The following is a 57671-nucleotide window of genomic DNA, read 5'->3' as shown; positions in this document are numbered from 1 at the left end:
TCATGATGCCTCCGGGTTGGGGATGGGTGTGGTGCCGCGCTGCTCGGCGGCGAGTTCATGGACGACGCCCTTCGTCGCGTCGTACAGGCGCACGTACCGGTCGAAGAGGGTGTCGTAGGCGAGGCGCAGGTCGGGGTTCGGGGTGATGCGCTCCGTGATGGGGTTCCAGTCGGTGATGAGCGGCGCTTCGCCGTCGGCCGCCACGGCGACCGCGGCCAGGAAGGCGGCGCCGTAGCTCGCACCGATCGTCGTCTGCGGCACCTCCTGCACGAGGCCGGTGACATCGGAGACGATCTGCAGCCACAGCCGGCCCTGCGTGCCACCGCCGACGGCGACGATCCGGCGGATATCGGCGCCGGCGGCCCGCATGGTCTCGACGTTGTGCCGCACACCGAGCGCTGTGGCCTCGAGCGCTGCCCGGTACAGGTCTCCCCTGGTGTGCTCCAGAGTCAGTCCGGCGATCACGCCCCGCGCGTTCGGGTCCTGGATGGGAGTGCGTTCGCCGGCGAAGTACGGGAGCATCAGCACACCCCGGGCGCCGACCCCCGATGCCTCCGCCTCGGCGAGGAGTTCGGGATAGTCGGTGCCGGTCAGCTCCTTCAGCCAGGCGGTCAGCGCGCCGGACGTCGAGAGGCCGCCGGCGAGGTTGCGGGTTCCGGGGAACGCCCCGGCCGTGGTCCACATCGACGGTGTGCGCAGCGCGGGCTCCCCCGGCGTCTCCGCGTTGGTGAACACCATGAACATGGTCGTCCCGTACATGAGCATGAGGTCGGCCGTCTCGTGCGCGCCGACGCTGACGGCCTCGGTCCAGGCGTCGATCGTGCCCGTGATGACGGGCGTGCCAGCCGGGATCCCGGTCGTTGCGGATGCCTGCACGGTGACGGCGCCGGCGATGTCGCCCGCCCAGGCCAGGCGCGGCTGCACGATCGTGGTGGCGTAGCGACCCCAGAACGGGGCATGCCACCGCTCGCTCTCGATGTCGTAGAGCGGCGAGACCTGGCTCGCGGACTGGTGGTCGAAGACGTACGCGCCGGTGAGCCGACGGACGAGCCAGGATGCGGGCATGAACAGCCGGCGGGCGCGTGCCCAGGCTTCCGGTTCCTCCTCCGCGATCCAGGCGATCTTCGGGCCGCCGGCCTGCGAGGTGAGCACCGAGCCTCCGATGCGCGTGATCTCCTCGACGCCGAGCTCGGCGGTCATCCGCTCGATCTGGGCGGAAGCGCGGGTGTCGACGCCGTAGAGGATCGCGGGCCGGACCGGCTGGTCGTTCTCGTCGGCGAGGAGGATGCAGGGACCCATCCCGCTGACACCCACGGCGACGACTTCCGCGTCGGGGTGCGCCGCGAGCAGTTCGCGGGCGATGTCGACGAACTCGTCCCACCAGATCGCGGCATCCATCTCCACCCAGCCGGTGCGCGGCCGGGAGACGTCGTGCGTCCGGGTGGTGGTGGCGATGATGGTTCCGTCAGCCGCCACGAGCACGCCTTTGGTGCTCGATGTGCCGACATCCACCCCGAGGGTGCATCGCATGGTGTCCTCCTTGATCACGCCTGAGGAGATCGTAACTGAAATCGATTTCACAACGCAAGCAAGAATGATGGTTGCGTATGCAGTCGGCCGACGTCAGGCCGGGATCAGTTCGACGTCAGGCCGAGCGTGGGGCTGTCGCGTGGCGGGTCTCGCCCCGCAGCACGACCGTGCGCGGGGCATGGGTGTCGCCGGCGATGCGCTCGAGGAGCATGCGCGCCGCGGTGACGCCCATGTGCCGGGCGGGCAGCCGCACCATCGTGACGGCGGTCGGCGAGAGCGTCGTGAAGGGCAGGGATCCGACGACGGCGACCCCGACGGCCGGCGGGGTGAGTCCGTGCTCGGTGAGCACCTGGATCGCTCCGACGCCGATGAGGTTGTTCCCGGCGACCACGGCGTCGGGCGGCTCGGGAAGGGCGAGCAGCTCTTCCATCGCCGCACGCGCGCCGTCGACACGGAAGGTCGCGAACCGCTGCAGCTGGTCGATGTCGGCCGCACGTCTCGCCGAGGTGAGCGCCGCCCGCCAGCCGGCGGCGCGGTCGGCCGCGGTGTCGATGTCTTCCGGACCGCCGATGTAGGCGATGCGCCGGTAGCCGGCGGCGATCAGGGACTCGGTCGCCGCGACGCCCGCCTCACGGTTCGCCATCACCACCACATCGAGCTCGTGGCGGGTGACGCGGTCGACGGCCACCACCGGCCGACCGGTGGAGAGGATGCTCTCGAGATCCGTCTCCTTCGACGCGGCCGCGATGATGACGCCCGACATGTGCTCGGCGATCGCGATCTGCAGGTACGTCGCCTCTTTGACGGTCTGCGAGTCGGAGTTGCAGAGCACGACCGAGTATCCGGCTTCGGAAGCCACATCCTCGACCCCGCGAGCCATCTCGGTGAAGTACGGGTTCTCGATGTCGGGGATGACGAGCGCGATGACCTCCGAGCTCTGCGTGCGCAGGGTGCGTGCAGCGCGGTTCGGCGTGAAGTTCAGCTCCTCCGCCGCAGCCCGCACGGCCTCGATCTTCTCGGGCGAGACCCGGGTTCCGTTGAACACCCGCGAGACGGTGGCCGGCGAGACGCCCGCACGCCGCGCGACGTCGTAGATCGTGGTCATTTCCCGCCCTCTGCTGCCCGGATGCTTCACCCTACCGGCCTCCCCGGACGACGCCCGCGATCACACGTCACGAGCCCGCGCGGGCATCCTCCTCGGCGGTGACCGCGATGTTCTCCTGCAGCCGGGCGAAGACCACGTCCAGGCGCGCGCGCCCGTCGTCGTCGAGCGCCGGGAGCGGGGAGCGGCAGTCGCCGAGCGGCGTCGACAGCTTGCCGCCGAGGTACTTGGCCGCACCGAACACGCCCACCTCGACCATGCCCTCGACGGTGTCGTTGATGCGCACCTGCACGGCGCGCGCTCCCGCGAGGTCTCCCGCGTCGAATCGCCGCCGGAGCGAACGGAAGAGCTCGATCTGCAGACTCACGGTGGTGCCGATCGCTCCGCGGGCGCCGATCGACAGAGCTGGGAGGTAGAACTCGTCGAAGCCGTTGATCAGGGTCAGGTGCGGGTAGCGGCGGAGGATCCGCTCGGCGCCGTAGAGGTTGCGCGAGGTGTGCTTGACGCCGATCACCTGCGGCAGCGCGAGCAGCTCGTCGAAGCCGCCCTCCGAGATGTCCCGTCCCGTGAACTGCGGGATGTTGTAGAGGATGAAGGGAAGCTCGACCGCATCGATCACGGTGCGGAGGTGCCGCACGACATCCGCGGTGGAATAGCCGTAGTACAGCGGCGGGATCATCGAGATCGCCCCGACACCGGCCTGCTTCGCCGCGGCGGCGATGCGGACCGCCTCTCCCGTCGACATCGCTCCGACGTGCGCGACCACGGGCACGCGCTCCGCGGCGGCCGTCACCGCGGTCTCCGCCACCGCGATGCGCTCGGCCTCGGAGAGCAGCACGCCCTCGCCGGAGGACCCGCAGATGTAGAGGCCTTCGACGCCGCGGCGGATGTCGGCGTCGAGCATGGTCGCCAGCGCCCCGTGATCGACGCTCTCGTCGCGGCGCATCGGGGTGACCGCCGCCGTGAACAGACGTGTGCCGAGCAGGTCGCTCACCACGCGGTCCATCCGCCGTCGACCACCAGGTTGGAGCCGGTCATGTACGTCGAGGCGTCGGACGCGAGGAAGACCAGGGCGCCGTTGTACTCGTCGGCCTCGGCCATCCGTCCGATCGGCATCCGGGCGATGTAGTTCGCCTGGAACTTCGCGTCCTGCGTGTCCCGGCGGACCCCCGAGGGCGTGAGCGTGTTGACGCGGATGCCCGCACGCCCCCAATACGTGGCGCAGTAGCGGGTGAGGTTGTAGAGCCCCGACTTCGCGGCCGAGTACGCGACCGGCTTGATGAAGGGGATGCCGGTGTCCTCGGCCTTGTAGGCGTAGATGTCCTGCACGGGAGACACCATGCCGTAGATCGACCCCACGTTCACGATCGAGCCGCCGACGCCGGCGTCGCGCATCCGCCGGCCCGCTGCCTGCGTCACGAGGAACGTGCCGACGAGGTTGGTGTCGACGACCTCGCGGAACACCTCGACGGGGAACTCCTCGAACGGTCCGGAGACCTCGGGCGGCGCGCTGGGCTGCGTGTCGAGACCGGCGTTGTTGACGACGACGGTCGGCACACCCCAGGTCTCGGCGACCCGGTCGAGCCCGGCGTCGACACTGGCCTGGTCGGTGATGTCCATCGCCAGGGCGAGCAGCCGTCCATCCGGGTCGTCGATGCCGAGACGCGCGGCGGGATCGGCCACCTCGCTGCGGGAGGTCACCGCGACGCGCGCGCCTCGCTGGTGCAGCGAGCGGACGAACTCCGCTCCGATCTGGCCGAAGCCGCCGGTCACGACGACCACCTTGTCCCGCACCGAGAAGAGCGGGTCGAGTCCTTCAGACATGTATCGATACTCCAGATTGCAGGGCGCTCAGCCCTTGACGGATCCCGCGGTGAGCCCGGACACGATGCCGCGCTGCGCCCACAGGAAGAAGATGATCGCGGGCAGCGCGAACAGCAGCGCGCACAGCATGACGACGTTCATCGGCGTGTAGAACTGCCCGAGGAACGACGACAGCCCGACGGATGCCGGCCACAGGTCGGACGACGAGATGAAGGTGTTCGCGAACATGAACTCGTTCCAGCCGTCGAAGAACGCGATGACGGCGGCGGCCGCGATGCTCGGCATGATCAGCGGCAGGACGATCGTGGTCAGGATGCGCAGGCGCGAGCACCCGTCGATGCGGGCCGACTCCTCGATCTCGTACGGGATCTTGTCGATGCCGCTCTTGATGATGAACATGCTCACCGGCATCACGAACGCGGTGTCGGCGAGGACGAGCCCCCAGTGGCTGTTGAGCAGCCCGGCGCCGGCGAAGATCGCGTAGAGGGGGACGATGATCAGCGCCTCCGGCAGCATCTGGGTGCTGAAGAAGATGAAGCCGGCGACGCCGCGGCCGTGGAACTTGTACCGGCTGAGCGCATAGGCGGCCATGGTCGCCAGCACGAGGCTGAGAATCGTCGTGCCGGCGGCGATCACGAACGAGTTGCCGAGCCAGCGCAGGATCGGGATGTCGGAGAGGAAGCCGCCCCACTGGCCGATGTTCTGCACCTCGGGGAGCAGCGGCTGGCTGCCGCCGTAGAGCGACGCCTCGGTGCCGAGCGATGTGGCCAGCATCCAGTACACCGGGAATCCGGCGAAGACGACCAGCAGCGTGATGAGGACGGCCTTGCCGAGGCTGCCGAACTTGGCGCCGATCCCGCGGCGACGCGGGAGATCGGTGGGGATGCGCACGGTGGTCATCGCTGGCTCTCCTGACGTTCTTGGATCTGCTCGACGATGAAGTAGACGACCGTCACCAACAGCGACAGCACCAGACCGAGGGCGCCGATCGCCGCGGCCCGTCCGAGGTTCTGATCCTGGAACGCGGTGCGGTAGACGTTGACGACGAGCGTGTTGGTGACGTCGAGCGGCCCGCCACCCGTGATCAGGAAGATGATCTCGAAGCGCCGGATCGACCAGATCGTCATGAGCAGCGTGATGACGCGGACGGTCGGCATGATGTGCGGCAGGGTGACCGCACGGAAGGACTGGAAGCGCGTGGCGCCGTCGACCCAGGTCGCTTCTCGGAGCTCGTGCGGCACGCTCTGCAGGGCGCTGAGCATGACCAGCATCACGAGCGGCGTGAGCTTCCAGACCGTCGCGAGCGTCACCGCGAACAGCCCGTACTTCGGATCGACGAGCCAGCCGTGCTCACCGAGACCGAGCGCTGCGGTGGTGCGGTTCAGGATGCCCTGCTCGTTGTTGTAGATCCAGACGAAGATGAGGGCGGCGGCCACTGTCGGCACCGCCCACGGGATCGTGGCGATCGCGCGGATGATGCCGCGACCCTTGAATGCGGTGTTGAGCAGCAGCGCTCCGGCCGTGCCGATCCCGACCGAGAAGACCACCGTGAAGAGCGTGTAGAGGAGGGTCGTGATGACGGACGACCAGAACTTGTCGCTCGACAGCAGGTACTCGTAGTTCTCCATGCCGACCGGCCGTCCCCCGGAGGGGTTGACGAGCTTGGTCGCGGTGAAGGACAGCAGCACGCCGCGGATCAGCGGGAAGACCGTGAAGATCGCCAGGTAGGCGATCGCCGGGAAGAGGAAGAGGTAGGCGCCGTTGCGCTCGATGAAGCGTCCGATCGCGCCGGTGTCGCGGCGTCGCCGTGGCGGCGAGGCAGAGGGCGTCGTGGGTCGCGCCTCGAGCGTGGGGGTGGCCATGGCCGGGGGTCCTTTCGCGTGTCGTAGGGATGACCGAGGGGCGGGCGACGGGGGTGAAGCCCGCCCCTCGGAGTGCTCAGCCGAGCTCGGCTTCGAGGCTCTCCTGCACCTCGGCGAGCTTCGACTTCACGTCGCCGCCGTTGACCCGCAGGGCTTCGACCGCGGTGAGGACCTCACGCCAGACGACCTTGCTCTCGGTCTCGAAGCCCTCGACGAGGGTCGACTTCGAGGTCTTGGCGGCTTCGAGGAACTGCGTCGCCCACGGGTTCGCCTCCAGGAAGGCGGCGTCCGGCTCGACGTCGGTGGCCATGGCCGAGGCGCCGAGGCCCGCGCGGATGGCGGTCTGCCCCTCTTCGCCGAGGACCCAGCGCACGAAGTCCTTGGCGGCCTCCTTGTTGTCGCTGTTCGCGTTGACGGCGATGATCAGCTGCGAGTTCGAGCCGGGGTTCGCGAGGGGCAACGGAGCCGCGCCCATGTTCTGGCCGTTCACGGCGTTGTCCGGGTTGCTCGTGATGGTCGTCGCGACGCCGGAGTTCTCGAACAGCATTCCGACCTGCCCCTGGCCGAACTTCGCGCGGAAGGTCGACGCGTCGTCGCCGATGGGGGCGACGCCCGAGGCGAACGTCTCGAGGAACGCCTCGACGGCCTCGACGTTCTCGGCCTTGTCGATGGTCAGCTTCTTCCCGTCGCTGAGTTCGCCGCCGAATCCGTAGATCCAGTTGGCCATCTCCAGCGTCCAGCCGTCGATCTCGGCGGTCTGGTGACGGCCGGCCCAGCCGGCGATCCCCAGCTCATCCTTGATCGTCTTCGCCGTGGTGAGGAACTCGTCGAACGTCGTCGGAACCTCCAGCCCCAGCTCGGCGAAGATGTCCTTGTTGTAGATGACGGTGCTGTAGGTCGGGCGCTCCCAGTTGAAGCCGTACTGCCCGCCGTCGAAGACTCCGGCCTCGTTCGTGTTGTTCAGGGAGTCGCCGAGCTCGTCGGCGATGTCGTCGAGCGGCTCGAGCACGCCGGCGTCGACGAGCGAGGCGAACTGGCTGTCCTGCAGCACCATGACGTCGGGGCCGCCGCCGGCACCCAGCTCGGTGCTGAGCTTGTCGGCGTAGTTCGCGAACGGGATCTCGACCTTGGTGAGCTCGACGTTGTCGTCCGGCCCGGTGTAGCCCTTGACGGCGTCCCAGATGATCGGGCCCTTGCCGTCTTCGAGGAACTGCCAGTTGGAGAACGTGAGCTCTCCCCCGGCGCTCCCGGCATCCGACGAGTCGTCGCCGGCGGCGCAGCCGGCCAGGGCGATGGTCGCGACGGCGACGAGGCCGGTGATCCGCAGCGCGCGTGCGCGGCGGGACGGGTGTGCGTGGTTCGACTTCACTGTTCACTCCTTTGGGCAGCAAGTTCTATGCGACGGTGCATCCGAGTTCTCGCCGGGTCTGCGTGAAATCGGTTTCATCACCATAACTCCGCATTCACAGCGGTGTCAAGAATGAAATGGTTACGCAACCTTATCGCGTCTCATCCGTTCACCAGAACGCCGCGCATCCCCCGCAGACGAGGGATGCCGCGGGGGTCACCCCCGCGGCATCCGTGTCACTGCTCTCCGGTCAGGCGAGCCAGGCCGGTGCTCGTCCGCGCAGGAACGCACCGTCGACCGAGAACCGCCCGGCACCGGTGAACGCGAGGGCCAGCGCTGCCGCGCCGAGGACGGCGACGAACTCGTATCCGCCCTCTCCGACCCAGAGACCGGCGGGAAGGTGCACGGCGACGAGCGCGACGATCATGTCGACCGCGAGCAGGATGCCGACGGGGCGAGTGAAGAGCCCGAGCATCAGCAGGAGACCGCCCACGAGCTCGACGAAGGCGACGACCGGCGCCGCGATCTCGGGGAGGGGGATCCCCATGCCGGCGAAGCTGCCGATCGTTCCGGGCAGCGTGAACTCGAAGATCTTCTGCGCGCCGTGCGCGGCGAAGATCGCACCGACGACCACGCGCAGGACGAGGAGTCCCAGCGAGGGTGCGGCGGAGGAGGCTTTGGTGTTCGTCATGAGGAGTTCTTCCTTCGTGGCAGGACACCCGCGCGCCAGGCGCGGAGCAGGGTCGTTCCCTGCTTCCACGCTAGGAAGCGCACTTTTCCATCTCCTGTGATCGCGCTCCTACGCGGCCCCGGTCAGCGGTGCGCGGCGACCACCTCGGCGACGGCGGTGCGCTCGGCATCGCTCGGCTCGGCGATGGCCATGCGGCAGTAGGCGTCGACGACGTCGAGCACGCGGTACGCCTCTTTCATGCGCGCCATGTCCCCGCCGATCAGGGAGACCACGTCGTCGACCGCGGACTGGGCGGCCGCGATCGCCGTGGCATCACCCGATCGTCCGGCGTCCGCCAGCGCGCGGAACGGCTTCGGGGTGACCGACGAGACTCCGGACACGACCCCCTGCGCCCCCGCGTCGACGGCGGCGATGAGGTCGCGGTCGGCGCCGGTGTACAGCTCGAAGTCCGCGGGGACGACGGCGCGGTATGCCGCGATCTCGTCGAGGGACAGCTCGCTGAGCTTGGCTCCGACGATGTTGGGCAGCTCCGCGAGCCGCACCAGCAGTTCGGGCGAGACGGTGTTGCCGCTGCGGGCCGGGTAGATGTAGACGTACAGGCGCCCGTCGCCGACGGCATCCGAGACCGCCTGGAAGTAGTCGAAGATCGCGTCCTCGGTCGACTTCAGGTAGTACGGCGTGAGCGCGGCGAACTCGGTCGCGCCGAGGCCCTTGGCGATATCGACGAGCCGCACCGCCTCGAAGGTGCTGGGCTGGCCGACGTGCACGATGACGCGCATCCGGTCGTGCAACTCCTCGACGGCGGCGGCGACGAGGGCCGTGAACTCGGCGACGTCGACGGCCGGGAACTCCCCTGTCGTGCCGAGGATGAACGCGCCCTCGTTACCCGATTGGCCGACGAAGCGGAAGATCGCGCGCGACCCCTCCAGGTCGAGGCTGCCGTCGCGGCGGAACGCGGTCGGGACGGCGGTCAGGATGTCGTAGCGGGTCACTTCTCGGTCTCCTCGGAGTTCTTGCGGGACTTGCGGGCGCGGCGCGCGGGGACGTCGACGTTGCGGACGGTGGAGGTGAGGAGGTCGGGCTGAGCGGCGAGCTCGTCGTGCGCCTTCTCGATCTGCTGGATGCTGTCGTCGTGCAGGATCGAGTCCGCGAGTGCCGCGCGCTCGGCGCGGGGCCTGCGGGCGGCACGGATCGCCGGCATCACGATCGAGAGCACGGCCAGCGCGAGCAGCACGATCGCGATCGGGCTCACGACCTCGAAGAACGGCCGCGTGGGGAGGATCGCGAGTGTGCGGGCGAGGTTCTCCTCGGCGAGCGGTCCGAGGAGCAGGCCCAGCACGATCGGACCGGCGGGCACCTGCATGCGCTTGAGCAGCACGCCGATCACACCGAACACGAGCATGGTGACGACGGTCGAGAGGCTGTTCGAGGTGGCATAGGTGCCGATGATGCAGAAGATCAGGATGCCGCTCCACAGGTACGGCTGCGGCACGTCGAGGAGCTTCACCATTCCCTTCATGCGCACCAGGCTCAGGCCCAGCGAGAGGATCGTCGCGATGAGCATGATGCCCACGATCGAGACCACGAGGTCGGGACGGTTCGTGAACAGCGTCGGCCCGGGGGTGATGCCCCAGATGATCATGGAGCCGATCATCACGGCCATCACCGAGTCGCCGGGGATGCCGAGGGCCATGGTGGTGGTGAGCGAGCCGCCGAGCGTGGCGCTGGAGGCGGTGTCGCTGGCCGCGACGCCCTCGATGGACCCCTTGCCGAACATCTCCGGGTGCTTGGAGGCCTTGCGCGCCCTCTCCCAGCCGATGAGGCCGGCGATGTCGCCGCCCGCCGCGGGGATGAGGCCGACGCCGAGTCCGACGGCGCCGCCGACCGCGGTCGCGCGGCCGCTCTGCTTCAGCTCGGCGCGGTTCGGCCACCAGCGGCCGAGGCTCGAGATCGGACGCACGGCGGACTTGCGGTGTGTGAGCAGCTGGTCGAACAGCTCGGCGATGCCGAAGAGACCAATGATGACGGCGATGAAGTTCACGCCCTCGACGAGTTCGAGCACCCCGAAGGTGAAGCGCTGGTCGGCGGTCGCGGCGTAGGTGCCGACGCTGCCGAGCATGAGGCCGAAGAGTCCGGCGAGGATGCCCTTGAGCATCGACTTCGACGAGATGCCGATCATGATCGCGATGCCGAAGACGACGAGTGCGAACAGCTCCGGCGACTTGAAGTAGTCGCGGGCGAAGCTGGCGATGGGCACCGCCGCGACCGAGAACAGCACGAGCGAGGCGAGGATGCCGACCGCCGAGACGATCGCCGAGATGGTCAGGGCGAGACCCGCCCTCCCCTGCTTGGCCATCGGATAACCGTCGAGGGTGGTGGCGATGGAGGCGGGAGTCCCGGGGGTGTTGATGAGGATCGACGGCACCCGGTCGCCGAAGTTCGCGGCGACGTAGATGGTGAGCAGCACCGCGAGGCCCTGCACGGGTTCGAGGGTCATCGTGAATCCGGCGGCGAGCGCGACGGCCATGGTCGCGGTGATGCCGGGGAAAGCTCCGACCATGAAGCCGAGCACGAGGCCGACGAGCATGTAGAGCAGGATCGAGATGTCGAGGAGCGAGTTCAGCCCCTCCATGAGCGCGTTCACAGGGGGATCCTCAGGAGCATCCCGAACACGACGTAGACGAACGCCGTGACGGAGGCGGAGTAGATGATCAGGCTCAACCAGCGGCGGTGGCCGTAGAGGAGCATGAGGGCGGCCATCAGCAGGGCTGCGGCGACGGGGAACACCTCGACGCGGTAGCCGAACAGGACGACCGAGCCCAGCGACCAGAGCGCGATGAAGGCGCCGGTGATCGCGAGGGTGGCGATGACGCGCAGGTAGCCGCCGGGCTGGATGCGCTCGAGGTCTTCGCGGGTGGGGGCCGGGCGGGTGATCGCGACGGCGAGCAGCGCGATGGCGATGACCACTCCGGTGACCCCGATGACGAGGGGCCAGAAACGGGCGTCGATCTGCCCGGCGGCGGCTTCGCGGCGCAGCGGGATCTGCGTCGAGAGGAAGAGGTAGCCGGAGGTGAAGGCGAGGGAGACGACGGCGAACACGATCTCGAGGCGCCGGGAGGCGGGCGCGCCCTGGTATTCGCCGGCAGGCTCGTCGTGGCCCGCCGGTTCCGCAACGGCGTCGGGGGTGGACATCATGCTCCTTCTTTCGTCGACGAGGAACAGCTGCGGGGCCGATCTGCACCGGCCCCGCAGTGTTCTCAGCCCAGGAGGTCCTTGAACAGGTCGAACTGCTCGTCCACGAACGTCGTCCACTCGGCGGAGTCGCGGTACACGACCAGGTTCCCGGCGTCGGCCTGGAACTTCTGGTAGCTGTCGGACTCGACGGCCTCCTTGACCGCGGCCTCGAGCGTGGACTTCACGTCATCCGGCAGGCCCTTGGGTGCGTAGATGCCACCCCAGCCGCCGAAGACGACGTTCTCGCCGATGGCCTCTTCGACCGTCTCGACGTCTTCCGCGTCGGGGTGCCGCACGTCGTTCATGACGGCGAGGATGCGCACGGATTCGCCCTGGGCCAGCGCCTCGCCGAGTCCGGAGACGGCGGCGACGGTCTCACCGGAGGCGGCCGCCGCGACGGCTGTCGCTCCGCCGTCGTACGGGACCGGGGTGAAGTCGGCGTCGGTCGCGCTGCCGAGTCCGACGGTCGCGGCCTCCCAGATGGAGCCGGCGCCGGAGTTCGCGACGGTGACGGCGCCGGCCTTCGCCTGGGTGACGAGGTCTTCCAGTGTCTCGATGCCGCTGTTCGCGCCGACCGTGACGACTCCGGGGGCCAGCATGATCTGGCCGAGCAGGTCGAAGTTCTCGGGCAGGACGTCGGCACCCTGCGTGGTGTTCAGCATCGCGATCTCGACGGGGGCGAATCCGATGACGTAGCCGTCGGGATCCTGTGCGCCCACATACTCCATCGCGAGGGCGCCGGCGGCACCCGGCATGTTCTCCGGGATGACGCTGACGTCGAGGATCTTCTCGAGCTCCGTGGCGAGCGCACGCGACGAGAGGTCGGAGCCTCCGCCGGGGTTGGCCTGGATGATGAGGCGGAGGTCGTTCTCGGGGAAGGCCGATCCGGCCTCTTCGCCCTCTTCGACCTTGGTGCAGGCCGAGACGATGAGAGCGGTGGCTGCGAGGGCGGCGATCGCGGCGGCCGCCCGGGTGATGCGCTTGCGGGGCATCTTTGCTCCTCTACGTGGGTCGACCTTGTTGTCGACTCCCTGAGGCTAGCAGTGTTGACTGTTAACAGTCAACACTCATGCGACCTCTTCGGCGAGCGGATGCGCCCCCTCAGGCGCGGGCGGCGAGCTCGGCGAGCATGCGTTCGCGGGCGCCGTCCAGGTGCTCCGACAGCACCTTCGCCGCCTGCGCGGGCTTCCCGCTGCGCATCACGTCCATGAGCTTCACGTGATCGCCGGATGACTCGTGCAGGTCTTCGTCGTGGTTGATGGTGACCTCGAGCAGAGCGGTGAACGTCGGGAGGTACTGATTCCACGCACCCTCGAGGCGAGGGTGGTCGGCGAGGGCGTAGATCTGCGAATGGAACTCGAGGTCGGCGACGACGAAGGCCGCGTGATCGCCTGCATCCGCCGCCTCTCCCATGCGGCCGACGGCGGCCGCCATCGCGGTCCAGCGGGAGTCGTCCTCGACGCGCATCGCCCGGGAGAGCGCGAGCTGCTCGAGGGCACCGCGCAGGCTGTAGAGCTGATCGACGTCGTCATGGGTGAGCCCGACGATGTAGACGCCGCGGGGGCGCTGAACTTCGACGAGCTTCTCGAAGCTGAGCTGCGTTAGCGCGTCGCGCACGGGTCCGCGGCTGACCGAGAACTCCTCCGCCAGCGCCTCTTCGGTGATACGTGCGCCGGGGGCGAGTTCACCGCGCACGATGCGCTGCCGCAGGACTCGGGCCACCTGCGCGCCGAGGGATTCTCCACGCTTCACGGACTGCGTCATGGTGACCTCCTGTTAACTGTTGACAGGATACACACCACGCAGGGCGGGGTGCCTAGGCGCTCCCGCGCGGGTCCCAGAGCACGACCTCGGTCGAGCGGCGCAGGCGACGACCGGTCGGCATCGGTACCACTCCCGAGGAACCGGCGGCGAACACGCGCACGCCGGGACGATTCTCGCGTTCGGCGCGCAGTGCACCCTCGAGCACGGCGATGCGGCTGCGAAGCGCGCGGTTCTCATCTTCGAGGTCGAGCAGGCGCGCGATCGCAGGAAGGCTCACGCCTTCGGAGGAGAGCTGGGCGACCTCGCGCAGCTGCTCGATGTTGCGGGGCGAGTAGCGGCGGGATCCGCCTTGCGTGCGTCCGGGCACGACCAGACCGATGCGGTCGTACTGCCGCAGCGTCTGCGGGTGGAGGCCGGACAGCTCGGCGGCGGCCGCGATCGCGAACACCGGGGTGTCAGCGTTCATCACAGGAACCTCTCTCCTCCCCCGTCGGTGGCGGGCAGAAGCGCCCACGCAGGCAGACGCGCCGGAACAGGCAGAAGCGCCGGAACAGGCGAGTTCTTCACAGAACGGCCTGATCCGGCGCGAACGCCTGCGTCGGCGAGAGTCCGGCTCGTCATCGCCGTGCCTTCGCCATGAGCTCGGCCCGCGGGTTCTCCTCGGGCTCGAGCTCTTGGAACTTCTTCAGTGCTTCGCGTGCGGCGTCGTCGAGGTGCGTCGGCACCGCGACCTGGAGCTCGGCGAGCAGATCGCCGGTGCCCTTGGAGGTCGTGACTCCGCGTCCCTTGACGCGCAGCACCCGCCCGGAGGGGGTGCCGGGTGCGACGCGGAGCTTGACCACGTCGCCGCTGAGCGTCGGGACCTCGATCGTCGCGCCGAGAGTCGCCTCGGTGAAGGTCACCGGGACGACGACCCGCAGGTTCAGACCGTCGCGCGTGAAGACCGGATGCGGGCGCACCGCGATCTGCACCACGATGTCTCCGCTCTCTCCGCCGTCGGGCGAGGGACGACCGCGGCCGCGCAGACGGATCTTCTGCCCGTCGGCGACGCCCGCGGGGATCTTCACCTTGAACGGCTTGCCGTCTTCGCCCTGCAGGGAGATGGTCTCGCCCTGCACGGCGGTGACGAAGTCGAGCGTGGTGCGCGCCGTGACGTCGGCGCCGCGCTGCGGACCGCCGAAGCCGCGGTATCCGCCGCTCGTCTGTCCGAAGCGGCCGTTGCCGAAGCTCGCGCCCTGCCCCTGGTTGAACATCGCGAAGATGTCTTCGAAGTCGGCAGTCTGCCCTCGGCCCTGCTGGCCGAACCGGCTGAATACGTCTTCGAAGCCGCCGGCGCCCTGACCGCTCGCGGTGAAGCGAGCGCCGGAGCCCATGGCGCGGATCTCGTCGTATTCCTTGCGCTGTTCGGCGTCGGAGAGCACGGAGTAGGCCTCGCTGATCTCCTTGAACTTGGCCTCCGCTTTGGCATCACCCTGATTGGAGTCCGGGTGGTACTTCCGCGCGAGCTTACGATACGTCTTCTTCAGATCCGCATCGCTGACGTCCTTGGAGACCCCGAGGGTCTTGTAGAAGTCCTTGTCGAACCAATCCTGGCTGGCCATCGATCACCTACTCCGCAGGGACAGCGACGACGACCTTCGCGGGGCGCAGCTCGACGTCTCCGAGGCGGTAGCCCACCTCGACGACCTCGAGGATCGTGGTCTTCTCGGCACCGGGGGTCGGCTGCTGGAAGATGGCCTCGTGGCGCTGCGGGTCGAATTCCTCGCCCTTCTCGCCGTACGCGACCACTCCGAGACGCTCCACGACCGTGCGCACCTTGTCGGCGATCACGGCGAACGGGGTGCCGTCGACGAGATCGCCGTGCTGAGCGGCGCGGTCGAGGTCGTCGAGCACGGGGACCAGGCCCTTGGCGGCCTCGCCCTTCGCACGTTCGATCTCGACCTGACGCTGCTCCTCGGTGCGGCGACGGTAGTTGGCGTACTCGGCCTGGAGGCGCTTGAGGTCGTTCAGCAGGGTCGACTCGAGGTCGGCGAGCACAGCGTCTTCCGCCGCGGCCTCGCCGGTCTGGGTCGCTCCGAGGATGTCGTCGACCGTGAGGTCGTTCGGCGCACCGTCGACGGGGGTCTCGTCCGACCCCTCGGCGGCGGCCGCTTCACGGGAGTCCGGGTGGTGCGGCGCGGGGCCGGATGCCTGAGCATCCGACCCCTCGCTGCGACCTTCGGCGGACTCAGGATTCTGGTTCTCGTCGAAGTTCTTGTCCGTCATGATTACTTCTTCTCGTCCTCGTCGTCGACGACCTCGGCGTCGATGACGTCTTCCTCGGAGGAGGGAGCGTCACCGGCCGGAGCCTCGCCCTCAGCCGAAGCGCCGGCTGCGGCATCCGCCTGCGAGGAGGCGTAGATGGCCTCGCCGAGCTTGGACTGGGACTGGTTGAGCTTGTCGAACGCGGTCTTCACGGCCTCGTCGTCTTCGCCGGCCAGCGCCGTCTTGAGCGCGTCGACGTCGGCCTTGACCTCGGTCTTCACGTCTTCGGGCAGCTTGTCGTCGTTCTCGGTGATCAGCTTGTCGATCGAGTACGCGAGAGTCTCGGCCTGGTTGCGGACCTCGGCGGCCTCGCGGCGAGCCTTGTCCTCGGCCGCGTGCTCCTCGGCCTCGCGGACCATGCGCTCGATGTCTTCCTTCGACAGCGAGGAGCCGCCGGAGATGACGATCGACTTCTCGGTGCCGGTGCCCTTGTCCTTGGCGGACACGTGCACGATGCCGTTGGCGTCGATGTCGAAGGTGACCTCGATCTGCGGGATGCCACGGGGAGCCGGAGCGATACCCGTCAGCTCGAACGTGCCGAGCGGCTTGTTGTCGCGCGTGAAGTCACGCTCGCCCTGGAAGACCTGGATCGCGACGGACGGCTGGTTGTCGTCTGCCGTGGTGAAGGTCTCGCTGCGCTTGGTCGGGATGGCCGTGTTGCGCTCGATGAGCTTGGTCATCATGCCGCCCTTGGTCTCGATGCCGAGACTCAGCGGGGTGACGTCGATGAGGAGGACGTCCTTGCGCTCACCCTTGAGGACACCGGCCTGGAGCGCGGCTCCGACGGCGACGACCTCGTCCGGGTTGACGCCCTTGTTCGCGTCCTTGCCGGTCTCGCGCTTGACGAGCTCGGCGACCGCGGGCATACGCGTCGATCCACCGACGAGCACGATGTGGTCGATCTCGGACACCTTGATGCCGGCTTCGCGGATGACGTCCTCGAACGGCTTCTTGGTGCGGTCGAGCAGGTCCTTCGTGAGGTCCTCGAACTTCGCGCGGGTGATGGTCTCGGAAAGCGACACCGGGCCCGACTCGGTCAGCGACAGGTACGGCAGGTTGATGCTGGTCGAGGTCGAGGAGGAGAGCTCCTTCTTCGCCTGCTCGGCAGCTTCCTTGAGACGCTGCAGGGCGATCTTGTCGCCCGAGACGTCGACGCCCGTGGTCTCCTTGAACTGCTTGATCAGGTAGTCGACGAGACGCTGGTCCCAGTCGTCTCCACCGAGGCGGTTGTCACCGGCGGTCGAGCGCACCTGGATCGTGGAGAAGTCGTCGTCCTTGCCCACCTCGAGCAGCGACACGTCGAACGTTCCGCCACCCAGGTCGAAGACCAGGATGAGCTCGTCTTCCTTGCCCTTGTCGAGGCCGTAGGCCAGAGCGGCCGCGGTGGGCTCGTTGATGATGCGCAGGACGTTGAGGCCCGAGATCTCGCCGGCCTCCTTGGTGGCCTGACGCTCGGCGTCGTTGAAGTACGCGGGGACGGTGATGACCGCGTCGGTCACCGTGTCGCCCAGGTACGACTCGGCGTCGCGCTTGAGCTTCATGAGGATGCGCGCGGAGATCTCCTGCGGCGTCCACTTCTTGCCGTCGACGTCGAAGCTCCAGTCGGTGCCCATGTGGCGCTTGACGGAGGCGATCGTCCGGTCGACGTTGGTGACGGCCTGGCGCTTCGCGGTCTCACCGACGAGCACCTCCCCGTCTTTGGTGAAGGCCACGACCGAGGGGGTCGTGCGGAAGCCCTCGGCGTTGGCGATGACCTTGGGCTCGCCGCCCTCGAGGACGCTGACGACGGAGTTGGTGGTTCCGAGGTCGATACCGACAGCACGTGCCATGTGTTCTCTCCTTTGTTGGAAGTTCTTTGGTTGGGAAGTTCGTTGTGGTGGATCTCCGCTGTGGTGCGGAAATCCGCGGCGATCAGGGAAACCTGAGTCGCGATGGCTCAACTGTACGCCTGCGCCTTGACCGTGTCAAATCAACTTGATACGAGTCGACTCAAGTTTGCGGAACGCGGGCTCGGGAGCCTTCTGCGCCTGATCGGAACCTGCGCTCCGAGCTGTGGATCAGAAGGGCGCCGGGGAATGTTCCTCGACGAACGTGACGGCGTTCTGGGGTTGCGGTCGATCGATGTAGACCCTGCCCGTCGGGCTCGTCCACGCGTAGGTACCGTCGCCGAGCGCCTCGACGACCCACGGGGAATGGTGTTTGAGCACGTGGTGGCGGCGACACAGATGGCCCAGGTTTCTCGAGGTGGTCGGGCCGCCGCGGGCGGCGTCGTGATGGTGGTCGATATCGCACTCGCGTGCCGCGTGCCCGCAGGTCGGGAATCGGCAGCGTTGATCCCGAGCCCGGAGATACCGTTTCAATTCGGAACCGGGCCGATAGCGATCGACAGCGAGGAGCACCCCCGTGATCGGGTGGGTGAGGATCCGATCCCACCCGGACGCGGCCCCCGCAAGAGCTTTCGCCGTGCCGGCGTCGATCGGCGTGCGCCCATCGAGTTCGGCCGGCATCGAACCTTGTCCCATCAGGGTCGTGACCGGAACGGTGACCGAAACCGATCCGCGGATCGCGGCGAGGAGCCCGTCGGAGGTGTCATGCCCGTCCGGTGCACCGGTGAGCAGCAGGTCGAGAGCGAGGTCGGCGCGGAGCTGCGCGGTGGTGCGCTGATCACCTTCCGACTGTTCCTGCGCGCACTCTGCCTCCTGCGCCGACTCCGACCCCTGAGACCCCGACTTCTTCACCTCCTGCGCCATCTGCGTCAATCGCTCGAAGACACCGTGAACGAGTGCGGACGGGCCGAGCAGCCCGAGTTGCGACATCCCATCGCCGACGTCTTTCACCCACACCGAACGCTTCTCCCGCGCATCCCGGTGCCGCTCGTCGACCGATCGCGACTGGAACCGCTCCGCGACCCGCCGCCCGTGCCGTGACACCCGGTTCGGGGATTCCGACTCGGCGAACGGGACCATCTCGGCGGAGTAGGCCGCTCGATCCCCCGCGTCTTCGAGATGCTCTGCCGCATCGCAGATCGCCCGCGCGTGCGCGGCGCTGACCCGGCCGGCTCCCTGGGCGGCCCACACCAGCGGGAAGCGCTCCACTCTCCACACCGCGTCGGTCATCCGCGCCTGCACCGTGCGGTCGCTGACCCGCAGCGCCGCCGCCATCTCGGCCGCGACCGTGCGAGCCGCGAGGTCGCCGAAATCGGGATGGGCCGCCTCGTCGGCCACCTGCAGCGCCAGCCGGGAACCGACCGCGAGAACGCCGTCGCGCGCGGCCTGCAGACTGCTGATGGTGCGCTCCAACCCGACGAGCATGTCGGTGAGCTCGCCGAGCGTCTCCATCTGCTCGACCGTCGCATCTGCCAGTGCTGCCATATCCCGAGTCAACCAGGGGCCACCGACATTCAAAGGCCCAGATCAGAGCGAGAAAACGAAATACCGATATGCGGTCGGCAAAGAGGCGCTCAGCCCTGTTCGATCGCCCGGAGCCAGACCCGCCGATGTTCCCGGACGTACCGCAGAGCCCTCGCCCAGTGGTCGCCGTGACCGCTCGCGTGCATCGACGCCCACGGCTCCTCCCCCGTCGAACGGGCACCCTCGAGGAGCGCGAGCATCGCCGCCGTCCGCTCCTCCATCGCCTGCGGCAGGTCACGCCGCAGGGCGGGGCTTGCGCCGTAACCGTCGACGATCGCCGCGAGATCGCCGGCCGCGCTCTCCGCTTCGCGCTCGACGTCGGACAGGGTGAACGCCTGCGCTGCATAAGCGAGATCCCAGAGCCGGGTGCTCGGGGCGGACGCATCCCAGTCGATGAAGACCCATCGGTCCCCGATGACGAGGTTCCAGGGGCCGAGATCGTTGTGGCACACGATCTCGGCAGCCGGAGCGGGGATCGCGGTCTGCCACACGGCGTTCTGCGGAGGCACATACTGAGCGCTCGCGTCATGGATCCGCCGGATCATCGAGCCGACGCGGCGCAGGTCGACCGCGGACAGCGGAGCGCCCGCGATCGCGATCCTGCCGGGGACGAATTCGACGACCTGCCGCCCATGCTCGTCTCGGCCGCGCGGTTCCGGAGCATCGACTCCCGCCGCCCGCAGCGCCGTGACGAAGTGGCTGACGCTCGGGGTCGCATCCGACCACGCTTTGCGCACGGTGTCGCCGATGCGCACCACCGTCCCGCTCGCGTTCCCCCCTGTCAGCACCTCTTCGTCCACGCGTCGACGTTAGCGCAGCGCCTCGACGAGCATCCGACCACACCTTCCCGAACGCGATACTTGACCCTGACACTGTGGCAGACGGGAGAACAGAGACATGTTGTCCATCGGAGCGTTCGCGCAGATCGGCCAGGTGACCCACCGCATGCTGCGGCACTGGGACACGGCTGGCCTGCTCGTGCCCGCCCACGTGGACGAGTTCAGCGGCTACCGCTCCTACGACCCCTCACAACTGGATCGGCTGCATCGGATCGTCGCCCTGCGCCAGCTGGGCTTCGGACTCGATGACATCTCGTCGATCCTCGACCGGGGAGTCGACGCCGATCGCATCGCCTCCCTGCTGCGGATCCGCCGCGCAGAGGTCGAGCTGGAGCACCGGGTCGCCGCGGGGAGACTCGTCGACGTCGAACGGCGCCTCCACCTCATCGAGAAAGAGAACCATATGTCCCGGATCGAGATCGTCGACAAGCCCCTCCCCGCCGTCCGCCTCGCCGCGATCCGCACGGTCGTCCCCGACCAGCCCTCGGTCGCCGGCGTGGTCGGCCCGTCGTTCGACGCGGTCGCCGCGATCATCGGCGACGAGCACTCGCTCTCCACCCCGATCGCCCAGTACGAGACGCTCGACGACGGCGTGCAGGTCATCGCTGGGTACACCTACTCCGGACCCGCGCACGACGGATTCGAGATCGTCGAGCTCCCCGCCGCAGACGAGGCCGTGTGCGGCATCCACCTGGGTTCGATGGACCGCATCGCCGAGAGCTGGCACGGCATCCACTCCGAGATCTTCGCCCGCGGTCTGGTGCACGACGGGGCGTGCCGAGAGCTCTACGTGCGCGCCGTGTCGGATGACCAGTCGGACTGGGTCACCGAGCTGCAGCAGCCGGTCAGACGCGGCTGAGGTCGCTAGGCTGACCGGCATGACGTGGACCGCCTCCGCCACCCGCCGCATCGGCACCGCAGCCGCCATCGTGACGCTCGCGATCCTGCCGCTGAGCGGATGCCTGTACTCGCAGATCCCGGTCGCGTCACCCTCCGAGGCGCCGTCGCCCGGCACGGAGACCGGCGAGACGGAAGCGCCGGTCGGAGGAACGACGCTGAGCTTCGACGAAGGCCTCGAACTCTCGAACGACGCGTACATCGAGTGGGGCGACGGATTCCTCGCCGACGAGCGGTGGGAGACGATCTCGCCCGACGACGGCAACGGCGGCTGGACGTACGGCACGGCCGACGGCACCTGCACGGTGCGGTTCTGGCAGGGACACATGACCGATGTCCCGGTGGTCGAAAGCGACGACAGCGCATCGTCGGATGCCATCCTCGGCGTGCTGCTGGAGACCCCGACGGCCGACATCACCCCCGTCGCGACCACCGGCGAGTTCAGCTACATGACGGGCGGCACCGGCGGCGTCGAGATGCGTCAGGTCAGCGCCGTGGAGGGCTCCCGCTCCTGGCTCATGGCTGCGCGCGCGTTCACGCAGACCGGAGTCGGCCTCTACACGATCGTGGACTGCACCGCCAACGACGCGGAGAAGATCATGGATGCCGTCAACGAGGCGAACGCGATCGTCGTCGCTCGCTGAGCATCACGCCCTCCCCTCGGAGGCGATTCACTTGCCGCCGGGAGGACCGACCAGCAGCAGGATGACGTACAGCGCCACGATGCCGACGGCCAGCAGCACCGCGAGAACCCAGGGCCGGCGCAGGAACCACCGCATCAGCCGGTCGTACCAGCGGCGATCCCGCGGGTCGTCCGTGGCCTCCAGCCGCCAGGCACCATCGAGACGCCCGGTGCGATGCAGCCAGATCTCCATCGGGATCGTGGCGTACGGCACCACGGCGCTGACCACCGCGAGCACGCCGACGCCAGGGTTCCACCGCTGGTTCAGCGCGACCAGGATCGCCGTCGCCCCGTAGGCGAGGAACACGAATCCGTGGATGCCACCGCCCACCGTCACCACGACCCCGGGCGCACCGACGGCGCGGGCGATGATCGCGGCGATCAGGATCGTCCAGGTGATCGCCTCCGCGATCGCGAGAACTCGGAACAGGCGGTCGGGGGTGCGGAACACGGGTCTCCTCGGGTGGGGGTCCTCCCACCGTATCCGGCGGTCGTCGCCGTCGAATCAACCGAATGGTTGAGACCTACGTGACGACGGGGCGCTTCGCGTTTCGAAAGAGCTCGACTGCGGAATATCACGCTGTGCGGAGGCGTTGCCGAAGGCATGGTGACAGTGGACGCGGACGCGATCTCGCAGGTGCTCGGCGCCGTCGACCTCCGCGTCGGCATCGGCCGCCGGACGACTCTCGCCCCCGGTGCGCTGCTGCCGATCCCGACCGGCGCCATCACCCTCGTGTACATCGTCGACGGCGGTGTGCACGGGCATCCTCCGCTCGGCGACGGCTGCCGCCTCGACGTCGACCCGGAGTCGCATCGCCTCACGGTCGACCCGGCCAGCCGCCGCGATCTCCTCGTCGCGGGCGACGCGTTCCTCACGCTCGGCCGCACGCCGTTCGCGCTGGAAGCCCAGGGCGACACGAGCCTCATGATCGCCGAGATCGTGCTCGCCGATGCGGCGTCACCGCTGCCCGCGCTGCTCCCGCCGTTCCTGACGGTCACCGGCTTCGACGCCATCGAGCCGGCCGCCGCCGCCCTCGCCCTGAACATGGGCGTCGTCGACCACACGGTGGAGCCGGCGCGTCAGGGCGACCCGGTCATCTGCCGCATGATGGCGACGACCGTGCTGCTGTCGGTCATCCGCGCCTGGGCGGCGAACGGCTGCGCACCGGCGGGCTGGCCGTCTCTGTCGAACGACCCGTTCCTCGACCGCGTCGTCGACGCCATCCACGAGGAGCCCGGCCGCGACTGGACGGTCGAGCGCCTCGCGGGCATCGGAGCCATGTCGCGGTCGACCTTCGCCGAGCGGTTCCGCAACGCGGTCGGCCGCTCCCCCGCGGACTACGTCACCGAGGTGCGGGTGGATGCGGCGAAGCGGATGCTCGACGCCGGGCGAAGCGTGTCGGAGATCTCCCGAGAGCTCGGCTACGCCTCGGATGAGGGGTTCAGCCGCGCGTTCCGCCGCCGCACCGGCCTGACCCCCTCGTCGTGGCGGATGGCCAACCGGATCCCCGTCTCCGCCTGACGCCGTCGCGCCCGTCCGCCCCGTCCCGTCCGCCCCGGCCCGTACCGTCCCGTCACGTCACGTCACGTCACAACTTCGGAGATACGGCGAGACACGCCGCCGTCGCGGCCCCCGCCCCGGCGCGTCGCCCTCGATCTCCGAAGTTGTGCACGCACGAGGAAGCGAGAGTGGCGCGGCGGGCCGCCGGCAGCGGATCGGCGCGCACCCGGATCAGGCCCGACTGCTGACCCGGTTCGACACCCCGAAGAGCACGGCACCCGCGAGCAGCGCAGACGCACCCAGCACGTAGACCAGCTCGACGTTCAGGGTGTCGACGAGCAGTCCGCCCACGCCCGCGGCCAGGGTGATCGCCCCCTGGAACCCCACGACCACGAGGCTCCCGCCGGCCTCGAGCCGATCCGGCATCCGGTGTCCGACCCAGGTGTTCGCGACGATCAGCCAGGACGAGAAGAAGAAGCCCCACACCACGACCACGATGCCCACGCCCAGGATCGAGCCGGAGAACAGGATCATCGAGATCACGGACACGGCGATCACCAGCGGGGCGAACACCGCGAAGAAGGCGAACGTGCGGTCGATGACGAGTCCGATCGTGATGTTGCCGAGGAGGCCGCCGACGCCGAACAGCGCGAGCAGCACCACGATCGTCGAGGCATCGACCTCGGGGATGCGCTCGAGCGCCAGACGCACGTAGGTGTAGGCGAGGAAGTGCCCGAGCACGACGAGCACGTGCCCGATCATCCCGAGCCCGATTCCCGGCCGGCGCAGGGTGTCGACGAGGAGCCGCAGGCTCGACGCGCGTTCGGCCGGCACCGACGGCAGTGCGAACCGCAGCACCACCGCGAGCACGACCATGAACCCGCCTGCGAGGGCGAAGACCATCCGCCAGTCGACCAGTTCGCTCAGCATCACACCCAGCGGCACGCCCGCCACCGTGGCCAGCGAGACTCCGGCCGAGGTGAACATCACGCCGCGACCCAGGTTCTCCGGACCCGCGAGCCGGGCGGCGACCGTGATCGACATCGCCCAGAAGGCGCTGATCGCGGCACCCAGCAGGAAGCGCGCCAGCAGCACGATGATCAGGTTCGGCGAGATCGCCACGATGAGGTTCGACACCGCCGCGGCGAGCGCCATCCACACCAGCAGCGACCGCCGGTCGAGGCGCGGGAAGATGAGTCCGACCGTCGGCGCGACGACGAGGCCGACGAGTGCCGTGACCGTCACCGTCTGCCCGGCCTGACCGGGGGTGACCCCGAGGCCGTCGGCCATCTCGGTCAGCACGCCGTTGGGGAGGAACTCGGCCGTGACCAGCAGGAAGCCCATCAGCATCAGCACGATGAGTCCGCCGTAGCGGATGCGGGTGACGGCCGTGGCCGGCACGGTGGGGACGGGCGCTGTGGTGGTCATGGTTCCACGTTCGCAGCATCCGGATGCCGCCGCCCGACCGGTCGTCCGCCGCAACCGACCGATCGTCCGGGTCGCGATTCATCTCCCCGTCGGTTCAGCCAGGATGTCTGGACAAGCGCACCGCCGACGCCCTATGCTCGACGACGCACCGGGACGAGCCCGGGAAGCCCGAGCGGAAGGAGCCGAGGACATGAACATCGTCGTTGTCGCGCTCACCGCCGACCACCTTCCCCTCGAGGCCACCCGCTCCTGATCCCGGCGTGGCCTCCTGCTCCCGGAGCCACACCTTGTCTGAACTCTTCGCTTCCTCGGAAGCCGCGTCCTTCGACGCATCATCGTTCGAATCCCTCGAAACCGAACTCTCCTTCGCCGACGTCGATCCCGGAGAGGGGCAACGCTGGTCCACCTGGCCGGCGATCACCCCATCCGAGCGCGGCCCCGAGCCATGGCCGGCGTGGGTGGTGACCTCGGCCGGCGCGCTCGACACCGAGCGCGGCATCCTCAAGACCGGCAAGGAGGCCGACGTCTTCCTGCTGGAACGCGCAGTGCCGGACGACCCGACGCAGCGCACACTGCTGGCGGCGAAGCGCTACCGCAGCGCGGAGCACCGCAGCTTCCATCGCTCGTCGGTGTACACCGAGGGCCGCAGCACCCGGAACACCCGCGACACCCGAGCCCTCGCGAAGAAGTCGGAGCACGGTCGCGCGGTCGCCGCGGCACAGTGGTCGTTCGCCGAGTTCGAGGCGCTGTGCCGGATGTGGGAGCTCGGCGCACCGGTGCCGTACCCGGTGCAGGTCGACGGCACCGAGCTGCTGATGGAGTTCCTCGGCGACGCCGACGGCACGGCCGCACCCCGCCTGGCCCAGGTGCGCAGCGACCGGCACGAACTGCAGGAGTACTACGCCCAGGTGGTCCAGCTGATGCGGATCTTCGCCGCGGCCGGCTTCGCCCACGGCGACCTGTCGGCGTACAACCTGCTCGTGCACGAGGGGCGGGTGCGTGTGATCGATCTGCCGCAGATCGTCGACATCATCGCGAACCCGCAGGGGCTCGATCTGCTGCACCGCGACTGCGTGAACATCTGCGACTGGTTCGCCCGCCGCCGCGTCGACTGCGACGCCGAGGAGCTGTTCGCCGAGCTGCTCGCGGCGTCGTACACGTGAGGCCGGGCCGCCCGTGCCCGTTCCGGTCGCAGTTGCTGCCGCTTCTGTCCGTTCCGGTCGCAGTTGGTGCCGCAGGATCGGCCGTCGGGCGGCACGAACTGCAACCGGAACAGACGGGTCAGTCTCGTGGGCTAGGCGGCGAGGCGGGCGGCCAGCAGCGTCACGAGCTCGTACACGACGTGGCTCGCGGCGATGCCGGTCATCTGCGCATGGTCGTAGGCGGGCGACACCTCGACCACATCCGCGCCGACGATGTTCTGCGAGGACAGTGCCCGCAGGATCCGCAGCAGCTCGCGGCTCGTCAGCCCGCCCGCCTCGGGGGTGCCGGTGCCGGGCGCGTGGGCGGGGTCGAGCACATCGATGTCGATCGACACGTACAGCGGCTTGTCGCCGATGCGCTGCAGGATGCGGGCGATGCCGGCCTCGACCCCGTGCTCCTCGATGTACTCGCTCGACACGATCGAGAAGCCCAGGCGCTCGTCGTCCTCGAGGTCCTGCTTCGAGTACAGGGGCCCGCGCGTGCCGACGTGGCAGCTCGCTGTGAGGTCGATCAGCCCCTCCTCGCTCGCGCGGCGGAACGGCGTGCCGTGCGTGATCGGAGCTCCGAAGTAGGTGTCCCACGTGTCGAGGTGGGCGTCGAAGTGCAGCACCGCGACCGGACCGTGCTTCGCCGCGACCGCCCGCAGCAGCGGCAGGGCCACCGTGTGGTCGCCGCCGATCGTGACGATGCGCTGCACCTGCTCGCCGAGGGCCAGCGCCGCGCGCTCGACCTCGGTGACCGCCTCGGTCAGGTCGAACGGGTTGACCGGGATATCACCGGCATCCACCACCTGCGCGATCGCGAACGGCGACACGTCCTGCGCCGGGTTGTACGGGCGCAGCAGTCGCGAGGACTCGCGCACGTGCGACGGACCGAACCGCGTCCCCGGTCGGTAGCTCACGCCGGAGTCGAAGGGGATGCCGACGACGGCGATGTCGGCGCGCGGCACGTCTTCGATCCGCGGCAGCCGCGCGAAGGTCGCGATGCCGGAGTAGCGGGGGTTCACGGACGCATCGATGGGGCCCACGTTCTCGGTCATTGCTCGTTCCTGTTCGTCGGGGAGGGTCAAGTCGGGGAGGATTCGTCGGATGCTGGTTCTCAGAGGGCGTGCTGCGGGATGTGCACCAGCTGCACGCCGCCCTCGGCGATCGCGGCGCGGATGCTCGACCCGATCTCGTCGCGCCTTTCCACACGACGCCCGGTCGCGCCGAAAGCCGTGGCGAGAGCCGCCCAGTCGGGCTGCACGAGGTCGACGCCGATCGGGGTCATGCCGCGGTCGACCTCGTTCTGCCGGATCTCGGCATAGCCGCCGTTGTCGACGCACACGACCGTGACGTCGAGGCGCTGCTCGACCGCGGTCACCAGCTCGTTCACGCAGAACATCAGGGCGCCGTCGCCGATCACCGTCACGACCGGGTGCTCGGTCTGCGCGACCCGTGCGCCGATCGCGGCGGGAAGGCCGTAGCCGAGGGTCGCGTACGTGGGCGTGTACAGCAGGGAGTGCGGATGCTCGGACCGCAGCACGCTGCCGAGCGCCATGTAGACGATCTGGGAGGAGTCGCCCGCGACGATCGCGTCGTCGGGCAGGGCGTCGGCGATGATCTCGGCGAGCGCGACCGTCTCAGGGGCGGTCTCGCGCATCTCGGCGTCGATCGCGGCGCAGTCGGCGGTGAGATCGCGCGGCGGGCGGAGCTCGGCGGGGAGCAGCTCCAGAAGAGCGCCCGAGACCGCCGCCGCGTCACCCGTGAGACCCACGGTCGCCGCGAGGTTCTTGTCGCGCTGCGCGGGCGAGATGTCGATGCGGATCACGGCTCCGCGGGCCTCGAGTCGTGGCGCCCACAGCTCGGCCTCACCGAGCTTCGAGCCGACCACGAGCAGCACGTCGGCGTCTTCCGCCACCGCCCGGGCCGCGGCGAGACGCAGGTTCGAGCCGAGCGAGAGCGGATGCCGCTCATCGACCACGCCCTTGCCGTTCAGGGTCGTCAGCACCGGGGCGCCGAGGCGCTCGGCGAGGGATGTGACCTCGTGCGCAGCGTCCGCCGCTCCCCCGCCGGCGACGATCACCGGGTTCTTCGCGGCGGCCAGCAGCCGTGCCGCCTCGGCGAGTGCGGACGGATCCTCGGAGACCCGCGCGGGGATCGGACGCGGCCGCCGCGCTTCGACGGGAACATCGGCCGGAGCCTCCAGCACATCGAGCGGGATCTCGATGTGCACGGGACGTGGACGCCCGGTGCGGAACAGCGTGAACGCGTCGTGCACGGCCTCGACCGCCTCGGCGGCGCTGGTCACGCGGCGCGACCACTCGGCGATCGCGCCGACCATGGCGGTGGCGTCCTTCGTCTCGTGCAGGGTGCCGACGTCGGCGAACTCCGCCCCGAGCGGCACTCCCGGGGACAGCACGATGAGCGGCCGCGACTCGCAGAACGCCGTGCCGATCGCGCTCATGGCGTTCTGGAGGCCAGGGCCCGAGGTCGTGATGACCACTCCGGGGAGGCCGGTCTGCTGCGCCCAGCCGTCGGCGCCGTAGCCGGATCCCTGTTCGTGACGGTTCGTCACCGCACGGATGCCGAGGTCGGCGAGCGGCCGGTAGAGCTCGAGGTTGTGCGTGCCGGGGATGCCGAAGATCGCGGTCACGCCATAGGCGCGGATCGTCTCCAGCACGGCGCGTCCGGCGGTGTCGGCGTACTGCTCGGCCGGGGTGGTGTCGTTGCTCATCGTGTCATCCTCACACCCGGTGACGGCGCGTGCCGTCGACCCAGGTCTCGCGCACGGTGATCGCCGAGATCTCCTCGGCGGGAACAGCCAGCGGGTCACCCGAGAGCACCGCGAAGTCGGCGTACTTGCCGACCTCGAGCGAACCCAGGTCGTCTTCGCGGCCGATCGACACGGCACCCTCGATCGTGTGGGCGCGGAGGGCGGCGAGCGCGGAGACCCGCAGGTCGTCGGGGCCGAGCTTGTGTCCACGGCGGGTGACGCGGGTGACCGCGGTCTGGATGGCCTCGAGCGGGATCGGCTCGGCGACGGGAGCATCCGACGAGATCGTGAACGGCACGCCCGCACGCTCGAACTCGCCCAGCGGATTGAAGCGCTCGCCCGGCGTGCCGATGGCCTCCTCCACGCCCTCGCCCCAGTTGAAGTAGTGCTGGGTCTGGTTGACCGGACGGATGCCGGCGACGGCCATCCGCTCGATCTGCTCGGGCGTCGGCAGGCCGCAGTGCTCGATGCGGTGGCGGGCGTCGGCATCCGGATGCTCGGCGAGCGCGGCCTCGATCGCCGACACGACCATCTCGATCGCGGTGGGCGACTGCGCGTGCGTCGCGGTCTGCAGCCCCGCGGCGTGCGCCTTGCGGATGAGCCCGGCGTACTCGGCCGGCTCGTGGTACAGCTGACCGGTGCGGCAGGGGTCGCCCACGTAGCCGTCGGGGAAGTACGCGGTCCAGCCGCCGAGCGTGCCGTCAGCGTAGAACTTGATGCCGGCGAAGCTGAGGTGCGCGTTGCCGAACTGGCCGACCAGACCCATCTCGAGCGCCTCGTCGAGCAGGTGCGACAGCAGGTACATCGACACGCGCAGTTCCAGGCGACCGGCCTCGGCGAGTCGCAGGTACATGTCGAACTCGCGACGGGTGACCTGGCAGTCGCCGATCGAGGTGACGCCGCCGGCGAGGAAGCGCTGCGTCGCGGCATCCAGCTGGCGCAGGTGCTCCTCCGGCTCATCCGCCAGGTGGAAGTTCGGACCGTGGTGACCGATCTTCACGCCGTGCACACCGGTGAGGATGTTGCACGCCGCATCCGACAGTTCACCGGTCAGCTCGCCGTCCGCGTCGCGGAAGAACTCGCCGCCCTCGGGATTCGGGGTGTCGCGGTCGACGCCGTTGATCTCCAGCGTGTGGGAGTTCACGACCCCACCGTGGCCCGACGCGTTCATGAGGTACACCTCGCGGTCGGCCGACACCTCGTCGAGCTCGAAGCGGGTGGGGTGCCGCTTCTCGGCGAGGTTGCGCTGCTCGTAGCCGTAGCCGCGCACCGGGCGACCCTCGGGGAGCTCGGCCGCCGCCGCCTTCAGCAGCGCCACGATCTCGGGGATGCTGCCCGCCTTCTCCGGCCCGCAGTCGACCCAGCTCATCATCTGCCCGAACATGAGCGGATGCGCGTGGGCGTCGACGAAGCCGGGGACGACGACCGCGTCCCCCAGGTCGATGCGTTCCGGAGAGAGCCCACCCCGTTCGGCCGCATCCTCGCACTCGACGGGGGTGCCGATCGCGAGGATCCGCCCGCGGTTGGTCAGCATCGCCGTGGCCGTGGTGGCCGCGGCATCCGCCGTGTGGATCGCGTGCGCGGTCAGCAGGACGGGTGTCGTCTGAGCAGAGCGGTCGAAGGGGGTGAGCTTTCTCATGGCAGCCTGTTCGCGGTCGTGTCGAGTGCGGGTGGTGAAGGAGCGGTCGCGGTCAGGGCAGCCGGTTCGCCGTCGTGTCGGTGCGGGCCGTGAAGGATCCGGTGACGGGAGCCTCGTCGGAGTGCTGCGGCGCGAGACGCGTGCAGATGCCGGCGATGACGGCCATGCCGATGAACATCGCGATGACCGACCAGATGCTGCCGGTCCAGGCGATGAGCTGCGTCGCGAACCAGGGCGAGAACCCTGCCCAGACCGCCGCGCCCACGCCGTAGGAAAGCGCGATCGACGTGTAGCGGGCCTGCGGACGGAACATCTGCGAGAGCAGCGCGGCGATCGGGGCATACGTCGCACTCATCGCGATGCGCACCAGCGAGGCGAACAGGAAGATGAGCGGCTCGACGCGTCCGGGCAGGATCAGCAGGAACGGCACGAACGTGAGCACCGAGGTGATCAGGCCGATGTACATGACGTTCTTCCGACCCCACTTGTCGCCCAGCCAGGCGACCGGGAGGGTCACGACGAACTCCACGAAGGAGGCGATCGTCATGGCGTCGAGGATGACCTGCTCGCTGATCGCGACCGTGTCGCCGGTGGCATAGGCCGTGGCGAAGGTGGTGGCCAGGTAGTAGCCACCGGTCGAGATCGGCAGGATGCCGATGCCGAGGAGGATCGGACGCCAGTTGGTGCGCAGCGCGAACGCCAGGGGCATCGACTGCTTGCGGCCCTCGACCTTCGCCTCGAAGACCGGGGTCTCCTCGACGCGGTAGCGCACCCAGAAGCCGACGCCGACCAGCACGATCGACAGCAGGAACGGGATGCGCCAGCCGCCGTTCATGATGAAGTCGTCGCCCATGCGGGTCATGATCGCGAAGATGCCGGAAGCCAGCAGCGCACCGGCCGGGTTGCCGAGCTGCGTGAAACCGCCGTAGAAGGTCTTCGACTTCTCGGGAGCGTGCTCGACGCTCATGAGCACCGCGCCGCCCCATTCGCCGCCGACCGCGAGGCCCTGCACCGCGCGGAGCAGGATCAGGAGGATCGGGGCGAGGATGCCGATGTTCTCGTAGGTCGGAAGGCAGCCGACGAGCACCGTGGCCGCTCCCATCATCAGCAGCGTGATGACGAGCGACGTGCGCCGGCCGAGCTTGTCGCCGATGTGGCCGAAGATGATGCCGCCGAGGGGGCGGACGAGGAAGGCGACCGCGAAGGTCGCGAAGGCCGCTGCGGTCTCGGCCAGCCGGTCGCCGCTCGGGAAGAACAGCGGACCGAAGACGAGCGCCGCGGCGGTCGCGTAGACGTAGAAGTCGTACCACTCGATGGTGGTGCCGACGAAGGCGGCGATGCCGGCACGGCGTGCCCGGCTGTGCGTGCCGCTGGTGGGGGTAGTGGTCATGAGGGTGCCCGCTCCTTTGCGGAAGATGTCGGATAGCGAAGGATGCTACGGCTGCGTGGAGCCGCCGGCAAGGGCAGAACTCCAGCGAGAACGAGTATTCACTGAGTATCTGATCGTCGTTTCGTGCAATGCGTGCCTTCCCCACGGCCTCGCCCCCTCTTACACTGAACATGCGCGCGGCGAAGCGTGCGATCGCGGGAAACTGAGGAAATGGGCGGAACCATGGATTTCGACGCCGAACTGATCCGTGCGCTGCAGGAAGACGGTCGCGCCAGCATCCTCTCCCTCGCCCAGCGACTCGGGCAGTCCCGGGCCGCCGTCGCAGCACGACTGCGCACGATGCTCGCCGACCGGACGGTACGGGTCGTGGCCGCCGTCGATCCCGTGTTCCTCGGGCAGCATGTGCTCGCCCACGTCTCCATCCGCACCGACGGCGCGGTCGAGCTCGTCGCCGAGCACCTGCGCGACATGAGCGAGACCGTGCTGGTGTCGGCGGTCGGCGGCGCGCACGATGTGGTCACCGAGGTGCGCGTCGGGTCGATGTCGGAGCTGCACGACCTGCTGGCTCTCATCCGCGCGATCGACGGCGTGCTCGACATCAGCACCATCATCTACTCGACCGTGATCAAGGGGTTCTTCGTCTCCGAGTACCACGGCGGCGTCACGCTCGACGCGATCGACGAGGCCCTGATCGAGCAGCTGCAGACTGACGGGCGCAAGAGCTTCCGCGCGCTGGGCGAGGAGGTGCGGCTCTCCCCCTCTGCCGTCGCCACCAGGGTGCAGCGGCTGATCGACGGCGGAGTGATCAAGATCAGTGCGGTCGAGGCGCGCGGCCTCGCCCACCGGCAGCTGTCGATGGGCGTGGGCATGACCCTCGGCGACGACGACGATGCCGTGATCGACGAGCTGCGGCGCGGACGAGGGGTGGACTTCGCCGCGCGCACCCTCGGCCGGTTCGACGCCGTGGCCACGCTGGTCGAGCCCTCCGCCGGGGCGCTGTACGCGAGCCTCGAGCGCCTGCGCGCGCTGCCCGGGGTGACGCGCATAGAGGCCTGGCTGCACCTCGCCGTGCTCAAGGAGGACTACGCCCGCACGCTTCGGCCGCTGCGCACGGACTGAGCTGGGTCTCTCGCGCGTGCTTGCGGTCGCAGTTCGCGCCGCCTTCCGGACGCGCGGGCGTCACCAAGTGCGACCGGAAGCGGGAGAGAGCGGCATATGCGTGCGGCGCGTCGTCACCGGCCGTTCACCGGGCGCGGCCAGACTTCCAGCATGAGCGAACCCGATCCTCGCCAGGGCGTCCCCGAGCCCGTGGCCACCGCGAACAGCGGTGCCGTCGCCGTCGTCGGCCTCGACCTGCGCGGCGAGACACCCGCGCCCAAGAAGCAGGTCTACTCGTGGGCGCTGTGGGACTGGGCGACGCAGCCCTTCAACACCGTCATCCTCACGTTCGTGTTCACCGCGCTCTACCTCGTCGGCGAGGGCTTCCTCCCCGCCGACGTCGCAGCACTCGATGCGAGCGACCCGGCTCGGATGGCCGCGGAGGCAGACCTCGCCTCCGGCCTGGGCCTCGGCTCGACCATCGCGGCCTTCGGCATCCTGCTGCTCGCCCCCGTGCTCGGCCAGCGGGCGGATGCCGCGGGGCGCCAGAAGCTCTGGCTCGGGATCGGCACCGGAGCCCTGATCCTCTGCATGCTGGGCCTGTGGTTCGTCGAACCGACGCCGAGCCTGTTCTGGCTGGGCGTCGCCCTGATCTCGGCCGCGACCGTGTTCCAGGAGATCGCCGCGGTGAACTCCAACGCGATGCTCATCGGCATCGCGAACCCGAAGAACGTCGGCCGCATCTCGGGGCTCGGATGGGGCTTCGGGTACCTCGGCGGCATCATCGCCCTGGTGGTCGTCGTGGTGCTCGACACCTTCGACTGGTTCGGCATGTCGACCGACAACGGCCTCGCCTATCGACTGATCGCCGTCGGATGCGCCGTGTGGGCGATCGTCTTCAGCATCCCGATCTTCCTCAACGTGCCGGAGCCGTCGCTCGGCCGCCCGGAGCGCAAGGTCGGCTTCTTCGCCTCCTATCCGCTGCTGGTGAAGGACGTCGCGGGGCTGTACCGCAACGAGGAGACGCGGCCGACCTTCTGGTACCTGCTGGCGAGCGCTGTGTTCCGTGACGGCCTGGGCGGAGTGTTCGCGTTCGGAGCGATCATCGGCACGGCCGTGTTCAAGTTCGAGGCGCAGGACATCATCGTCTTCGGCATCGTCGCGAACCTGATCGCCGGCGTCTCCACGATCGCCGCCGGCCGACTCGACGACCGCCTCGGGCCGAAGCGGATCATCCTCGCCTCGATCGGCTCGATGATCGTCGCCGGCCTCGCGGTCTTCTTCCTGCGGGACGCGGGGTCGATGGTCTTCTGGATCGGCGGCCTCGTCCTGTGCGCGTTCGTCGGCCCCGCTCAGGCGGCGGCACGCTCCTTCCTCGCACGGGTCACCCCGGCCGGCCGGGAGGGCGAGATCTTCGGCCTCTACGCCACGACGGGTCGCGCCGCCAGCTGGATGGCCTCGGGCGCCTGGACGCTCCTGATCGTCCTGACGAGCCAGACCGCCTACGGCATCCTGGGCATCGTGATCGTCCTCATCGCCGGCTTCCTGCTGCTGCTCCCGGTGAAGGCGCCCCGCTGAGTCGTGAACGCCCCGCGGCGCGAGTAGCCTGCGCACCCACACGCCCGCCCGCACGCCCACCCACACGCCCGCACAACTTCGGATCTCGCGGGCGACACGCCGGGCTTGGGCTCCGCATCCCGGCGCGTCGTCATCGAAGTCCGAAGTTGTGTCGGGGCGCCATCAGTGCGGCGGGAGTAGCCTGACCGCGTGACCGTGATCCTCGCCTTCCTCGCCAACATCCTCGTCGCGGTGGCGAAGACGATCGCCGCGATCATCACCGCCTCGGCATCGATGGTCGCCGAGGCGGCGCATTCCTGGGCGGATGCCGGCAACGAGGTGTTCCTCCTGATCGCCGACCGCAGCGGCGCGAAGACGAAGGATGCGCGGCACCCCCTCGGCTACGGACGCAACGCCTTCGTGTGGTCGCTCATCGCGGCCTTCGGGATCTTCACGGCCGGATCGATCGTGTCGATCATGCACGGCATCCAGGAGCTGTCCGACACCGGCCCCGTCGAGAGTCCGATGGTCGCGTACATCGTGCTCGGAGTCTCGTTCGTGCTGGAAGGCGCGTCGTTCACGCAGGCGATGGTGAAGTCGCGGCGGCTGGCGAAGGAGCGCGGATCGTCGACCTGGGACTTCGTGCTGGAGACGAGCGACACGACGCTGCGTGCCGTGTTCTTCGAGGACTCCGCTGCGCTCATCGGCCTGGCGATCGCGGCGGGCGCCATCGCGATGCACCAGATCACCGGCGTCGCCGCCTGGGATGCGATCGGCTCGATCCTCGTCGGCGTGCTGCTCGGCGTGGTCGCGGTCATCCTGATCCGGCGGAACATCATCTTCCTCGTCGGGGCCACGGCGGCGCCGAAACTGCGCGCCCGTGTCGGCACCGCCCTGCTCGGACTCGAGCAGATCGAACGCGTCACCTACCTGCACATCGAGTACGTGGGTCCGAACCGGCTGTTCATCGTGGCCGAGATCGACCTGGCCGGCGACGCCCGCGAGCACGATGTGGCCCGACGGCTGCGCGACGTCGAGCGGCGGATCGAGGCGCATGAGGCCGTCGAGACGGTCGTGCTGTCGCTCTCGGTCGACGACGAGCCGTCGCTCGAGTTCGCGCGCGCTTAGAGCCCGGCCGGCCCAGCGCTGCCAGTTGTCGGCGAGCTTGTTCAGCGCTGCCAGTTGTCGGCGAGCCGGCTCAGCGCTGCCAGTTTTCGGCGAGCTTGTTTAGCAGTCGGGCGAGCTCGACGCGCTCGTCATCGGTGAAGGATGCGAGTGCGGTCGTGAGCATCTCGCGGCGCTCACCGCGCATGCCGCGGGCGAGCTTGCGCCCCTCGTCGGTCAGCGCGATGCGCGTGCGTCGCGCGTCGTCGGGGTCGGCCTCGCGGCGCACGAAGCCGCGCTCGACGCCCTGCTGCACGAGCCGTGAAGCGCGCGGCTGATCGACCCCGATCACGATGCCGAGGTCGCTGACGCTGAGCGGAGCGGATGCCGCGGCCAGGGCCTCGAGCATGCGCATGCGAGCGGGGCCGCCGAGCCGACCGGACGGGTCGGACATCCAGGGGGGCATGCCCGGGTGACCACGGTGGTGGTCGAAGTGATCGTGAGCGTCGTCGCCATGCGAACCCGCGTGCGGACCGCCGTGCCAGCCGTGCGGGCCTCCGTGACCGCGACCGCGCTCGGCGGCGCCGCGACCGCCGCCTGGGCCCCGATCACCGGGACGACGCCCGCGCAGGCGGGACAGCGCCTGCGCGATGGATTCGGCGGGATCCTGCGCGGCGGGGTCGTGCGGTTCGGTGGTCACGGCTCGATTTTACATGCGACTTGACATGCATTGCGACTCCATGTCACACTACATGTACATGCACTGTGACATTCACATGCACACTGACAACTAAGGATTACCCATGAACACCTCTGAATCACAGAACCCCGAGAACACCACCCGCCCCTTCGGCTACTGGCTGAAGGCAGCCGACCGCCTGATGGCGGCGGAGTTCGCCGCCGCCTTCGACGGTGAGCACGCCACCCGCCGCGACTGGCGGATCCTCAACATCGTCGACGGCACCGTCACGGCGGACCGTCCCCTGAACGCACACAAGCTGCACCGACTCGTCGAGCGCGGCTGGGTCACCCCCGAGGGCGACGGCTGGACGCTCACCGACGAGGGCCGCGTGGCGAAGGACCGCCTCGGCGCCCTCGTCGACGGCATCCGCGCGAAGGTGTCGAGCGCCGTCTCCGACGAGGAGATGGCCACCACGCTCGCCTCGCTCGAGAAAATCGCCCGCGCCTTCGGCTGGGACGAGGAGACTCCTCTGCCCCGCGGCCGCCGGCACGGCTTCGGCGGACCCCGCCACGGCCGCGGCTTCCCGCGCGGCTTCGGGCGTGGCTTCGGCCACGGCTTCGGTCACGGCGACGGCCGCGACTTCGGTCGCGGGCCGGAGCACGGCTTCGGCCCGGATGTCGCGCACGGCTTCGGACCGGATGCTGAGCACGGCTGCCGACACGGCGAAGCGGGTGCCGGACACCGCGGGCACGGCCGCGGGCACGGGCACCCCGGCCACAATGAGCACGGACACGGTCCGCACCGTGCCGAGCGCATCGCCCAGCACGCGTTCGAGCGCGGCTTCGACGCGGGATTCACCCGCGGTCGCGACGCCTAATCTCACCCTCCTCAGAGAAACGCCCCACCCGACGACCGGGTGGGGCGTTTCTCGCTGTCAGTGGCGGGTCAGCGCGAAGCGCGCCGCACCAGCGGGAGCAGGGCGGCGGTCGCGACGACCGCGGCCGCCACGAGCACCGCCGCGACGAACCCGCCCGTCACCAGGACGGCGGCGATGGTGCCGAACACCGCGATGCCGAGCCCGCCTCCGAGCGCGAAGCCCACCTCCTGGATCGCGCCGACCTGGCCGGCCTGATCCTCGGTCGTCACCTCGAACAGAGCCGTCGCGGCGAGCGTCGCACCGACGCCGAACCCGAGTCCGACGAGCACGAGCGGGACCGCCACGATCGCCGGGTCGAACGCGAGCCAGACGAGCCCGACGGCCTGCAGCACGAGTGCCAGCACCGTCAGCGCGTTCGCCGACAGCCAGCGCAGGGCCAGGGGCGCCACGACGCCGCCGATCGCGATGGCCACCGCCTGCGGGAGCAGTGCGATGCCCGCCTCAGCCGCGCTCTGCCCGCGCGAGTCCTGCAGATGCAGACTCACCAGCAGGACCGATGCCGCTGACGCCCCGCTGCTCACCACGATCCGGATGATCGCGGGACTGAACCCTGACACCCGGAACAGCCGCATGTCGATGAGCGGATCGCTGAGCCGGCCCTGCCTGCGCACGAAGAACACCAGGGTCAGGGCTGCGATCACCGCCGCGACCAGGGCCGGCACCGGCGCCACGAGTGCCTCGTGCAGGGCGAAGACGAGGGCACCGAGCGCGACGATCGAGGAGAGGATGCTGAGCACATCCCACGACGGCGGCTGCGAGCTGCGCGAGTCGGGCACGAGCCACACGGCCAGCACCCCGGCGATCACCGCGAGAGGAACACTGCCCAGCATCAGCCAGCGCCATCCGGGTCCCTCGGCCAGCAGCCCGCCGAGCACCGGCCCGAGTGCGCTTCCGGTGCCGAAGGTCGCGGTCCACAGCCCATAGGCGAGCACGCGCTCGCGCGCCTGGAACTTGGCGCCGATCGTCGCGACGACGCCCGCGATGACGAACGCCTCGGCGACGCCCAGCAGGGCGCGCACGACGATGAGCACCAGGCCACTGGAGGCGAGCCCGCCGACCACGTTGAGAACAGCGAACCCGGCGAGGCCGATGAGGACGATGGTCTTTCGCCCGAATGCATCGCCGATCCTCGCCGCCACGATCAACGTCGCGGCCAACGACAGCGCGTAGACATCGACGAGCCAGAGCCCCTCGGTATCGGTCAGATCCAGCTCGCCGCGGATCGCCGGGAGCGCGGTCGAAACGCTGCTGATCGCGAGGGCGCCGATGAGCACCCCGAGCAGGAGGGGAGCCATCGCGAACCAGAGGCGGAGGGATGAGCGGGTGCCGTCGAGAGTGGGGGTTGAAGTCACGGTCTCAGTCTGTAAAGTACAGACAGAAGCCACAAGTACGGTCATTTCTGATACGTACTGACACTTCGGATACCAAGGGGGCCGTGCCGTGCGGGAGAAGACCGAGCGGATCATCCGCGACTGGACCGAGACCTGCGACGCCGAGGTGTCGATCGCGGTGCTCGGCGGGGCCTGGAAGCCCAGCATCCTGACCCTGCTCGGCGAGCACGAGGTCCTCCGCTTCGGCGAGCTCGGACGCCTTCTGGAGAACCCGACCGCGCGCGTGCTCACCCGCCAGCTGCGCGAGCTCGAGGAAGACGGCCTCATCACCCGCACCGTGTATCGCGAGGTGCCGCCCAAGGTCGAGTACCGGCTCAGCGAACTCGGCGCGAGCTCCGGGCCGCTACTGACGGAGCTGACCCGCTGGGGCACTCTCTATGCCGGACGGCAGCGCGCCGCCGCGAACTGACCGCCGCCCCCTTCCGAGAGACGCCGACCCACCCCGTTCGGTGCGAACCACCCCTTGAAACCGTCCTCAAAGGGGCAGCTCGCACACAAAGGGGTGGTTCGCCAGGGGGCTAACCCGCCCGCCGTCGGACGTAGGCTGGATCGGTGGCGGATTCCCAGGGACGAGTGTGGACCGGCGTCCTGCGCGTCGGACCGCACCGCGGCGATCACCGCGTGGCGCTCCGGGCCGCGATCAGCGTCGCCGTCCCCCTTCTCGTGCTGTGGATGCTGGGGCGCCTCGACCTGAGCATCTACGCCAGCTTCGGCGCCTTCGCCGCGCTCTACGGCCGGCACGACGTGTTCCGCGACCGCATCCGGATGCAGGCGAGCGCCGGCGGAGTCCTGCTCGCCGCGATGCTCATCGGCACCGCACTCTCGGTCGTGTCCGCTCCCGCCGCCGTCAGCATCCTCGTGCTCGCCGTCATCGCCTCGGCCGTCACCCTGCTCGCGTACACGATGCGCTGGCACCCGCCCGGGCCGCTGTTCCCGGTATTCGCGGTCGGCGCGTGCGCGACCATCCCCGCGACGGCCGCCTCCTTCGGCGACGTGCTCCTGGTCGGCGGCGCGAGCGTGCTGTTCGGGCTGGCCGTCACCGCAGTAATCGGCCTGTTCACCCGCAGCGCGCAGGATGCACCACCCCGCCCCCGGCAGCCGGTGGGACCGATCGCGTGGGAGATGGCTGCCACCGTGGCCGTCGCGATCGTGGGTGCGGGCTTCGCGGGATTCCTGATCATGGATTCGCACTGGTACTGGGCGGCGGTCGGCGCGGTCGCCGCGGTCAGCGGCCCCCAGCTCAACGCCCGTGTGATCCGCGGCATCCAGCGACTCGTCGGCACCCTGCTCGGCATCCTCGTCGCGGCGGGGGTGCTCGCGATCGATCTACCGCCGCTCGCCGTCATCGCGCTCGTCGCGCTGCTGCAGGCCGCGGCCGAGCTGTTCGTCGGCCGCAACTACGGCATCGCGATGGTGTTCATCACCCCGCTCGCGCTGCTCATGGTGCACCTCGCCGCGCCGACACCGGTCGACGTGCTCTTGCAGGACCGGGCGATCGAGACCGTGATCGGCGTCGCGGTCGGCACCGTGGTCGCCGTGGCGTCGGCGGCACTCCGTCGGCGGCAGTCGAAGGCCTGACGCGGGGATAGACCTGACGCGGCGTCAGTGGGCGCGTCAGACCGGCAGCGCGAGGATGGACGGCGGCACGACGGCCCCACCCGCGAAGGGCAGCCCGACCGTGTTCAGCAGCACCACGATCAGCACGATCGCGGCGACGAGCAGCAGGAGCAGGAAGGCGAAGATCACGGCGACGAGCCCGCCGTAGCCGCCCGACGTCGGGACCTCGGGCGCGACCGACGGCTGCGCCCAGTCCTCGGCCACCGCAGCCGGCGCCTCACCCTCGAGGATGCGGGGCGTCGGACGCACCCGGTCGGAGCGGCGCAGCGTGTCGGGCGGCGGTGGCGGGATCACGACATCCGCGTCGGGGATGTCGGCCGACGGCGGCGGTGCGAGCAGACCCGCAGGGATCGGGATCTCGGGCGGAGGCGGCGGGATGACGGCATCGGCGGGCGGGATCAGCGCTTCCTCGGGGGCCAGCGCCTCCTCAGGGGAGACCGGCTGTTCCGGGGTGCTGCCACTGCCGTCTGTCATGTCAGCCTCCGACTGCTCCGACGTCGGTCACGCCGACATCCGTCCGATGGAAGTTCTGGAACGACCGCGAGGCCGTCGGTCCGCGCTGCCCCTGGTACCGGTTGCCGTAGGGGCCGGAGCCGTAGGGGTTCTCTGCGGGAGAGGTGAGCCGGAAGAAGCAGAGCTGCCCGATCTTCATCCCGGGCCACAGCTTGATCGGCAGGGTCGCGACGTTCGCGAGCTCCAGCGTCACGTGCCCGGTGAAACCGGGGTCGATGAAGCCGGCCGTCGAGTGGGTGATGAGTCCGAGGCGTCCCAGTGACGACTTGCCCTCGAGGCGGGCGGCGATGTCGTCAGGCAGCGTGACCTGCTCGTAGGTGGCGCCGAGCGCGAACTCACCGGGGTGCAGGATGAACGGCTCCTCCGGGTCGACCTCGATCAGACGCGTCAGCTCCGGCTGGTCGACCGACGGGTCGATGAACGGATACTTGTGGTTGTCGAACAGCCGGAAGTAGCGGTCCAGGCGCACATCGATGCTCGACGGCTGGACCATCTCCTGCTCGTGCGGTTCGAGGCCGACGCGGCCGGATGCGAGTTCTGCCTTGATGTCGCGATCACTGAGAAGCACGGCACCAGCCTAGTTGCCGATGCGGATCCCCGCCGTGTGGCTTTGGCCATCGCGCGCGGTGCAGGTAGGCTTGCCCACACCTGCTCTCGGGCGGGTTCGGGACTGTAGTTCAATGGTAGAACTTCTGCTTCCCAAGCAGATAGCGCGGGTTCGATTCCCGTCAGTCCCTCCACATCCCTCGTTTCCTGGGCCTCTCGCCCCAAGCAGGATTCGCGCGCACTGCGCCATCGAGCTCAACGCGGTCGTGACGTTGCCCACCGACCACATCGGGCCCGGCGCGAAGACGGCCGCGAACGTCAGCTCCACGCTGGGCATCACCCGACCCGAACCCGCATCCGAACCCCGCCCGATCCAGCGGGGTCTCGTTGTCGTACTGACAATTCTAGATACCCCCACCCCCTATGGGTATAGGCTACATCGCGACCCGGACGTCCCGGCGCAACTTCCAGGAGGAACGAACATGCCCACAACCCGACCCCTGTCACCCGCGAAGCGGTGGCTCGGCCTCGTGCTGATAGCCGCCGCGCAGTTCGTCGTGATCATGGACACCTCGATCATCGGCGTCGCCCTACCCGACATCCAGCGTGACCTCGGCTTCACGCCGGAGTCCCTGTCGTGGGTGTTCAACGCCTACGTGGTCGCCTTCGGCGGACTGCTGCTCTTGGGCGGACGCCTCTCCGACGCGTTCGGCGCCCGCAAGATCTTCGTGCTCGGCTGGATCGTCCTCATCGTCGGCTCGATCATGGCCGGAGCCGCCGGTGACATCGACGTCGAGATCGCCGGACGCGCCATCCAGGGCGCCGGATCCGCGATGATCGCCCCCGCAGCCCTGACCCTGCTCATGATGCTGTTCGGCGGAACGCCCGACCTCCCCAAGGCGTTCGCCGTCTACGGCGCCGCGGCACCCATCGGCGGCACGGCCGGCGTCTTCCTCGGCGGAGTCCTGACCGAGTACGTGAGCTGGCCGTGGGTGTTCTACGTCACCGTGCCGATCGCGCTGTTCGTACTCGCCTTCACCGGCACCGCCCTTCCTCGCACAGTGCGCGGGACATCGGGATCGATCGACATCGGCGGAGCCGTCACGGTGACCGTGGGACTCGCCGCGGTCGTCTACGCCGTCGTCAACGCACCCGAGGTCGGCTGGCTCACCTGGTCCACGCTGGGAATACTGGCAGCCGGCATCGTTCTGCTGCTGATCTTCTTCCTCATCCAGTCCCGCAGCCGCAACCCGCTGCTCCGCCTCGGCCTGCTGCGCGCCCCGCTCCTCGGGGCCGCGAACGTCGCCCAGCTGATGCTCGGCGCCGCCTGGGTCTCGATGTGGTTCTTCCTGAACCTGTACCTGCAACAGGTGCTCGGCGCGAGCGCGTTCGCCGCCGGAGCCGCGCTGCTGCCGATGACCGGACTGGTCGTGCTCGTCATGATCGCGCTGGCACCCCGGCTCCAGGAGCGGTTCGGCGCCAAGGCGCTGATCGTCAGCGGACTCCTCCTGCTGGCCGGCGGGCTGGCGTGGCTCGCGTTCGTCCGACCGGACGGCACCTACGCCGTCGACGTGCTGCCCGCGTCGCTGCTCGCCGCTCTCGGCATGTCGCTGGCCTTCGTGCCCTCGCTCGGCACCGCCATCAACGCGGCCCCTCCGGCCGAGACCGGCGTCGCCTCGGGCCTCGTCAGCACGAGCTACCAGATCGGATCCGCGCTCGGACTCGCCGTGCTCACGGCGATCGTGTACGGCATCGCCGGCCACGACTCGTCCACGGTCGAGCTCACCCAGGGGTACTCGGCCGCGTTCATCGGTGCGGCGATCCTCGCCCTGCTGGGAGCGGTCATCACCGCGATCGCCATGAGGAAGCCCCGCGCAGCGGCCTTCGTCTCCGAGGAGTCAGTATCGGCCTGATCTACGACTTTCCGACGACGACCAGTGACCCCTGACCGCCGCGGCGCTCGTGGATGCCACCGAAAAGCGCCGAACCGGCCGGGTCCGACCAACGGATCCGGCCGGTTGAGGAATACCCCTCATGGGTATACCGTTGTCACTAATACCCAGTAGGGGTACCAATCGAGAAGAGGATACGCGATGAGCACGAACGAATTCCAGGTGACCGGGATGACCTGCGGACACTGCGAGATGTCGGTCCGCGAAGAAGTCGCCGAGGTCCCCGGCGTCGAAGACATCCAGGTGAGTGCACAGACGGGCGTGCTCCTCGTCACCGGCTCCGACTCCCTTGACGACGCGCAGATCCTGGCCGCCGTCGCCGAGGCCGGGTACTCGGCGGTGCGGAAGGCATGAACGCCGGGGGGCGGCTCGCCATCTACGGGGCGGGGCTGGTGGTGGCGTTCGGTGCGGCATTCGGCCTCGCCCAGGTCATCGTCCCCCCGAGCGTTGTCAGTGAGTGGACGAAAGGTACCGAGATGGAAGAGCACGGCGCACACGGCGGGGCCGCGACAACCGACGAGGCGGCGAGCGCGGCAGCGGACACCCTCAAGGGACTCTCGCTGAGCCTCGAAGGATACGCACTGTCGCCCGTCGCGGCACCGGCGGGAGTGGACGAGCCCGGCGAGCTGAGCTTCGAGATCCGCGACGCGCACGGCACCCCGGTCACCGAGTACACGACCGCGCACGACAACGACCTGCACCTGATCGTGGTGCGTTCCGACGGAAGTCAGTTCCGGCACGTGCACCCCACACTGGACGAGGCCACGGGCACGTGGTCGCTGCCCTGGGACTGGGACGCCGCCGGGACCTACCGCGTCTTCGCCGACTTCACACCGGCCGGCGCGGACGCACCGTCGCTCACCCTCACGCAGGCCGTGCAGGTCGCCGGTGAGTTCACGCCCGTCACGCCCGAGCCGACGCAGGTCGCCCAGGTCGCCGGCTACACCGTGACACTCGACGGGGCACTCGAAGCCGGATCGGCGAGCGACTTGACCTTCACCCTCGCGAAGGACGGCACCCCCGTGACCGGCCTGGAGCCGTACCTCGGCGCGTTCGGCCACCTGGTCGCGCTGCGCGAGGGCGACCTCGCCTACCTGCACGTGCACGCCGCGGGTGACGAGCCGAAGGCGGGAGAGACCTCCGGTCCGGAGATCGCCTTCGCCGCCGAGGCCCCGACCGCGGGCCGCTACCTGCTGTACCTGGACTTCCAGGTCGACGGCGAGGTGCACACCGCCGAGTTCGTGCTCGATGCCGCAGCCCCCGCCGGGGATGCACCGGCATCCGAAGACGATTCGCACGACGACGGCCACTGAGCCTCGCACGTCGCCCGGCCCACCGGCCACCCGCCGCGGCCCCGAGCAACAGTCAGAGCAGAAAGAGAAGGACATGACCACATCAGCACCCTCGAGCGTGGGGTCCAGCGTCGAGTTGGAGATCGGCGGGATGACCTGCGCCTCCTGCGCGATGCGGATCGAGAAGAAGCTCAACAAGCTCGAGGGTGTCGTGGCGACCGTCAACTACGCGACCGAGAAGGCGAAGGTCACCGTTCCCGACGGCTACGACCCGGCGCTGCTCATCGCCGAGGTCGAGAAGACCGGCTACTCGGCCGCACTGCCGGCGCCGAAGACGAAGCGCACCGAAGACGGGGCGAACGGTGACGACGAGGATCCGGAGCTGCGCTCGCTGCGCAACCGGCTGATCGGCTCCGTCGTGCTGACGGTGCCCGTGATCGCGATGGCGATGATCCCCGCCCTGCAGTTCACCTACTGGCAGTGGGCCTCTCTCGCCCTGGCCGCGCCCGTGATCGTCTGGGCGGCCTGGCCGTTCCACAAGGCCGCGTGGACGAACCTCCGCCACGGTGCCGCGACCATGGACACGCTCATCTCGATGGGCACCTCGGCTGCGTTCCTGTGGTCGCTGTACGCGCTGTTCTTCGGCACGGCCGGTACGCCGGGCATGACGCACCCCTTCGAGTTCGCGCTGGCACCCTCCGACGGAGCGGCCAACATCTACCTCGAGGTGGGCGCCGGGGTGACGATGTTCATCCTCGCCGGACGCTACTTCGAGAAGCGCTCCAAGAAGCAGGCCGGTGCGGCTCTGCGCGCTCTCCTCGAACTCGGGGCGAAGGAGGTCGCGGTCCTCCGCGGCGGCGTGGAGACGAAGATCCCCGTCGAGGACCTGCAGGTGGGCGACGAGTTCATCGTGCGTCCGGGTGAGAAGATCGCCACCGACGGCATCGTCGTCTCCGGGACCTCGGCGGTGGATGCATCCATGCTCACGGGCGAGGCCGTGCCCGTCGAGGTCGCCGAGGGCGACTCCGTCACCGGCGCCACCACGAACGTCGGCGGTCGACTCGTGGTGCGGGCGACCCGCATCGGGTCGGACACGCAGCTGGCGCAGATGGCGCAGCTCGTCGAAGACGCGCAGACCGGGAAGGCCGAGGTGCAGCGCCTCGCCGACCGCATCTCCGGCGTGTTCGTGCCCATCGTGATCGTGATCGCGGTCGTGGCGCTCGGCGGCTGGCTCGGAGCAGGGTTCCCGGTGACCGCGGCATTCACGGCGGCCGTCGCCGTGCTCGTGATCGCCTGCCCGTGCGCACTCGGCCTCGCCACCCCCACCGCTCTGCTGGTCGGCACCGGCCGCGGCGCGCAGATGGGCGTGCTCATCAAGGGCCCGGAGGTTCTGGAATCCACCCGCAAGATCGACACCGTCGTGCTGGACAAGACCGGAACGGTCACCACCGGCAGGATGACCCTCGTCGACGTGTTCGTCGAAGACGGCACCGACCGCGCGGAGCTGCTGCGGCTCGCCGGTGCACTGGAGGATGCCTCCGAGCACCCCATCGCGCAGGCCATCGCCAAGGGTGCGACCCAGGAGGTCGGTGCACTGCCGACACCCGAGGACTTCGCGAACATTGAAGGCAAGGGCGTGCAGGGCGTCGTCGACGGTCACGCCGTGCTGGTGGGCCGTGATTCGCTCCTCGCCGAGTGGTCGCAGAAGCTCAGCCGCGAGCTCGCCTCGACCAAGGCGCGCGCCGAGGGCGAGGGCAAGACCGTCGTCGCAGTCGGCTGGGACGGGCAGGCACGAGGCATCCTCGTCGTGGCCGACACCGTCAAGCCGAGCAGCGCCGAGGCGATCGCCCAGTTCAAGGCGATCGGCTTGACCCCCATCCTGCTCACCGGCGACAACGAGGCGGTCGCCCGCCGGATCGCCGCCGAGGTGGGCATCGAAGAGGTCATCGCCGAGGTCCTCCCGAAGGACAAGGTCGATGTCGTCACCCGGCTGCAGCGCGAGGGCAAGACCGTCGCGATGATCGGCGACGGCGTCAACGACGCCCCCGCCCTCGCTCAGGCCGACCTCGGCCTCGCCATGGGCACGGGGGCGGATGTCGCGATCGAAGCATCCGACATCACCCTGGTGCGCGGCGACCTGCGCAGCGCGGTGGACGCGATCCGCCTGTCCCGCAAGACCCTCGGAACGATCAAGACCAACCTGTTCTGGGCCTTCGCCTACAACGTCGCCGCCATCCCCGTCGCAGCCCTCGGGATGCTGAACCCCATGCTCGCCGGTGCGGCGATGGCGCTCTCGAGCGTCTTCGTCGTCGGCAACAGCCTGCGCCTGCGCGGGTTCCAGAGCATCGCCAAGCCCTGACCACCTGAACCCCTCCGAAGAACGAGAGGATGACCCCATGACCGATCCGCACGCCCACCACCACGCACCCGCGCCTTCCGTGGAGACTCCGCACGCCCCGGATGCGCACGCCGGGCACGAGAACCACGGCGGGCACGAGAACCACGGCGGCCACGGCGGCCACGGCGGCCACGGCGGGCACGCAGGTCACGGCGACCATGTCGGCCAGTTCCGTCGCCTGTTCTGGATCAACCTCGTCATCGCCGTGCCCGTGGTGGCGTTCTCGCCGATGTTCGCGATGATCTTCGGCTACGAGGTCCCCGGGTGGGCGCGGTTCATCGCACCGGTGCTGGGAACGGTCATGTACGTCTGGGGCGGCTGGCCCTTCCTCACCGGCGCCGTGAGCGAACTCAAGACGCATAAGCCGGGCATGATGCTCCTCATCGGCCTCGCCATCACGGTGGCATTCGTCGCGTCGTGGGGCGCGACGCTCGGGATGCTCCATCACGAGCTCGAGTTCTGGTGGGAGCTCGCCCTGCTCATCGTCATCATGCTGCTCGGCCACTGGATCGAGATGCGCTCCCTCGCGCAGACCACCTCGGCGCTCGACTCGCTCGCCGCCCTGCTGCCGGATGAGACCGAGCGCGTCGAGGGCGACATCGTCGTCACGGTCTCGCCCGCCGATCTCGTCGTCGGAGATGTCGTAGTCGTCCGTCCTGGCGGAAGCATCCCGGCCGACGGCCGCATCATCGACGGCACGGCGGCGATGGACGAGTCCATGGTCACCGGGGAATCGCGTCCGGTCACCCGTACCTCGGGCGACACCGTCACGGCGGGAACGGTCGCCACCGACTCGGGCCTGCGCGTCGAGATCACCGCCACCGGCGACGACACCGCCCTGGCCGGCATCCAGCGTCTCGTCACCGAGGCGCAGAACTCCTCCTCGCGGGCCCAGCGCATCGCCGACCGCGCCGCCGCGCTGCTGTTCTGGTTCGCGCTGCTCTCGGCCGCCCTCACCGCCGTGGTCTGGACCCTGGTCGGCAACCCGGATGCGGCCGTGGTGCGCAGCATCACCGTCCTCGTCATCGCCTGCCCGCACGCACTGGGCCTCGCGATCCCGCTGGTCGTGTCGATCGCGACCGAGCGCGCCGCCCGCGGAGGAGTCCTCATCAAGGACCGCCTCGCGCTGGAGAGCATGCGCACGGTCGACGCCGTGCTCTTCGACAAGACCGGCACGCTCACCAAGGGAGCACCGACCGTGACCGCCGTCGAGCCCTCCGGAGACATCGACGCCGACACCTTGCTGGCCCTCGCCGCATCCGCCGAGGCCGACAGTGAGCATCCGCTCGCCCGCGCCATCGTGCGCGCCGCCCAGGAGAAGGGCATGTCTCTCGCGAAGGCGTCGGGGTTCACCTCGTCGCCCGCGGTCGGCGTGACGGCGACGGTCGACGGCCGGGAAGTGCGCGTCGGCGGCCCGAAGCTCCTCGACGAGGTCGGCGGGCACGAGATCGCGGCCGCCGACGAGTGGCGGGACGAGGGCGCCATCATCCTGCACGTGGTGGTCGACGGACAGGTCGTGGGCGGGCTGAAGCTCGCCGACGAGGTGCGCCCCGAATCGCAGCAGGCCGTGGACGCCCTGCACAAGCTCGGCGTCGAAGTGGTCATGATCACCGGCGACGCCCAGGCCGTCGCCGAGTCGGTCGCCGCCGAGCTCGGCATCGACCGCGTCTTCGCCGGCGTGCGGCCCGAAGACAAGTCCGCCAAAGTCAAGGAGCTGCAGGCCGAGGGCAAGAAGGTCGCGATGGTCGGCGACGGCGTCAACGACGCTCCCGCCCTCGCCCAGGCCGACGTGGGCATCGCGATCGGCGCGGGGACGGATGTCGCCATTGCCTCGGCCGGAGTGATCCTCGCGAGCTCCGACCCGAGGTCAGTGGTCTCCGTGATCGAGCTGTCCCGCGCCGCGTATCGCAAGATGAAGCAGAACCTGTGGTGGGCGGCCGGCTACAACCTGCTTTCGGTCCCCCTCGCCGCCGGCGTCCTGGCGCCCATCGGATTCGTCCTGCCCATGTCGGTCGGGGCTATCCTGATGTCCCTGTCGACCGTCGTCGTCGCGCTGAACGCGCAGCTGCTGAGACGCATCGACATCACCCCCGAAGCGAGCACGCGCGCCGTCCTCGGCCGCTGAGAACCCGATCATGCGACGAAGGAAGCAGAGATGACCCCCGAAGCGACGGCCGACGAGCACACCCACGGCTACATCACCGACAAGACCAAGTACCTGAACCGGATGCGCCGCATCGAGGGTCAGGCACGCGGGATCACGAAGATGGTCGACGACGAGAAGTACTGCATCGACATCCTCACCCAGATCAGCGCGCTCACCAGCGCACTGCAGGCGGTGGCCGTCGGGCTTCTCGACGACCACCTCAAGCACTGCGTCGTGGACGCGGCCCGCATGGGCGGCGACGACGCCGACGCGAAGATCAAAGAGGCGTCCGACGCGATCGCCCGGCTCGTTCGGTCCTGAGCATTCATCCGGGCCTCGTGCGGGCGCACCTTCAGCTCACCCGCATCATTGCGATCACTCACGACCAGGTCGGGGCTACCGCCGCGACGAAGAAGCGAGAGTCGTCAGCCGCCAGCGGTTTTCTCTGCGATTCGGCGGCTGAACGGCGTGTACGGAGGTTGCACCATCTTGAGGGCGTCCGCGAAGTACGGTTTGCGTAGTACCGGCTTGAGGTGGCTGAACGTGCGGACGGAGAATTCGCCGTGGTAGGCGCCCATGCCACTCTCTCCGACGCCACCGAAGGGCAGGCTCGGCACGCCGGCGTGGATGAAGGGCACGTCGAGTCCGACCGCCCCCGACGAGGTTTCGTCGACGAAGCGGTCGCGGGTCGCGCGTGACGCGGCGAAGATATACATCGCGAGCGGTTTGTCTCCGGCATTGATGTGCCCGATCGCTTCCGAGGCCGACGCGACCGGCAGGATCGGGAGGATCGGACCGAAGATCTCGTCGCGTAGGACGGCGAGGTCCTGCCGTTGCGCACCCTGTGCGAGCCGCAGGATCGTCGGCGCCAGGTACCGGGTCGATGCATCGGCATCCCCGCCGTACTCGACGTGCCCGTCGGCGAGGTATCCGACCAGGCGCGCATGGTGGCGCTCGTTTACGATCCGCCCGAAGTCCGCGATCTGACTCGGGTCTTCGCCCCACATCTGGGTGGTCGCTGCTGCAATCGCATCGGTCAGCGACCGGACGCGGTCGGGGGTGGTGAGCACGTAGTCGGGTGCGATGCAGGTCTGGCCGGCGTTGGTGAACTTCGCCCACGCGATGCGGCGGGCGATCTGGTGGATGTGCGCATCGTCGTCGAACCAGACCGGGCTCTTGCCCCCGAGCTCGAGCGTCGTCGGCGTGAGGTGCTCCGCGGCAGCACGGGCAACGACTCGGCCGACAGTGCCGTTGCCCGTGTAGAAGATGTGGTCGAACTTCTGCGCGAGCAGCGCGGTGGTCTCAGCAACCGCGCCCTCGACGACGCGGATCGCGCGCCGGTCCAGGTAGCGGGGGATCAACTCCGCCAGGACCGCGGAGGTCCGCGGCGCGAGTTCGCTCGGCTTGAGCACGACCGCGTTGCCGGCGGCGATCGCGCCGATCAACGGGGCGATCGTCAGCTGGATCGGATAGTTCCACGGGGCGATGATGAGCACAACACCGAGGGGTTCGGTCACCAGTTTCGCCGTCGCCGGCGCGAGCGAGACCTGCACCTTGATACGGCGAGGCTTGGTCCAGGAACGAAGGTGCTTGCGTGTGTGGGCGATGTCGGTCAGCACGCTGCCGAGCTCGGTGAGCTGGGCCTCCGTGGCGCTCTTGTGCAGGTCGGCCCAGAGGGCCTGCTCGAACCGGGTCCGATGCCCTCGCAGCATCTCGGCGAGCTGGTGCAGCTGGCGCAGTCGCCAGGCAATCGGCCGGGTCGCCCCGGTTTCGAAGTACGCGCGGACGTCGTCGACGGTGTCGACGACCTCGGCGAGGGCGGTGATCGCGTTCACGGCTTCCGCGGGCGACGGTTCGAGTCGGCGTGCTGGGCCTCGAGGCGGCGCGCCGACTCGATCAGGTTCACGCCGTCCGGTCCCCACATGAGGCGCATGTAGTGGCGCTCGAACGGTCCGCGCTGCAGCATCCAGACGAACGGCATCCAGAACTTCAAGCTGCGTGCCGACCTGGCGGACTTCTTCTCGCTCCAGCCGAGGGACTGGCGCATCCGGCCTGACGAAGACGCTGCGGCAATCTGACGGAAGATGCCGTGGTCGAGCACGCCGGCGTAGATCGCCGCCGGGATCTGCGAACGGTGGAAGTTCTTCTTGAACAGACCGAACATCGCCTCGGCGAAGTTCTCGCCGGTGTCGGGCCAGAGCGCCATCGAGTCGCTGGTGCCGAAGTAGGCGTCGTACTTGTTGTAGAGCGCGTCGAGGTCGGCCTTGCTGTGGGGGATCTCTTCCTCGTTGGCGCCGACGAGGCGGCAGTATGCCGCCGACTCGGCGAAGTACTGGTCGCGCTGATCGGGCGTGAGCTTGTGCGGCTTCTTGCCGTCGCGATAGGCGAGGTTCTCATAGAGCCAGAGCATGGAGTGCATCTCGGTCAACGCAGCCCACATCACGTCGCGCGGTTCGGTCGCGGCGAATCCGCCGAGTTCCGGGTTTTCGATGTCAATGATCGGGCCGGCGACCTTGGTGTGGATGTTCTTCAAGTGCTTGGCCATCCGGGCCGCGGACTCGGTGTCGGCGAGCCACATCGGGGCGTGCATGCCGGAGTTGCGCTGACCGCGTTCGAACAGGTCGAAGATCGTGACCGTGCCCTTGAGGGTCTTCCGCGACAGCGGGTCGTGGTCGCGGACACCGGCGATGACCGGCTTGTACGTCGACTGCAGCAGCCCCTGGAACGCGTACTGGAAGACGATGGTCGCCGGGTGCAGCAACACCTGCCACACCATCGACCCCGGGCCGAACAGGCCGTAGTCCGGAGCGCCTTCCTCGTCGAATGACTCCCCGGCCGGGACCGGCTCGCCGAAACGACGCCAACGCGCGGCGTTTCCTTCGAGGCGTTCCTTCGTGATGATGCGGAAGTCCGCGTCCCGCGTGATCGTGCGACTCAATGCTCTACTCCTTTGTGCGCCTGAGCGTCCAGCAGTTCCCGGGTGGGAACTGCTGGGGTACAGCGTAGGCTTGGTCGTTACCGACGTCAAACCGCAGTAGGGATCCAATGAGCGCGACCGCCGCTTCCAAGCCCGCCAGCACGCGCCGTGGCGTGGGTGTATACGCAGGTTTGACGCAGGAGCGCATCATCGAGGCGGCTCGTTCGCTCGACCCTGATGAACTGAGCATGCAGGCGCTTGCTCGCGAGCTCGGAGTGGACCGGAAAGCTCTGAACCACCACGTCAGCGACCGGGAGACGCTGCTCGCGCTGGTCGCAATGGATGCCTTCTCGGAGACCTTCTCGGCCGTCGACATCGGCCGCCACGCCTCCTGGCAGGACGCCTGCCGCGCATACGCGCTGGGCTTCATCCGAAGCGCGATCGCCACCGGATCCCTGGCCGATCACATCCGACTGACCGACTCATACGTGACCGACGTCCTCGAGCCGACCGAAGCGGTCCTCACGAAGATGGTGGCGGCAGGGTTCAGCGACGAGCAGGCGATGCGATCCCTGTCACTGCTCACCAACATCAGCCTGGGCTACGCCCGAGACGCCGTCCTCCGCGCCAAGAGCGGTGTCGCTCCCCGCGCGGTCATCCTCCGCGGCGCACTCGAACGACGAGACCGCGCCGACTACCCGACCCTGTCCCGCATCGCGGACCTGCCGGTGACGACGTACGACGACCACCAACTCCACCTCAGCATCAACATCTTCGTCGCCGGCGCAGAACGGCAGCTCTCCGCGGCGGAAACCGAAGGTCTCTCTTCATCGGGCTAGAACACCCACGCGCACGGGATCGGCAATGGCCCTCTCTCATTGGGCTCTCGGAGGTCCTCGTGATGAACCGTCGACGCCGAACAGATGCCGCGATCCTTCCCTGTCAGCGCGACTACAGCGAGAAGATCCGCCACGACGCTGCGTGCGTCGCCCCCGCGGCGAGGGTCACGAGATCCACGCCGGAGTTGAACGCATCGGGCGGGCACGTCATCGGCTCCACCGCGAGGCCGATGCGATGCGTGTCCGCGACGGCGGGGGTATCGGCGGTGTGCACCTGCACCCACGGGCAGCGCTCGTCCCATGCCATGCCGACGCCATGACCGTCGGCGGCCGTCAGCCGCACCTCGGCCAGCCCGCCGTCACGAGTCAAGCCGGTGAACGCGTGGTCGATGAACACATCCCCGATGGGGCGCGCCGACCGGAAGTCCCACTCCGGATGCTGTGACACCGGCTCGACCGCGACCGGGCTGAGCCGGTCGGCTGTGACCGTGAGCACCTCGGATGCCGGGAGCAGCAGGGTCCAGTCGTCGACACTCTGGGCCCCTGAGCCGGTCGAAGGCCCCGCCACGAGGTACGGGTGCGGGCCGGTGCCCCAGGGCGCGGCATCCGCCCCGACGTTGTGCGCGGTCACCGTCTGATGCAGCCCGTCGACATCGATTCGGTACTCGACCTCGACCTCGACGCGGAAGGGATACCCGGTCTGCGGCACGATCACGGCGGCCAGCACGACCCGGTCGTCGAGCACCAGACGGTCCTCGAACTCGACCCAGGCGAGCAGCCCGTGCAGCGCGTGGCCCCGCTCCGGCTCGGTGAGCGCCAGCTGCTGCTCCGCCCCGCCGAACGAGTAGCGCCCGTCGACGATGCGGTTCGGCCAGGGGGCCAGCGTCGCGCCGCGGTACCCGGGGCGCACGGCATCCGCGTCGAACGGCACCACCAGGTCGCGGTCCTCGAACGTGAGCGTTCGCAGCGTCGCCCCGATGCTGACGATCACGGCCTCGTACCCGTGCGCGGCGATCCGCAGCTGACGGCCGGAGCGCGGCATCGCCGTCACAGGCCCTGCGCCAGACGGTAGTAGGCCTGGTTCCAGCGCACCTGCTTCTGGAACTCGGGCAGCGTGGTGCTGTCGTCGATCACGAGCAGCTCGACCTCGGCCATCTCGGCGAAGTCGCGGAACGCCTCGATCCCGACCGCGGTCGACATGACCGTGTGGTGCGCGGCGCCGGCGGTGAGCCAGGCGGCGGCGCTCGTGGTGAAGTCGGGCTGCGGCTTCCACACCGCGCGCCCGACCGGCAGCTTCGGCAGCGCGGCCCGCGGCGGTACGTTCTCGACCACGTTCGCGGTGAGCCGGAACCGGTCGCGCATGTCGCTGAGCGCCACCACGACGGCGGGGCCGGGGTCTGCCGTGAAGACCAGGCGCACCGGGTCGTCCTTGCCGCCGATGCCGAGCGGGTGAATCTCGAGCGTGGGCTTCGCGGAAGTGAGCGACGGCGACACCTCGAGCATGTGCGCCCCGAGGATCAGCTCGTCGCCGGGGGTCATGTCGTAGGTGTAGTCCTCCATCAGGCTCGCACCACCCGGCAGGCCCGCGCCCATGACGTTCGCGATGCGCACGAGCACGGCCGTCTTCCAGTCGCCCTCGGCGCCGAAGCCGTAGCCCTCCGCCATCAGCCGCTGCACCGCGAGGCCCGGCAGCTGCTTCAGCGCGCCGAGGTCTTCGAACGAGGTCGTGAACGCACCGAAGCCGCCTTCCTCGAGGAACGACCGCAGTCCGATCTCGATCGCGGCGCCGTCACGCAGCGACTCGTGCCGCTCGCCACCCTTCCGCAGCTCGGGCACGACCTCGTACAGCTCCTCGTACTCGGCGACGAGCGCGTCGATGTCGGCGGCGGATGCCGCGGCCACGGCCTCCGCCAGCTCGTTCACGCCCCAGGTGTTCACCTGCACGCCGAACCGGAGCTCGGCCTCGGTCTTGTCGCCCTCGGTCACCGCGACGAAGCGCATGTTGTCGCCGAAGCGGGCGAGCTTCAGGTCGCGGGAGGCCGCGAGACCCGCCGCCGCCCGCTGCCAGGTGCCCAGCTCACGACGCAGCCTCGGGTCGGAGGCATGCCCGACGATGGTCTTGCGCGGCACGCCCAGGCGCGTCTGGATGTATCCGAACTCGCGGTCGCCGTGCGCCGCCTGATTCAGGTTCATGAAGTCGAAGTCGATGTCGGCCCAGGGCAGCTCCACGTTGGCCTGCGTGTGCAGGTGCGCGAGCGGCTTCTGCAGCGCGTCGAGTCCCGCGATCCACATCTTCGCCGGGCTGAACGTGTGCATCCACGCGACGAGGCCGATCACGCGGTCATCGGCGTTGGCTTCCAGCGCGGTGCGCTTGATGGCGGCGGCATCCGTCAGCACCGGCTTCCAGACGATCCGGACCGGAACCTCGGGCGACTCGTCGAGCAGCCACGCGATCTCCTGCGACTGCGCCGCGACCTGCGCGAGCGTCTCGGGACCGTAGAGGTGCTGGCTGCCGGTGAGGAACCAGACCTCGTAGCCGTCGAGGGAGGTGGTGAGCGGGGTGCGGGTCATGAACGGTCCTTGAAGGGATGCGACGGCGGCGGCCTCGACGGCCAGACCCGCCCGGTAGCGGTCGAGGTAGGCGGAGAACCCGGCGACATCGGCCGGGTCAGGGTCGGCGGTGGTGAGGGATGCGGTGGCGAACACGCGCTGGTCGAGGTACTCCGCCAGCGAGAGGTCTTCGGCATGGGAAAGGTAGGAGGCGAGCACGGCGATGCCCCACGCGCCACCCTCCGCGGCGAGCTCGCCGACCGCGACCGGAGCATCGAGCGCACCGGCGAGGAAGCGCTGGGCGACCCCGGCGGTGCGGAACATGCCTCCGTGCGCGAACATCCGGTCGAGCTGCACGCCCTCCGCCGCGAGCACCTGCATGCCGAGCGCGAGCGTGCCGAACACGCCGTAGACCTGGGAGCGCATGAAGTTCGCGAGCGTGAGGGCACTGTCGGGGGTGCGCACGAACAGCGGACGACCCTCGACCAGACCCGCGATCGGCTCGCCCGCGAGGTGGTTGTAGGCGAGGAGGCCACCGGCATCGGCTTCGCCCGCGAGCGCCTCGCGGAACAGGACGTCGAAGGCCGCATCGTCGTCGATCGGCTGCCCGGCCGCGGCGGCGAATCGCGTGAACAGCCCAGCCCAGGCGGCGAGCTCGCTGGCGCCGTTGTTGCAGTGCACCATGGCCACCGCATCGCCCGCCGGGGTGGTCACGAGATCGAGCTCGTGGTGCACCTCGGCCAGCGGATGCTCCAGCACGACCATCGCGAAGATGCTCGTGCCCGCGCTCACGTTGCCGGTGCGCGGGGCGACGGAGTTGGTCGCGACCATGCCGGTGCCCGCGTCACCCTCCGGCGGACAGAGCGGGATGCCGGGACGCAGCGCGCCGCTCGGGTCGAGGAGGGCCGCACCGTCGGCGGTGAGCGTCCCGGCCGCGGCGCCGGCGGGGAGCACGCTCGGCAGGAGCTGCGCGACCGGCGCGGGCAGACGCTCGCCGACGAGGGCGTCATAGTCGCGCAGCATCCGCTCGTCGTAGTCGCCGGTCGCGGCATCGATCGGGAACATTCCCGAGGCGTCGCCGACTCCGAGCACCCGCTCGCCGGTGAGGCGGTGGTGCACATAGCCGGCGAGGGTGTTCACGCTCGCGACCCGGGCGAGATGCGGCTCGGCGTCGAGCACGGCCTGGTGCAGGTGCGCGATCGACCACCGCAGCGGGATGTTCACCCCGAACAGCTCCCCCAGCTCGGCGGATGCCGCTCCCGTGCTGGTGTTGCGCCAGGTGCGGAACGGCACGAGCAGCTCGCCGAACGCGTCGAACGCCAGGTAGCCGTGCATCATCGCCGAGACCCCGATGGCGCCGAACGTGTCGGGGCGGACGCCGTGGCGCTCCTGCGCATCGTCGATCAGAGCCGCATACGCCGCCTGGAGGCCGCTCCACACCTCGTCGATCGCGTAGGTCCAGCGACCGTCCTCGAGCCGGTTCTCCCATGAGAAGGACCCGGTCGCGAGCACCTCGGTCGCATCGGAGCCGATCAGGCATGCCTTGATGCGGGTCGAACCCAGCTCGATGCCGAGGCTCGTACGCCCATCACGGATGTCGTCGAGCGCGGTCACTGAGCTCTGTCGAAGGGTCATCGGCGGGTGTCTTCGGTCTGGCCGTACACGTTCTGGTAGCGGTCGAACAGGCTGTCGATGGCGGCCTGCGGAATCGGGATGAGCGGCCCGGCCTCGCGGGCGAGATGCACAGTGCGGGCGACGTCCTCGACCATGACGGCGGCCTTCACGGCATCCTCCGCATCCGCGCCGATCGTGAACGGACCGTGGTTCTGCATGAGCACCGCCCGGGAGCGGTGACCGCGGAGAGTCTCGACGATGCCGCGGCCGATCGAGTCGTCACCGATGATCGCGAAGGGTCCGATCGGGACGGGACCGCCGAACTCGTCGGCCATCGCGGTGATGACGCAGGGGATCTCCTCGCCGCGGGCAGCCCAGGCGACGGCGTAGGTCGAGTGCGTGTGCACGACCCCGCCGACGGTCGGCATGTGCCGGTAGACGTAGGCGTGCGCTGCGGTGTCGCTCGACGGGGAGCGGTCGCTGCCGGGCGTTCCGGGGATGACGTTCCCGTCGAGGTCGCACAGGATCATGTTCTCGGGCGCGAGGTCGTCGTAGCTCACCCCGCTCGGCTTGATCACGAAGAGATCGGCGCCGGGCACGCGGCCCGAGATATTGCCGCCGGTCCAGACGACCAGCCCGTAGCGGACCAGCTCGCCGTGCAGACGGGCGACATCCGCGCGGGCGGCCGCGATCGCGTGCTCGATGTCGGGTTCGAAGGTGGGGGCGTCGTCGCTCACAGCTGCCTCAGGGGTTCGCATCCGGCCACTGTGACCGGTCACGGAAGTCTGTCATGGGAGTCGCGCGGGCGTCAACCCTCCCCCCCTCCTGCCCCCTCTCCCGCTCCCTTTCACGCCCTCTCCCGCCCCCTCTCGCCCGCCTCTCTCTCGCCCTCTCCCGCCCCCTCTCGCCGAGTGCACGGGAAGGTGCCGAGTGCACGGGACATTCACGGCGACAGGCCGTCCACTCGACGACAAGCCGTGCACTCGGCGGGGCGCGGCGAGGCGAGGCGGGGCGGGGCGCGGCAGGGCGCCGCGCAACAGCGGATGCGGCGGTATCGGTTACCGCGAGTGCACGGGGAGCTGCCGAGTGCACGGGACGTTCACGGCGACAAGCCGT

At 69.3% G+C, this 57671-nt stretch carries 52 protein-coding genes, 1 tRNA gene and 1 pseudogene (1 of these 54 running past the window's edge); 18 read left to right on the top strand and 36 right to left on the bottom strand.

Features of this window, described 5'->3' with window-relative positions:
- Positions 1-4: the start of a fucose isomerase gene (locus tag DW298_RS10375; protein WP_136042401.1), read on the bottom strand. The gene continues 1631 nt to the left of window position 1, outside the view; the window shows 4 of its 1635 coding nt (coding positions 1-4); its start codon is at positions 2-4; its stop codon lies off the left edge, out of view.
- The gene (locus tag DW298_RS10370) at positions 1-1530 is read right to left on the bottom strand and encodes an FGGY family carbohydrate kinase (protein WP_136042400.1); all 1530 of its coding nucleotides are present in this window, start codon (positions 1528-1530) and stop codon (positions 1-3) included. The genes DW298_RS10375 and DW298_RS10370 overlap by 4 nt, the downstream gene beginning before the upstream one ends.
- 115 nt (positions 1531-1645) lie before the next feature.
- Positions 1646-2635 (bottom strand): LacI family DNA-binding transcriptional regulator, encoded by a 990-nt coding sequence (locus DW298_RS10365; RefSeq protein WP_136042399.1) that lies wholly within the window; start codon positions 2633-2635, stop codon positions 1646-1648.
- Positions 2636-2702: 67 nt separating this feature from the next.
- Entirely contained in the window at positions 2703-3626 is a 924-nt protein-coding gene (locus tag DW298_RS10360) for a dihydrodipicolinate synthase family protein (RefSeq protein ID WP_168429588.1), read from the bottom strand.
- On the bottom strand, positions 3623-4456 hold the full coding sequence (locus DW298_RS10355; protein WP_136042397.1) for an SDR family oxidoreductase: 834 nt from the start codon (positions 4454-4456) through the stop codon (positions 3623-3625). Before DW298_RS10355 ends, DW298_RS10360 begins: the two co-directional genes overlap by 4 nt.
- A 27-nt stretch (positions 4457-4483) precedes the next feature.
- Positions 4484-5356, bottom strand: a complete 873-nt coding sequence (locus tag DW298_RS10350; RefSeq protein WP_136042396.1) for a carbohydrate ABC transporter permease — start codon at positions 5354-5356, stop codon at positions 4484-4486.
- Positions 5353-6318 carry a sugar ABC transporter permease gene (locus tag DW298_RS10345; protein WP_136042395.1) on the bottom strand — a complete coding sequence of 322 codons (966 nt, stop codon included), beginning with the start codon at positions 6316-6318 and terminating at the stop codon, positions 5353-5355. The genes DW298_RS10350 and DW298_RS10345 overlap by 4 nt, the downstream gene beginning before the upstream one ends.
- Positions 6319-6394: 76 nt before the next feature.
- Entirely contained in the window at positions 6395-7687 is a 1293-nt protein-coding gene (locus DW298_RS10340) for a sugar ABC transporter substrate-binding protein (RefSeq protein ID WP_136042394.1), read from the bottom strand.
- Between the two features lie 229 nt (positions 7688-7916).
- A complete protein-coding gene (locus DW298_RS10335) occupies positions 7917-8357 on the bottom strand; it encodes a DoxX family protein (RefSeq protein WP_105711546.1) in 441 nt (146 codons plus the stop codon).
- A gap of 122 nt (positions 8358-8479) precedes the next feature.
- The gene (locus tag DW298_RS10330) at positions 8480-9349 is read right to left on the bottom strand and encodes a dihydrodipicolinate synthase family protein (protein ID WP_136042393.1); all 870 of its coding nucleotides are present in this window, start codon (positions 9347-9349) and stop codon (positions 8480-8482) included.
- Positions 9346-11001: a tripartite tricarboxylate transporter permease gene (locus DW298_RS10325; protein ID WP_136042392.1), complete on the bottom strand. Its 1656-nt coding sequence runs from the start codon at positions 10999-11001 to the stop codon at positions 9346-9348. The genes DW298_RS10330 and DW298_RS10325 overlap by 4 nt, the downstream gene beginning before the upstream one ends.
- Positions 10998-11549: a tripartite tricarboxylate transporter TctB family protein gene (locus DW298_RS10320; RefSeq protein WP_240745099.1), complete on the bottom strand. Its 552-nt coding sequence runs from the start codon at positions 11547-11549 to the stop codon at positions 10998-11000. Before DW298_RS10320 ends, DW298_RS10325 begins: the two co-directional genes overlap by 4 nt.
- Positions 11550-11614: 65 nt before the next feature.
- Positions 11615-12583, bottom strand: a complete 969-nt coding sequence (locus DW298_RS10315; protein WP_136042390.1) for a tripartite tricarboxylate transporter substrate binding protein — start codon at positions 12581-12583, stop codon at positions 11615-11617.
- Between the two features lie 109 nt (positions 12584-12692).
- On the bottom strand, positions 12693-13355 hold the full coding sequence (locus DW298_RS10310; RefSeq protein ID WP_136042389.1) for a GntR family transcriptional regulator: 663 nt from the start codon (positions 13353-13355) through the stop codon (positions 12693-12695).
- 52 nt (positions 13356-13407) lie between these two features.
- Positions 13408-13821 carry a MerR family transcriptional regulator gene (locus tag DW298_RS10305; protein ID WP_136042388.1) on the bottom strand — a complete coding sequence of 138 codons (414 nt, stop codon included), beginning with the start codon at positions 13819-13821 and terminating at the stop codon, positions 13408-13410.
- A 151-nt stretch (positions 13822-13972) separates the two neighbouring features.
- Positions 13973-14956: a DnaJ C-terminal domain-containing protein gene (locus tag DW298_RS10300; RefSeq protein WP_136042387.1), complete on the bottom strand. Its 984-nt coding sequence runs from the start codon at positions 14954-14956 to the stop codon at positions 13973-13975.
- A gap of 7 nt (positions 14957-14963) precedes the next feature.
- The gene (locus tag DW298_RS10295; RefSeq protein WP_136042386.1) at positions 14964-15620 is read right to left on the bottom strand and encodes a nucleotide exchange factor GrpE; all 657 of its coding nucleotides are present in this window, start codon (positions 15618-15620) and stop codon (positions 14964-14966) included.
- Between the two features lie 2 nt (positions 15621-15622).
- Positions 15623-17488, bottom strand: a complete 1866-nt coding sequence (dnaK, locus tag DW298_RS10290; RefSeq protein WP_105711538.1) for a molecular chaperone DnaK — start codon at positions 17486-17488, stop codon at positions 15623-15625.
- A 228-nt stretch (positions 17489-17716) separates the two neighbouring features.
- A complete protein-coding gene (locus DW298_RS10285) occupies positions 17717-19030 on the bottom strand; it encodes an HNH endonuclease signature motif containing protein (RefSeq protein ID WP_136042385.1) in 1314 nt (437 codons plus the stop codon).
- A gap of 89 nt (positions 19031-19119) precedes the next feature.
- A complete protein-coding gene (locus tag DW298_RS10280; RefSeq protein ID WP_136042384.1) occupies positions 19120-19869 on the bottom strand; it encodes a phosphotransferase in 750 nt (249 codons plus the stop codon).
- A gap of 97 nt (positions 19870-19966) precedes the next feature.
- Between DW298_RS10280 and DW298_RS10275 the strand changes: the two genes are divergently transcribed.
- Together DW298_RS10275 and DW298_RS10270 are read left to right on the top strand one after the other, a co-directional pair.
- Positions 19967-20767 carry a MerR family transcriptional regulator gene (locus DW298_RS10275; RefSeq protein WP_136042383.1) on the top strand — a complete coding sequence of 267 codons (801 nt, stop codon included), beginning with the start codon at positions 19967-19969 and terminating at the stop codon, positions 20765-20767.
- Positions 20768-20786: 19 nt separating this feature from the next.
- Positions 20787-21449, top strand: coding sequence for a hypothetical protein (locus tag DW298_RS10270; protein ID WP_136042382.1), 663 nt, complete (start codon positions 20787-20789; stop codon positions 21447-21449).
- A 27-nt stretch (positions 21450-21476) separates the two neighbouring features.
- Here DW298_RS10270 and DW298_RS10265 read toward each other — a convergent pair whose 3' ends face one another.
- The gene (locus DW298_RS10265) at positions 21477-21938 is read right to left on the bottom strand and encodes a DUF3817 domain-containing protein (protein WP_136042381.1); all 462 of its coding nucleotides are present in this window, start codon (positions 21936-21938) and stop codon (positions 21477-21479) included.
- Positions 21939-22091: 153 nt separating this feature from the next.
- On the opposite strand from DW298_RS10265, the gene DW298_RS10260 reads away from it, so the two are divergent.
- Positions 22092-23009, top strand: a complete 918-nt coding sequence (locus DW298_RS10260) for an AraC family transcriptional regulator (protein WP_136042380.1) — start codon at positions 22092-22094, stop codon at positions 23007-23009.
- Positions 23010-23219: 210 nt separating this feature from the next.
- On the opposite strand, the gene DW298_RS10255 is transcribed toward DW298_RS10260, so the two are convergent.
- On the bottom strand, positions 23220-24416 hold the full coding sequence (locus DW298_RS10255) for an MFS transporter (RefSeq protein ID WP_136042379.1): 1197 nt from the start codon (positions 24414-24416) through the stop codon (positions 23220-23222).
- 287 nt (positions 24417-24703) lie between these two features.
- On the opposite strand from DW298_RS10255, the gene DW298_RS10250 reads away from it, so the two are divergent.
- Positions 24704-25579: an RIO1 family regulatory kinase/ATPase gene (locus DW298_RS10250; RefSeq protein WP_136042378.1), complete on the top strand. Its 876-nt coding sequence runs from the start codon at positions 24704-24706 to the stop codon at positions 25577-25579.
- A gap of 131 nt (positions 25580-25710) precedes the next feature.
- On the opposite strand, the gene speB is transcribed toward DW298_RS10250, so the two are convergent.
- From speB to DW298_RS10230, 4 genes are read right to left on the bottom strand one after another with little or no spacing between them, the layout of a single operon-like run.
- The gene (gene speB, locus DW298_RS10245; RefSeq protein WP_136042377.1) at positions 25711-26658 is read right to left on the bottom strand and encodes an agmatinase; all 948 of its coding nucleotides are present in this window, start codon (positions 26656-26658) and stop codon (positions 25711-25713) included.
- Positions 26659-26717: 59 nt separating this feature from the next.
- Complete coding sequence (locus DW298_RS10240) at positions 26718-28334, bottom strand: thiamine pyrophosphate-dependent enzyme (protein WP_136042376.1); 1617 nt, start codon at positions 28332-28334, stop codon at positions 26718-26720.
- Positions 28335-28344: 10 nt separating this feature from the next.
- On the bottom strand, positions 28345-30012 hold the full coding sequence (locus DW298_RS10235) for an amidohydrolase (protein WP_136042375.1): 1668 nt from the start codon (positions 30010-30012) through the stop codon (positions 28345-28347).
- Between the two features lie 52 nt (positions 30013-30064).
- Positions 30065-31402 (bottom strand): MFS transporter, encoded by a 1338-nt coding sequence (locus tag DW298_RS10230; protein ID WP_136042374.1) that lies wholly within the window; start codon positions 31400-31402, stop codon positions 30065-30067.
- Between the two features lie 210 nt (positions 31403-31612).
- Between DW298_RS10230 and DW298_RS10225 the strand changes: the two genes are divergently transcribed.
- From DW298_RS10225 to DW298_RS10215, 3 genes are all read left to right on the top strand, one after another.
- The gene (locus DW298_RS10225; protein ID WP_240745098.1) at positions 31613-32521 is read left to right on the top strand and encodes an Lrp/AsnC family transcriptional regulator; all 909 of its coding nucleotides are present in this window, start codon (positions 31613-31615) and stop codon (positions 32519-32521) included.
- 150 nt (positions 32522-32671) lie between these two features.
- Complete coding sequence (locus DW298_RS10220) at positions 32672-34078, top strand: MFS transporter (protein ID WP_168429589.1); 1407 nt, start codon at positions 32672-32674, stop codon at positions 34076-34078.
- Positions 34079-34267: 189 nt separating this feature from the next.
- Positions 34268-35185, top strand: coding sequence for a cation diffusion facilitator family transporter (locus DW298_RS10215; RefSeq protein ID WP_136042373.1), 918 nt, complete (start codon positions 34268-34270; stop codon positions 35183-35185).
- 70 nt (positions 35186-35255) lie between these two features.
- On the opposite strand, the gene DW298_RS19650 is transcribed toward DW298_RS10215, so the two are convergent.
- Positions 35256-35861, bottom strand: a complete 606-nt coding sequence (locus tag DW298_RS19650; protein WP_240745097.1) for a MarR family winged helix-turn-helix transcriptional regulator — start codon at positions 35859-35861, stop codon at positions 35256-35258.
- Between the two features lie 103 nt (positions 35862-35964).
- Between DW298_RS19650 and DW298_RS10205 the strand changes: the two genes are divergently transcribed.
- Positions 35965-36720 (top strand): hypothetical protein, encoded by a 756-nt coding sequence (locus DW298_RS10205; protein ID WP_136042372.1) that lies wholly within the window; start codon positions 35965-35967, stop codon positions 36718-36720.
- Between the two features lie 68 nt (positions 36721-36788).
- On the opposite strand, the gene DW298_RS10200 is transcribed toward DW298_RS10205, so the two are convergent.
- Positions 36789-38132 (bottom strand): MFS transporter, encoded by a 1344-nt coding sequence (locus DW298_RS10200; protein WP_168429590.1) that lies wholly within the window; start codon positions 38130-38132, stop codon positions 36789-36791.
- A gap of 88 nt (positions 38133-38220) precedes the next feature.
- Here DW298_RS10200 and DW298_RS10195 point away from each other — a divergent pair, with 88 nt between their 5' ends.
- Together DW298_RS10195 and DW298_RS10190 are read left to right on the top strand one after the other, a co-directional pair.
- Positions 38221-38580: a helix-turn-helix domain-containing protein gene (locus DW298_RS10195; RefSeq protein WP_136042370.1), complete on the top strand. Its 360-nt coding sequence runs from the start codon at positions 38221-38223 to the stop codon at positions 38578-38580.
- Positions 38581-38723: 143 nt separating this feature from the next.
- Positions 38724-39749, top strand: a complete 1026-nt coding sequence (locus DW298_RS10190; RefSeq protein ID WP_168429591.1) for an FUSC family protein — start codon at positions 38724-38726, stop codon at positions 39747-39749.
- 36 nt (positions 39750-39785) lie between these two features.
- Here DW298_RS10190 and DW298_RS10185 read toward each other — a convergent pair whose 3' ends face one another.
- Together DW298_RS10185 and dcd are read right to left on the bottom strand one after the other, a co-directional pair.
- Positions 39786-40262: a hypothetical protein gene (locus DW298_RS10185; protein WP_136042369.1), complete on the bottom strand. Its 477-nt coding sequence runs from the start codon at positions 40260-40262 to the stop codon at positions 39786-39788.
- A 1-nt stretch (position 40263) separates the two neighbouring features.
- Positions 40264-40869: a dCTP deaminase gene (gene dcd / locus DW298_RS10180; protein WP_136042368.1), complete on the bottom strand. Its 606-nt coding sequence runs from the start codon at positions 40867-40869 to the stop codon at positions 40264-40266.
- 98 nt (positions 40870-40967) lie between these two features.
- Here dcd and DW298_RS10175 point away from each other — a divergent pair.
- The 7 genes from DW298_RS10175 to DW298_RS10145 all read left to right on the top strand — a co-directional run bounded on the left by DW298_RS10175 (position 40968) and on the right by DW298_RS10145 (position 48956).
- A tRNA-Gly gene (locus DW298_RS10175) sits at positions 40968-41041 on the top strand.
- A gap of 288 nt (positions 41042-41329) precedes the next feature.
- Positions 41330-42760, top strand: coding sequence for an MFS transporter (locus DW298_RS10170; protein WP_136042367.1), 1431 nt, complete (start codon positions 41330-41332; stop codon positions 42758-42760).
- A gap of 180 nt (positions 42761-42940) precedes the next feature.
- On the top strand, positions 42941-43153 hold the full coding sequence (locus tag DW298_RS10165; protein WP_136042366.1) for a heavy-metal-associated domain-containing protein: 213 nt from the start codon (positions 42941-42943) through the stop codon (positions 43151-43153).
- A complete protein-coding gene (locus tag DW298_RS10160) occupies positions 43150-44112 on the top strand; it encodes a heavy-metal-associated domain-containing protein (protein WP_136042365.1) in 963 nt (320 codons plus the stop codon). Before DW298_RS10165 ends, DW298_RS10160 begins: the two co-directional genes overlap by 4 nt.
- A gap of 73 nt (positions 44113-44185) precedes the next feature.
- The gene (locus tag DW298_RS10155) at positions 44186-46450 is read left to right on the top strand and encodes a heavy metal translocating P-type ATPase (RefSeq protein WP_136042364.1); all 2265 of its coding nucleotides are present in this window, start codon (positions 44186-44188) and stop codon (positions 46448-46450) included.
- Between the two features lie 37 nt (positions 46451-46487).
- Entirely contained in the window at positions 46488-48614 is a 2127-nt protein-coding gene (locus DW298_RS10150) for a heavy metal translocating P-type ATPase (RefSeq protein ID WP_136042363.1), read from the top strand.
- Positions 48615-48644: 30 nt separating this feature from the next.
- Positions 48645-48956, top strand: a complete 312-nt coding sequence (locus DW298_RS10145; protein WP_029264439.1) for a metal-sensitive transcriptional regulator — start codon at positions 48645-48647, stop codon at positions 48954-48956.
- 104 nt (positions 48957-49060) lie between these two features.
- On the opposite strand, the gene DW298_RS10140 is transcribed toward DW298_RS10145, so the two are convergent.
- Positions 49061-50470 carry an aldehyde dehydrogenase family protein gene (locus tag DW298_RS10140; protein WP_240745096.1) on the bottom strand — a complete coding sequence of 470 codons (1410 nt, stop codon included), beginning with the start codon at positions 50468-50470 and terminating at the stop codon, positions 49061-49063.
- Positions 50467-51573 carry an oxygenase MpaB family protein gene (locus DW298_RS10135; protein ID WP_205820338.1) on the bottom strand — a complete coding sequence of 369 codons (1107 nt, stop codon included), beginning with the start codon at positions 51571-51573 and terminating at the stop codon, positions 50467-50469. Before DW298_RS10135 ends, DW298_RS10140 begins: the two co-directional genes overlap by 4 nt.
- Before the next feature lie 107 nt (positions 51574-51680).
- On the opposite strand from DW298_RS10135, the gene DW298_RS10130 reads away from it, so the two are divergent.
- Positions 51681-52391: a TetR/AcrR family transcriptional regulator C-terminal domain-containing protein gene (locus DW298_RS10130; protein WP_136042362.1), complete on the top strand. Its 711-nt coding sequence runs from the start codon at positions 51681-51683 to the stop codon at positions 52389-52391.
- 112 nt (positions 52392-52503) lie between these two features.
- Here the strand turns inward: DW298_RS10130 and DW298_RS10125 are convergent, their stop codons facing one another.
- The 4 genes and pseudogenes from DW298_RS10125 to DW298_RS10110 all read right to left on the bottom strand — a co-directional run bounded on the left by DW298_RS10125 (position 52504) and on the right by DW298_RS10110 (position 57313).
- A complete protein-coding gene (locus tag DW298_RS10125) occupies positions 52504-53433 on the bottom strand; it encodes an aldose 1-epimerase family protein (protein ID WP_136042422.1) in 930 nt (309 codons plus the stop codon).
- Between the two features lie 5 nt (positions 53434-53438).
- Entirely contained in the window at positions 53439-54962 is a 1524-nt protein-coding gene (gene araA, locus DW298_RS10120) for an L-arabinose isomerase (protein ID WP_136042421.1), read from the bottom strand.
- A gap of 243 nt (positions 54963-55205) precedes the next feature.
- Positions 55206-56576 (bottom strand): annotated as a pseudogene (locus DW298_RS10115) (FGGY-family carbohydrate kinase); the annotation flags it as partial.
- On the bottom strand, positions 56573-57313 hold the full coding sequence (locus DW298_RS10110; protein WP_136042361.1) for an L-ribulose-5-phosphate 4-epimerase: 741 nt from the start codon (positions 57311-57313) through the stop codon (positions 56573-56575). The gene DW298_RS10110 and the pseudogene DW298_RS10115, both read right to left, overlap by 4 nt.
- Positions 57314-57671 lie beyond the last annotated feature (358 nt).

It is taken from the genome of Microbacterium sp. A20, assembly GCF_004794515.1.
GTDB lineage: Bacteria > Actinomycetota > Actinomycetes > Actinomycetales > Microbacteriaceae > Microbacterium.
This window is presented reverse-complemented; position numbering and strand designations above follow the sequence as displayed.

Coding starts and splice junctions, on each gene's coding strand:
- DW298_RS10370 (WP_136042400.1), bottom strand. CDS start 1,530: ATGCGATGCACCCTCGGGGTGGATGTCGGCACATCGAGCACCAAAGGC.
- DW298_RS10365 (WP_136042399.1), bottom strand. CDS start 2,635: ATGACCACGATCTACGACGTCGCGCGGCGTGCGGGCGTCTCGCCGGCC.
- DW298_RS10355 (WP_136042397.1), bottom strand. CDS start 4,456: ATGTCTGAAGGACTCGACCCGCTCTTCTCGGTGCGGGACAAGGTGGTC.
- DW298_RS10350 (WP_136042396.1), bottom strand. CDS start 5,356: ATGACCACCGTGCGCATCCCCACCGATCTCCCGCGTCGCCGCGGGATC.
- DW298_RS10345 (WP_136042395.1), bottom strand. CDS start 6,318: ATGGCCACCCCCACGCTCGAGGCGCGACCCACGACGCCCTCTGCCTCG.
- DW298_RS10335 (WP_105711546.1), bottom strand. CDS start 8,357: ATGACGAACACCAAAGCCTCCTCCGCCGCACCCTCGCTGGGACTCCTC.
- DW298_RS10320 (WP_240745099.1), bottom strand. CDS start 11,549: ATGTCCACCCCCGACGCCGTTGCGGAACCGGCGGGCCACGACGAGCCT.
- DW298_RS10315 (WP_136042390.1), bottom strand. CDS start 12,583: ATGCCCCGCAAGCGCATCACCCGGGCGGCCGCCGCGATCGCCGCCCTC.
- DW298_RS10310 (WP_136042389.1), bottom strand. CDS start 13,355: ATGACGCAGTCCGTGAAGCGTGGAGAATCCCTCGGCGCGCAGGTGGCC.
- DW298_RS10305 (WP_136042388.1), bottom strand. CDS start 13,821: ATGAACGCTGACACCCCGGTGTTCGCGATCGCGGCCGCCGCCGAGCTG.
- DW298_RS10300 (WP_136042387.1), bottom strand. CDS start 14,956: ATGGCCAGCCAGGATTGGTTCGACAAGGACTTCTACAAGACCCTCGGG.
- DW298_RS10295 (WP_136042386.1), bottom strand. CDS start 15,620: ATGACGGACAAGAACTTCGACGAGAACCAGAATCCTGAGTCCGCCGAA.
- dnaK (WP_105711538.1), bottom strand. CDS start 17,488: ATGGCACGTGCTGTCGGTATCGACCTCGGAACCACCAACTCCGTCGTC.
- DW298_RS10285 (WP_136042385.1), bottom strand. CDS start 19,030: ATGGCAGCACTGGCAGATGCGACGGTCGAGCAGATGGAGACGCTCGGC.
- DW298_RS10275 (WP_136042383.1), top strand. CDS start 19,967: ATGTTGTCCATCGGAGCGTTCGCGCAGATCGGCCAGGTGACCCACCGC.
- DW298_RS10270 (WP_136042382.1), top strand. CDS start 20,787: ATGACGTGGACCGCCTCCGCCACCCGCCGCATCGGCACCGCAGCCGCC.
- DW298_RS10260 (WP_136042380.1), top strand. CDS start 22,092: ATGGTGACAGTGGACGCGGACGCGATCTCGCAGGTGCTCGGCGCCGTC.
- DW298_RS10255 (WP_136042379.1), bottom strand. CDS start 24,416: ATGACCACCACAGCGCCCGTCCCCACCGTGCCGGCCACGGCCGTCACC.
- speB (WP_136042377.1), bottom strand. CDS start 26,658: ATGACCGAGAACGTGGGCCCCATCGATGCGTCCGTGAACCCCCGCTAC.
- DW298_RS10240 (WP_136042376.1), bottom strand. CDS start 28,334: ATGAGCAACGACACCACCCCGGCCGAGCAGTACGCCGACACCGCCGGA.
- DW298_RS10235 (WP_136042375.1), bottom strand. CDS start 30,012: ATGAGAAAGCTCACCCCCTTCGACCGCTCTGCTCAGACGACACCCGTC.
- DW298_RS10230 (WP_136042374.1), bottom strand. CDS start 31,402: ATGACCACTACCCCCACCAGCGGCACGCACAGCCGGGCACGCCGTGCC.
- DW298_RS10225 (WP_240745098.1), top strand. CDS start 31,613: ATGGGCGGAACCATGGATTTCGACGCCGAACTGATCCGTGCGCTGCAG.
- DW298_RS10220 (WP_168429589.1), top strand. CDS start 32,672: ATGAGCGAACCCGATCCTCGCCAGGGCGTCCCCGAGCCCGTGGCCACC.
- DW298_RS10205 (WP_136042372.1), top strand. CDS start 35,965: ATGAACACCTCTGAATCACAGAACCCCGAGAACACCACCCGCCCCTTC.
- DW298_RS10185 (WP_136042369.1), bottom strand. CDS start 40,262: ATGACAGACGGCAGTGGCAGCACCCCGGAACAGCCGGTCTCCCCTGAG.
- DW298_RS10170 (WP_136042367.1), top strand. CDS start 41,330: ATGCCCACAACCCGACCCCTGTCACCCGCGAAGCGGTGGCTCGGCCTC.
- DW298_RS10165 (WP_136042366.1), top strand. CDS start 42,941: ATGAGCACGAACGAATTCCAGGTGACCGGGATGACCTGCGGACACTGC.
- DW298_RS10160 (WP_136042365.1), top strand. CDS start 43,150: ATGAACGCCGGGGGGCGGCTCGCCATCTACGGGGCGGGGCTGGTGGTG.
- DW298_RS10155 (WP_136042364.1), top strand. CDS start 44,186: ATGACCACATCAGCACCCTCGAGCGTGGGGTCCAGCGTCGAGTTGGAG.
- DW298_RS10150 (WP_136042363.1), top strand. CDS start 46,488: ATGACCGATCCGCACGCCCACCACCACGCACCCGCGCCTTCCGTGGAG.
- DW298_RS10145 (WP_029264439.1), top strand. CDS start 48,645: ATGACCCCCGAAGCGACGGCCGACGAGCACACCCACGGCTACATCACC.
- DW298_RS10130 (WP_136042362.1), top strand. CDS start 51,681: ATGAGCGCGACCGCCGCTTCCAAGCCCGCCAGCACGCGCCGTGGCGTG.
- DW298_RS10125 (WP_136042422.1), bottom strand. CDS start 53,433: ATGCCGCGCTCCGGCCGTCAGCTGCGGATCGCCGCGCACGGGTACGAG.
- araA (WP_136042421.1), bottom strand. CDS start 54,962: ATGACCCGCACCCCGCTCACCACCTCCCTCGACGGCTACGAGGTCTGG.
- DW298_RS10110 (WP_136042361.1), bottom strand. CDS start 57,313: ATGCGAACCCCTGAGGCAGCTGTGAGCGACGACGCCCCCACCTTCGAA.